General features: G+C 61.0%; 40 protein-coding genes (2 of these 40 only partly in view). 19 read left to right on the top strand and 21 right to left on the bottom strand.

Annotated elements, in window-relative coordinates:
- Positions 1-354, bottom strand: the 5' portion of a protein-coding gene (locus FBY01_RS09755) for a YciI family protein (RefSeq protein WP_145307335.1). The gene continues 72 nt to the left of window position 1, outside the view; 354 of the gene's 426 nt are visible here — the first part of the coding sequence; its start codon is at positions 352-354; its stop codon lies beyond the left edge, outside the window.
- 495 nt (positions 355-849) lie between these two features.
- Here FBY01_RS09755 and tpx point away from each other — a divergent pair, with 495 nt between their 5' ends.
- From tpx to FBY01_RS09720, 7 genes are all read left to right on the top strand, one after another.
- On the top strand, positions 850-1,350 hold the full coding sequence (gene tpx / locus FBY01_RS09750) for a thiol peroxidase (protein ID WP_010459910.1): 501 nt from the start codon (positions 850-852) through the stop codon (positions 1,348-1,350).
- A gap of 444 nt (positions 1,351-1,794) precedes the next feature.
- Positions 1,795-3,111: an MdtA/MuxA family multidrug efflux RND transporter periplasmic adaptor subunit gene (locus tag FBY01_RS09745; RefSeq protein WP_145307333.1), complete on the top strand. Its 1,317-nt coding sequence runs from the start codon at positions 1,795-1,797 to the stop codon at positions 3,109-3,111.
- A complete protein-coding gene (locus FBY01_RS09740; protein WP_145307331.1) occupies positions 3,108-6,212 on the top strand; it encodes an MdtB/MuxB family multidrug efflux RND transporter permease subunit in 3,105 nt (1,034 codons plus the stop codon). Before FBY01_RS09745 ends, FBY01_RS09740 begins: the two co-directional genes overlap by 4 nt.
- Complete coding sequence (locus tag FBY01_RS09735) at positions 6,209-9,316, top strand: efflux RND transporter permease subunit (protein WP_145307329.1); 3,108 nt, start codon at positions 6,209-6,211, stop codon at positions 9,314-9,316. Before FBY01_RS09740 ends, FBY01_RS09735 begins: the two co-directional genes overlap by 4 nt.
- Positions 9,313-10,794 carry an efflux transporter outer membrane subunit gene (locus FBY01_RS09730; RefSeq protein ID WP_010459914.1) on the top strand — a complete coding sequence of 494 codons (1,482 nt, stop codon included), beginning with the start codon at positions 9,313-9,315 and terminating at the stop codon, positions 10,792-10,794. Before FBY01_RS09735 ends, FBY01_RS09730 begins: the two co-directional genes overlap by 4 nt.
- 207 nt (positions 10,795-11,001) lie before the next feature.
- Positions 11,002-13,101, top strand: a complete 2,100-nt coding sequence (locus tag FBY01_RS09725; protein WP_145307327.1) for a bifunctional diguanylate cyclase/phosphodiesterase — start codon at positions 11,002-11,004, stop codon at positions 13,099-13,101.
- Between the two features lie 135 nt (positions 13,102-13,236).
- Positions 13,237-13,983, top strand: coding sequence for an SDR family oxidoreductase (locus FBY01_RS09720; RefSeq protein WP_010459916.1), 747 nt, complete (start codon positions 13,237-13,239; stop codon positions 13,981-13,983).
- A gap of 151 nt (positions 13,984-14,134) precedes the next feature.
- Here the strand turns inward: FBY01_RS09720 and mapR are convergent, their stop codons facing one another.
- The 3 genes from mapR to FBY01_RS09705 form a co-directional block, all read right to left on the bottom strand.
- Positions 14,135-15,544 (bottom strand): GntR family transcriptional regulator MpaR, encoded by a 1,410-nt coding sequence (gene mapR / locus FBY01_RS09715; RefSeq protein ID WP_010459917.1) that lies wholly within the window; start codon positions 15,542-15,544, stop codon positions 14,135-14,137.
- A gap of 130 nt (positions 15,545-15,674) precedes the next feature.
- The gene (ccoG, locus tag FBY01_RS09710; RefSeq protein ID WP_145307325.1) at positions 15,675-17,102 is read right to left on the bottom strand and encodes a cytochrome c oxidase accessory protein CcoG; all 1,428 of its coding nucleotides are present in this window, start codon (positions 17,100-17,102) and stop codon (positions 15,675-15,677) included.
- 196 nt (positions 17,103-17,298) lie between these two features.
- Complete coding sequence (locus tag FBY01_RS09705) at positions 17,299-17,532, bottom strand: DUF3203 family protein (RefSeq protein WP_145307323.1); 234 nt, start codon at positions 17,530-17,532, stop codon at positions 17,299-17,301.
- A gap of 125 nt (positions 17,533-17,657) precedes the next feature.
- Between FBY01_RS09705 and FBY01_RS09700 the strand changes: the two genes are divergently transcribed.
- Positions 17,658-18,170, top strand: a complete 513-nt coding sequence (locus FBY01_RS09700) for an MgtC/SapB family protein (protein ID WP_010459923.1) — start codon at positions 17,658-17,660, stop codon at positions 18,168-18,170.
- A 10-nt stretch (positions 18,171-18,180) separates the two neighbouring features.
- Here FBY01_RS09700 and FBY01_RS31520 read toward each other — a convergent pair whose 3' ends face one another.
- Entirely contained in the window at positions 18,181-18,348 is a 168-nt protein-coding gene (locus FBY01_RS31520) for a hypothetical protein (RefSeq protein ID WP_167362284.1), read from the bottom strand.
- A 208-nt stretch (positions 18,349-18,556) separates the two neighbouring features.
- On the opposite strand from FBY01_RS31520, the gene FBY01_RS09695 reads away from it, so the two are divergent.
- The 3 genes from FBY01_RS09695 (at position 18,557) to glgB (ending at position 26,327) form a co-directional block, all read left to right on the top strand.
- Positions 18,557-20,554 carry an alpha-1,4-glucan--maltose-1-phosphate maltosyltransferase gene (locus FBY01_RS09695; RefSeq protein WP_145307321.1) on the top strand — a complete coding sequence of 666 codons (1,998 nt, stop codon included), beginning with the start codon at positions 18,557-18,559 and terminating at the stop codon, positions 20,552-20,554.
- Positions 20,555-20,751: 197 nt separating this feature from the next.
- Positions 20,752-24,093, top strand: coding sequence for a maltose alpha-D-glucosyltransferase (treS, locus tag FBY01_RS09690; protein WP_145307319.1), 3,342 nt, complete (start codon positions 20,752-20,754; stop codon positions 24,091-24,093).
- Positions 24,094-24,095: 2 nt separating this feature from the next.
- Positions 24,096-26,327 (top strand): 1,4-alpha-glucan branching protein GlgB, encoded by a 2,232-nt coding sequence (gene glgB, locus FBY01_RS09685; protein WP_145307317.1) that lies wholly within the window; start codon positions 24,096-24,098, stop codon positions 26,325-26,327.
- 158 nt (positions 26,328-26,485) lie between these two features.
- Here glgB and FBY01_RS09680 read toward each other — a convergent pair whose 3' ends face one another.
- Complete coding sequence (locus tag FBY01_RS09680; protein ID WP_077749965.1) at positions 26,486-27,559, bottom strand: autotransporter outer membrane beta-barrel domain-containing protein; 1,074 nt, start codon at positions 27,557-27,559, stop codon at positions 26,486-26,488.
- Positions 27,560-28,086: 527 nt separating this feature from the next.
- Between FBY01_RS09680 and FBY01_RS09675 the strand changes: the two genes are divergently transcribed.
- Complete coding sequence (locus FBY01_RS09675; RefSeq protein ID WP_145307315.1) at positions 28,087-28,857, top strand: DUF2092 domain-containing protein; 771 nt, start codon at positions 28,087-28,089, stop codon at positions 28,855-28,857.
- Position 28,858: 1 nt separating this feature from the next.
- Positions 28,859-29,422 carry a hypothetical protein gene (locus tag FBY01_RS09670; protein ID WP_145307313.1) on the top strand — a complete coding sequence of 188 codons (564 nt, stop codon included), beginning with the start codon at positions 28,859-28,861 and terminating at the stop codon, positions 29,420-29,422.
- Between the two features lie 12 nt (positions 29,423-29,434).
- Here the strand turns inward: FBY01_RS09670 and FBY01_RS09665 are convergent, their stop codons facing one another.
- The 14 genes from FBY01_RS09665 to FBY01_RS09600 all read right to left on the bottom strand — a co-directional run bounded on the left by FBY01_RS09665 (position 29,435) and on the right by FBY01_RS09600 (position 47,833).
- Entirely contained in the window at positions 29,435-30,235 is an 801-nt protein-coding gene (locus FBY01_RS09665) for an endonuclease/exonuclease/phosphatase family protein (RefSeq protein WP_145307311.1), read from the bottom strand.
- A gap of 196 nt (positions 30,236-30,431) precedes the next feature.
- Positions 30,432-31,190: a PIG-L deacetylase family protein gene (locus tag FBY01_RS09660; RefSeq protein WP_145307309.1), complete on the bottom strand. Its 759-nt coding sequence runs from the start codon at positions 31,188-31,190 to the stop codon at positions 30,432-30,434.
- A gap of 124 nt (positions 31,191-31,314) precedes the next feature.
- Positions 31,315-31,974 (bottom strand): glycosyltransferase family 2 protein, encoded by a 660-nt coding sequence (locus FBY01_RS09655; RefSeq protein WP_010459942.1) that lies wholly within the window; start codon positions 31,972-31,974, stop codon positions 31,315-31,317.
- The gene (locus FBY01_RS09650; RefSeq protein WP_145307307.1) at positions 31,971-32,570 is read right to left on the bottom strand and encodes an SAM-dependent methyltransferase; all 600 of its coding nucleotides are present in this window, start codon (positions 32,568-32,570) and stop codon (positions 31,971-31,973) included. Before FBY01_RS09650 ends, FBY01_RS09655 begins: the two co-directional genes overlap by 4 nt.
- Complete coding sequence (locus FBY01_RS09645) at positions 32,567-33,325, bottom strand: PIG-L deacetylase family protein (RefSeq protein ID WP_145307305.1); 759 nt, start codon at positions 33,323-33,325, stop codon at positions 32,567-32,569. The genes FBY01_RS09650 and FBY01_RS09645 overlap by 4 nt, the downstream gene beginning before the upstream one ends.
- Entirely contained in the window at positions 33,322-34,311 is a 990-nt protein-coding gene (locus tag FBY01_RS09640; protein WP_102593618.1) for an acyl-CoA dehydrogenase family protein, read from the bottom strand. Before FBY01_RS09640 ends, FBY01_RS09645 begins: the two co-directional genes overlap by 4 nt.
- Position 34,312: 1 nt before the next feature.
- A complete protein-coding gene (glgX, locus tag FBY01_RS09635; protein WP_077749961.1) occupies positions 34,313-36,472 on the bottom strand; it encodes a glycogen debranching protein GlgX in 2,160 nt (719 codons plus the stop codon).
- 194 nt (positions 36,473-36,666) lie between these two features.
- Positions 36,667-36,981: a DUF2934 domain-containing protein gene (locus FBY01_RS09630; protein ID WP_010459953.1), complete on the bottom strand. Its 315-nt coding sequence runs from the start codon at positions 36,979-36,981 to the stop codon at positions 36,667-36,669.
- A gap of 21 nt (positions 36,982-37,002) precedes the next feature.
- Positions 37,003-39,783, bottom strand: coding sequence for a malto-oligosyltrehalose synthase (locus FBY01_RS09625; RefSeq protein WP_145307303.1), 2,781 nt, complete (start codon positions 39,781-39,783; stop codon positions 37,003-37,005).
- A complete protein-coding gene (gene malQ / locus FBY01_RS09620; RefSeq protein WP_010459957.1) occupies positions 39,780-41,858 on the bottom strand; it encodes a 4-alpha-glucanotransferase in 2,079 nt (692 codons plus the stop codon). The genes FBY01_RS09625 and malQ overlap by 4 nt, the downstream gene beginning before the upstream one ends.
- Complete coding sequence (treZ, locus tag FBY01_RS09615) at positions 41,855-43,651, bottom strand: malto-oligosyltrehalose trehalohydrolase (protein ID WP_145307301.1); 1,797 nt, start codon at positions 43,649-43,651, stop codon at positions 41,855-41,857. The genes malQ and treZ overlap by 4 nt, the downstream gene beginning before the upstream one ends.
- 16 nt (positions 43,652-43,667) lie before the next feature.
- Positions 43,668-45,254 carry a glycogen synthase GlgA gene (gene glgA / locus FBY01_RS09610; protein ID WP_010459959.1) on the bottom strand — a complete coding sequence of 529 codons (1,587 nt, stop codon included), beginning with the start codon at positions 45,252-45,254 and terminating at the stop codon, positions 43,668-43,670.
- Positions 45,255-45,851: 597 nt separating this feature from the next.
- Positions 45,852-46,865 (bottom strand): aldo/keto reductase, encoded by a 1,014-nt coding sequence (locus tag FBY01_RS09605; protein ID WP_145307299.1) that lies wholly within the window; start codon positions 46,863-46,865, stop codon positions 45,852-45,854.
- Positions 46,866-46,933: 68 nt separating this feature from the next.
- Positions 46,934-47,833: a LysR family transcriptional regulator gene (locus FBY01_RS09600; protein WP_145307297.1), complete on the bottom strand. Its 900-nt coding sequence runs from the start codon at positions 47,831-47,833 to the stop codon at positions 46,934-46,936.
- A gap of 214 nt (positions 47,834-48,047) precedes the next feature.
- On the opposite strand from FBY01_RS09600, the gene FBY01_RS31810 reads away from it, so the two are divergent.
- The 3 genes from FBY01_RS31810 (at position 48,048) to FBY01_RS09590 (ending at position 52,184) form a co-directional block, all read left to right on the top strand.
- The gene (locus FBY01_RS31810; RefSeq protein ID WP_256664404.1) at positions 48,048-50,063 is read left to right on the top strand and encodes a hypothetical protein; all 2,016 of its coding nucleotides are present in this window, start codon (positions 48,048-48,050) and stop codon (positions 50,061-50,063) included.
- Positions 50,056-51,297 (top strand): hypothetical protein, encoded by a 1,242-nt coding sequence (locus FBY01_RS31805; RefSeq protein WP_256664403.1) that lies wholly within the window; start codon positions 50,056-50,058, stop codon positions 51,295-51,297. The genes FBY01_RS31810 and FBY01_RS31805 overlap by 8 nt, the downstream gene beginning before the upstream one ends.
- A gap of 524 nt (positions 51,298-51,821) precedes the next feature.
- Positions 51,822-52,184, top strand: a complete 363-nt coding sequence (locus tag FBY01_RS09590; RefSeq protein WP_010459965.1) for a DUF6124 family protein — start codon at positions 51,822-51,824, stop codon at positions 52,182-52,184.
- A gap of 322 nt (positions 52,185-52,506) precedes the next feature.
- On the opposite strand, the gene FBY01_RS09580 is transcribed toward FBY01_RS09590, so the two are convergent.
- On the bottom strand, positions 52,507-53,817 hold the full coding sequence (locus FBY01_RS09580; protein WP_010459966.1) for an MFS transporter: 1,311 nt from the start codon (positions 53,815-53,817) through the stop codon (positions 52,507-52,509).
- A 169-nt stretch (positions 53,818-53,986) separates the two neighbouring features.
- Here FBY01_RS09580 and FBY01_RS09575 point away from each other — a divergent pair, with 169 nt between their 5' ends.
- The 3 genes from FBY01_RS09575 to FBY01_RS09560 all read left to right on the top strand — a co-directional run.
- Positions 53,987-55,105 carry a sugar diacid recognition domain-containing protein gene (locus FBY01_RS09575; RefSeq protein ID WP_145307295.1) on the top strand — a complete coding sequence of 373 codons (1,119 nt, stop codon included), beginning with the start codon at positions 53,987-53,989 and terminating at the stop codon, positions 55,103-55,105.
- 225 nt (positions 55,106-55,330) lie between these two features.
- The gene (locus FBY01_RS09570; RefSeq protein ID WP_145307293.1) at positions 55,331-56,473 is read left to right on the top strand and encodes a glycerate kinase; all 1,143 of its coding nucleotides are present in this window, start codon (positions 55,331-55,333) and stop codon (positions 56,471-56,473) included.
- Between the two features lie 346 nt (positions 56,474-56,819).
- A protein-coding gene (locus FBY01_RS09560; protein ID WP_145307288.1) for a methyl-accepting chemotaxis protein crosses the window boundary here: on the top strand, positions 56,820-57,671 show its 5' portion. The gene runs 774 nt beyond the window's last position; the window shows 852 of its 1,626 coding nt (coding positions 1-852); it begins with the start codon at positions 56,820-56,822; the stop codon falls past the right edge of the window.

The following is a 57,671-nucleotide window of genomic DNA, read 5'->3' as shown; positions in this document are numbered from 1 at the left end:
ATCTTCCGCTCCGTATATAGGGCGGATCTCGATCTCCGCTTCGGTGCCCGGCATCGGATTGGGGCAGCGTTTGACCCACTCGATCGCTTCCTCTTTCGACTTGACCTCCCAAATCCAGTAACCGGCGATCAGCTCTTTGGTTTCGGCGAACGGGCCGTCGATGACCGTGCGTTTTTCGCCGGAGAAACGCACCCGGGCGCCTTTGCTGCTTGGTTGCAGGCCGTCGCAGTCGATGAGGATGCCGGCCTTGGTCAGTTCCTCGTTGTAATTGCCCATCGCAGTCATCCGTTCCTCGGTGGGCAGCACACCGGCCTCGGAGTCCGGGCTGGCTTTCACAATGATCATGAATCGCATGTTTTTAACTCCGCTGGAGGGTGGGTGATTCACTGTCTAGTCGAATGGGCGTGAGCCGAATCGACAGGCAATGTGTGAAATGTAGAGGCGGTGGCTGCCTTTCATCTTGAACGCCGGGTGAAGGCGGGAGAGGGCGGTACGCTGTACACCGGCTGCACGAACTGTTCGGCTGTCGCTGGTGCGTTGATATGTGCCGGATTTTCGAGGCGCGGCACCATAATATGCTGCGGTTGCTGAGACAGTGGGCACGCATTCGACCCTGTGGGAGCGAGCTTGCTCGCGAAAGCGGTGTACCAATCGACATCCATTTTGAATGTTCGTCTGCTATCGCGAGCAGGCTCGCTCCTACAGGTTTCTGTGTCGTTTGGAAGAGTTGTATCCAGTTTAGGGGGCGACACTTCACAATTTGTATCCGGGCATAGGTCGTCGGGCCATTTCGTGGTTAACTTCGGCCTCTTCAAAATTCTCCACAACAACGTCAGAAGGACTCCGTTCATGGCTCAAGTCACTCTTAAAGGCTCCCCGGTTCAAGTCAACGGCCAACTGCCACAAGCCGGTTCCAAGGCGCCAGCCTTTTCCCTGGTTGCCGGCAATCTGTCCGACGTGACCCTGGCGAACTTCGCCGGCAAGCGCAAAGTGCTGAACATCTTCCCAAGCGTCGACACCCCGACCTGCGCCACTTCGGTACGCAAGTTCAACGCCCAGGCCAACGACATCGCCAACACCGTGGTGCTGTGCATCTCCGCTGACCTGCCGTTCGCTCAAGCTCGCTTCTGCGGCGCCGAAGGCCTGGAAAACGTACAGAACCTGTCGACCTTGCGCGGTGCCGAGTTCATCGAGAACTACGGCGTGGCCATCGCTGACGGCCCGCTCAAAGGCCTGACCGCCCGTGCCGTCGTGGTACTGGACGAAAACGACAACGTTCTGCACAGCGAACTGGTCAAGGAAATTGCTGAAGAACCGAACTACGAAGCGGCACTCGCCGTTCTGAAATAAGGTTACTTTTACAATTGTTAACGGCCTGAGGGGGCGTTCTCAGTTAATTTCCCCGCCGCGTTGTCGCCTTAAAGCGGGCCAGGCAAGGCGCAGGCCGCTGGGAATGGTTGTTCCCTTTCCAAGGCCTGCAACGCAGGCTGGCCCGCTTTAAGGCACAACCCGAAGGGCCGGGCCTGCTGTTGTGCAGGGCTGCGTTGCTCGAAGCTTATTTGGAATGACCAAACCACGCTTCTCGCGTCTTGCCCTGCACAACAGCAGATCCGGCGCGGCGGGGTAATTAGCTGAGAACGCCCCCTCTGTCCAGGCCGTTTTCATTTGTGCTTCAGTGTCTTAGATAAATCTCCTGTTACGTAAGCCGAAGGTAAATTGCCGGTAAAGGCGCTTTGCTTAATGCCCACCAGTGCTTATCGTTCAGCCTCCCGTAGAAAGAAGCTCACGCGCCCAATGGTTGATCATTCCATGCAATCCTCCGCTTCCCGTAATCCTCGTCGCTGGCTGCTCGGCCTGCTTGTCCTGTTGGTCATCGCGGGCCTGTGCTGGAAATTCTGGCCCGCCGGCACTGCCAATAAGGACGGAGCTGCGCCGAAAGCCGTGGCCGGCCACACCGGCAAGTCGGGGGGGATGCGTCCTGGCTTCGGCGGGGCGACCGGACCGATCCCGGTGCGCGTGGCGCCGGCGGTAAAGGGTGATTTTCCGCTGTACTACAAGGCACTGGGCACCGTTACCGCACTGAACACCATCAATGTGCGCAGTCGGGTTGGCGGCGAACTGATGAAGATTTCCTTCGAAGAAGGGCAGATGGTCAAGGCCGGCGACCTGCTGGCTGAAATCGATCCGCGCCCTTACCAGAACGCCTTGCTCCAGGCCGAAGGCACGCTGCTGCAGAACCAGGCACAACTGAAAAACGCGCAGGTCGACGTCGAGCGTTATCGCGGCCTGTTCAAGGAAGACAGCATCGCCAAGCAAACCCTGGACACCGCCGAAGCACTGGTCGCCCAGTACCAGGGCACGGTCAAGACCAATCAGGCGGCGGTCAACGACGCCAAGCTCAATCTCGAATTCACCAGGATCCGCGCCCCGATAACCGGGCGCGTGGGTCTGCGGCAGCTGGACGTCGGCAACCTGGTGGCGGCCAACGACACCACGGCGCTGGCGATCATCACCCAGACCCAACCGATCAGCGTCGCCTTCACCTTGCCGGAAAACAGCCTCGACATCGTCCTGGCACGCTACCGCACCGGCGCCAAATTGCCGGCCGAAGCCTGGGACCGTGGTGACACCAAGTTGCAGGCCACCGGTGTGTTGCAGAGCCTGGACAACCAGATCGACGTGACCACCGGCACCCTGAAATTCAAGGCGCGCTACGAGAACCGTGATCAGGCGCTGTTCCCCAATCAGTTCGTCAACGTCCACCTGCTCGCCGACACCTTGAAAGACGTGGTGCTCGCGCCATCGGCGGCGATTCAGTTCGGCACTAACGGCACCTTCGTCTACGCCTTGGACGGTGACAAGAAAGTCGCGATCCGCCAGTTGAAAGTCGGTGCCAGTGACGGTGAAAACACGGTGATTACCGAAGGCCTGGCGCCTGGGGACCGTGTGGTCCTCGAAGGCACTGACCGCCTGAAGGAAGGCAGCGAAGTGGAGGTAGTCAACGACACCAAGGACGTGCCGACCACCCCGACCGGGCACCTGCAAGGCAAGTCGGCAGCCAGCTCGGCTGAGCCGGCGACCACCGACAAGGCGAAAAAGGGCGGCGCATGAACATCTCGCGGCTGTTCATCCTTCGCCCGGTCGCCACCACGCTGAGCATGCTGGCCATTATCCTGGCCGGCGTGATTGCTTATCGGCTAATGCCGGTGTCGGCATTGCCTCAGGTGGATTACCCGACCATCCGCGTCATGACGCTGTATCCCGGCGCCAGCCCGGATGTCATGACCAGCGCCGTGACCGCGCCGCTGGAGCGTCAGTTCGGGCAGATGCCCGGCCTGACTCAGATGGCGTCGACCAGTTCCGGTGGCGCGTCGGTGCTGACCCTGCGTTTCAGCCTCGACATCAACATGGACGTCGCCGAACAGCAGGTGCAGGCCGCGATCAACGCTGCGACCAATCTGCTGCCCAAGGACCTGCCGGCACCGCCGGTGTACAACAAGGTCAACCCGGCGGACACCCCGGTGCTGACCCTGGCCATCACCTCCAAAACCATGCTGTTGCCCAAGCTTAACGACTTGGTCGATACCCGCATGGCGCAGAAAATCGCCCAGATCAGCGGCGTCGGCATGGTCAGCATTGCCGGCGGCCAGCGCCAGGCGGTACGGATCAAGGTCAACCCGGAGGCGTTGGCGGCCAATGGCTTGAACCTGTCGGATGTGCGCACCCTGATCGGCGCGTCCAACGTCAACCAGCCCAAGGGCAACTTCGACGGCCCGACCCGGGTCTCGATGCTCGATGCCAACGACCAGCTGACGTCGCCGAAAGACTATGCCAACCTGATTTTGGCCTACGCCAACGGTGCGCCGCTGCGCCTCAAGGACGTGGCCGAGATTGTCGACGGCGCCGAGAACGAACGCCTGGCGGCGTGGGCCAATGAAAACCAGGCGGTGTTGCTGAACATTCAGCGTCAGCCCGGCGCGAACGTTATCGAGGTGGTCGACCGTATCAAGGCCTTGTTGCCGAGCATCACCGACAACCTGCCGGCCGGCCTCGACGTCACGGTCCTCACCGACCGCACCCAGACCATCCGCGCCTCCGTCACCGATGTGCAGCACGAATTGCTGATCGCCATCGCGCTGGTGGTCATGGTCACGTTTCTGTTTCTGCGCCGGTTCAGCGCCACGATCATTCCGTCGGTGGCCGTACCGCTGTCGTTGATCGGCACATTCGGCGTGATGTACCTCGCCGGTTTCTCGGTCAACAACCTGACCTTGATGGCCCTGACCATCGCCACCGGTTTCGTGGTGGACGATGCGATCGTGATGCTGGAAAACATTTCCCGGTTTATCGAAGAAGGGGACAGTCCCCTTAATGCGGCGCTGAAGGGCGCCAAGCAGATCGGCTTTACCCTGATTTCCCTGACCCTGTCGTTGATTGCGGTACTGATCCCGCTGTTGTTCATGGCGGACGTGGTGGGGCGCTTGTTCCGCGAATTCGCCATCACCCTGGCGGTGGCGATCCTGATTTCCCTGGTCGTGTCGCTGACCCTGACGCCGATGATGTGCGCACGGTTGTTGAAACGTGAACCCAAGGAAGAAGAACAGGGCCGTTTCTACCGGGCCAGCGGCGCGACAATTGATTGGATGATCGCGGCTTACGGCCGCAAGTTAAAGTGGGTTCTCAAGCATCAACCGCTGACGCTGATGGTTGCCATCGGCACCCTGGCGCTGACCGTGTTCCTGTATTTGATCGTGCCCAAGGGCTTTTTCCCGGTGCAGGACACGGGCGTTATCCAGGGCATTTCCGAGGCGCCGCAGTCGATTTCCTTTGCCGCGATGAGCGAGCGGCAGCAGGAACTGGCCAAGGTGATCCTGGCCGATCCGGCGGTGGAGAGCCTGTCGTCCTACATCGGTGTCGACGGCGACAACTCGACGCTCAACAGCGGTCGCCTGCTGATCAACCTCAAGTCCCACAGCAACCGCGACCTGAGCGCCACCGAAGTGATCGCCCGTCTGCAACCGGAACTGGACAAGCTGGTCGGCATTCGCCTGTTCATGCAGCCCGTGCAGGACTTGACCATTGAAGACCGTGTCAGCCGCACGCAATACCAGTTCAGCATGTCGTCGCCAGATTCCGAGTTGCTCAGCCTGTGGAGCGGTCGTCTGGTGGACGCACTGACGCAACGCCCGGAGTTGACCGACGTCGCCAGCGACTTGCAGGACAAGGGCTTGCAGGTCTATCTGGTGATTGACCGCGATGCAGCGTCGCGGGTCGGCGTATCGGTGTCGAACATCACCGATGCGCTGTACGACGCCTTCGGCCAGCGGCAGATTTCCACCATTTACACCCAGGCCAGCCAATACCGCGTGGTGCTGCAATCGCAGTCCGGCGAGAAGATCGGCCCGGATGCGCTGAACCAGATTCACGTCAAGACCACCGACGGCGGGCAAGTACGCCTGTCCAGCCTGGCGCGCATCGAGGAGCGTCAGGCGCAACTGGCGATCACTCACATCGGCCAATTCCCGGCCGTGATGATGTCCTTTAACCTCGCACCCGGCGTGGCGCTGGGGCACGCGGTGGAAATCATCGAACAAGTGCAGAAAGACATCGGCATGCCGATTGGCGTGCAGACCCAGTTCCAGGGTGCCGCCGAGGCATTCCAGGCATCGTTGTCGAGCACCTTGCTGCTGATTCTGGCGGCGGTGGTGACCATGTACATCGTGCTTGGCGTGCTCTACGAGAGCTACATCCACCCGATCACCATTCTCTCGACCTTGCCCTCGGCGGCGGTCGGCGCCTTGCTGGCGTTGTTGTTGAGCGGCAATGACCTGGGCATGATCGCGATCATCGGCATCATTTTGCTGATCGGCATCGTGAAAAAGAACGCGATCATGATGATCGACTTCGCCCTCGACGCCGAGCGCAATCAGGGCATGGACCCGGAAACCGCGATTTATCAAGCGGCGCTGCTGCGTTTCAGGCCCATCCTGATGACTACCCTGGCGGCATTGTTTGGTGCGGTGCCGTTGATGCTGGCCACCGGTTCCGGCGCTGAATTGCGCCAGCCGTTGGGCCTGGTGATGGTCGGCGGTTTGCTGCTGAGTCAGGTGCTGACGTTGTTCACCACGCCGGTGATTTACCTGTATTTCGACCGTCTCGGTCGGCGCTGGGGTCGCAAGTCTGAAGCCGCGGAAGCGGTAGAGCAGCCATGAACCTGTCCGGACCTTTCATCAAGCGGCCGGTCGCGACCATGCTGCTGAGCCTGGCGATCATGCTGCTGGGCGGCGTGAGCTTCGGCCTGTTGCCGGTGTCGCCGTTGCCGCAGATGGATTTCCCGGTGATCGTGGTCCAGGCCAGCTTGCCCGGCGCCAGCCCTGAGGTTATGGCCTCGACCGTGGCCACGCCGCTGGAACGCTCCTTCGGCGCCATCGCCGGCGTCAACACCATGAGCAGCCGCTCCAGCCAGGGCTCGACCCGGGTGATTTTGCAGTTCGACCTCGACCGTGACATCAACGGTGCGGCCCGGGAAGTGCAGGCGGCGATCAACGCCTCGCGCAACCTGCTGCCGAGCGGGATGCGCAGCATGCCGACCTACAAGAAGGTCAACCCGTCCCAGGCGCCGATCATGGTGCTGTCGCTGACCTCCGACGTGCTGGAAAAAGGCCAGCTCTATGATTTGGCCTCGACGATCCTGTCCCAGAGCCTGTCCCAGGTGCAGGGCGTCGGTGAGGTGCAGATCGGCGGCAGCTCCCTGCCAGCGGTGCGCATCGAACTCGAACCCCAGGCGCTCAACCAGTACGGCGTGGCCCTGGACGATGTGCGCAACACCATCGCCAATGCCAACGTGCGCCGGCCCAAGGGCTCGGTCGAAGACGGCCAGCGGCTGTGGCAGGTGCAGGCCAACGATCAACTGGAAAAGGCCAAGGATTACGAATCGCTGATCATCCACTACGCCGACGGCGCGGCATTGCGCCTGAAAGACGTGGCCAAGGTCAGCGATGGCGTCGAGGACCGCTACAACAGCGGCTTCTTCAACAATGACGCGGCGGTGCTGCTGGTGATCAACCGCCAGGCCGGTGCGAACATCATCGAGACGGTCAACGAAATCAAGGCTCAGCTGCCGGCGTTGCAGGCGGTGCTGCCGGCCAGCGTCAAGCTGAACCTGGCGATGGACCGCTCGCCGGTGATCAAGGCGACGTTGCACGAAGCGGAAATGACCCTGCTGATCGCCGTGGCGCTGGTGATTCTGGTGGTGTTCCTGTTCCTCGGTAACTTCCGCGCCTCGCTGATTCCGACCTTGGCGGTGCCGGTGTCTCTGGTCGGCACGTTTGCGGTGATGTACCTGTACGGGTTCTCCCTGAACAACCTGTCGCTGATGGCGCTGATCCTGGCCACCGGGCTGGTGGTGGACGACGCCATCGTGGTGCTGGAGAACATTTCCCGGCACATTGATGAAGGCGTGCCGCCGATGAAGGCCGCCTACCTCGGCGCTGAGGAAGTCGGCTTCACGTTGCTGTCGATGAACGTCTCGCTGGTGGCGGTGTTCCTGTCGATCCTGTTCATGGGCGGGATTGTCGAAAGCCTGTTCCGTGAGTTTTCCATCACCTTGGCGGCGTCCATCGTGGTCTCGCTGGTGGTCTCGCTGACGCTGACGCCGATGCTCTGCGCCCGTTGGCTCAAGCCGCACACGCCGGGGCAGGAAAACCGTTTGCAGCGCTGGAGCCAGCGGGCCAACGAGTGGATGGTCGGCAAATACGCCACCAGCCTCGACTGGGTGCTGCGTCACCGCCGGCTGACCTTGCTCAGCCTGATCGTGACAGTCGGCGTTAACATTGCGTTGTATATCGTTGTTCCTAAAACGTTTATGCCGCAACAAGATACCGGCCAGCTCATCGGTTTCGTGCGCGGCGACGACGGTCTGTCGTTCAGCGTCATGCAGCCAAAAATGGAAACGTTCCGCCGTGCCGTGCTCAAGGACGATGCGGTGCAAAGCGTCGCCGGGTTCATCGGCGGCACCAGCGGCACCAACAACGCCTTCATGCTGGTGCGCTTGAAGCCGATCAAGGAACGCAACATTTCCGCGCAGAAAGTCATCGAGCGCCTGCGCAAGGAAATGCCCAAGGTCCCTGGTGCGCAGTTGATGCTGATGGCGGACCAGGACTTGCAGTTCGGCGGGGGGCGTGAACAGACCACGGCGCAGTATTCCTACATCTTGCAAAGCGGTGATCTGGGCGCATTGCGCCAGTGGTACCCGAAAGTCGTCGCCGCTTTGAAAGCGTTGCCAGAGCTGACGGCGATCGATGCCCGTGAAGGTCGGGGCGCCCAGCAAGTAACGCTGATCGTCGACCGCGATCAGGCGAAACGCTTGGGAGTCGACATGGACATGGTCACCTCAGTGTTGAACAACGCCTACAGCCAGCGGCAGATCTCGACGATTTACGACAGCCTCAACCAATACCAAGTGGTGATGGAGGTCAATCCGAAATACGCCCAGGACCCGATCACGCTCAAGCAGGTGCAAGTGATCACCGCTGACGGCGCGAGAATTCCGCTGTCGACCATCGCGCACTATGAAAACAGTCTGGAAGATGACCGGGTCAGCCATGAAGGCCAGTTCGCCTCCGAAAGCATTGCCTTCGACATGGCGGAAGGCGTCACGGTGGAGCAGGGCAGCGCCGCCATCGAGCGCGCAGTTGCCAAGGTGGGCCTGCCGGAAGATGTCATTGCGAAAATGGCCGGCACCGCCGATGCCTTCGCCGCCACCCAGAAGAGCCAGCCGTGGATGATTCTCGGCGCGCTGGTGGCGGTCTATCTGGTGCTGGGCGTGCTGTATGAAAGCTACATTCATCCGCTGACCATTTTGTCGACATTGCCGTCAGCCGGGGTTGGCGCGTTGCTGTCGATCTACGCGCTGGGGGGCGAATTCAGCCTGATTTCGTTGCTCGGGCTGTTCCTGCTGATCGGCGTGGTGAAGAAAAACGCCATCCTGATGATCGACCTCGCGCTGCAACTGGAGCGCCAGCAGGGCCTGGCGCCGCTGGAGTCGATTCGCAGTGCCTGTCTGCAACGTCTGCGGCCGATTCTGATGACCACCCTGGCGGCGATCCTCGGCGCGTTGCCGTTGCTGTTGGGTCGTGCCGAAGGCGCGGAAATGCGTCAGCCGCTGGGCCTGACCATCATCGGCGGGCTGATTTTCAGCCAGGTGCTGACCCTTTACACCACCCCGGTGGTTTACCTCTATCTCGACAAACTGCGCCATCGCTTCAACAAATGGCGTGGCGTGCGTACCGATGCTGCTCTGGAAACTCCGCTATGACTGACCGTTCGCTTATCAATCTGGCCACGCCACTGGCAGCCGCCCGGGGCTCGCGTTTGTTGAGCCTGGCGCTGTGCGTGGCGATGCTCAGCGCTTGCGCTGTCGGCCCGGACTACCAGCGCCCGCCAGCCGCCGCGCCGGTGCAATACAAGGAAGCCGCCGGCTGGCGTCAGGCCAGCCCGAGTGATTCACTGGCCCGTGGTGCCTGGTGGGAGTTGTATGGCGATCAGCAGCTCAACGGCCTGATCGAAAAACTCAACCGCTCCAACCAGACTGTCGCCCAGTCTGAAGCCCAGTACCGTCAGGCCCAAGCCTTGGTGCGCAGTGCCCGGGGCGCGTTTTTTCCGACGGTGGACCTTACAGTCGGGAAAAATCGTTCCAGCCAGGGCACCGGCAGCAGCAGTTCGAGCCTGACCAGTTCCTCCAGCGGGATTCGCGACACCTACACTGCGCAGGCCGGGGTCAGTTGGGAGGCGGATATCTGGGGCAAATTGCGCCGAGGCCTGGAAGCCGACACTGCCAACGCCGAAGCCAGCTTCGCCGACCTGGCAGCGATGCGCCTGAGCCAGCAATCGGAGCTGGTGCAGAACTACCTGCAATTGCGGGTGATCGACGAACAGAAACGCCTGTTGGAAGCGACCGTCGAGGCCTATCAGCGCTCGCTGAAGATGACCGAAAACCAGTACCGCGCCGGTGTCTCCGGCAAGGACGCGGTGGCCCAGGCGCAGACCCAGCTTAAAAGCACCCAGGCGGACATGGTCGATCTGATCTGGCAGCGTGCCCAGTTCGAGAACGCCATCGCCGTGCTGATCGGGCTACCACCCGCCGAGTTCAGCCTGGCCGAAACCAAGACCATCCCGGCATTGCCTGAAGTGCCGCTGGGCCTGCCGTCGCAGCTGCTCGAGCGTCGCCCGGACATCGCTTCCGCCGAGCGTTCGGTGATGGCGGCCAACGCCAACATCGGCGTGGCCAAGGCCGCCTACTACCCGGACCTGACCCTGAGCCTGAACGGCGGTTACAGCAGCAGCACCTATGCCAACTGGATCAGCGTGCCGAACCGCTTCTGGTCGGTAGGGCCGCAACTGGCCATGACCCTGTTTGATGGCGGCCAGCGTTCGGCCGAGGTCGATCGCAGTGAAGCGGCCTACGACGAAACGGTCGCCAAGTACCGCCAGACCGTGCTCGATGGTTTCCGCGAGGTGGAAAACTATCTGGTGCAGCTCAAGGTGCTGGAAGACGAAGCCGGCGTGCGCCAGGAAGCACTGGATGCTGCGCGTGAATCCCTGCGGTTGACGCGAAATCAATACAAGGCCGGATTGATTGCTTACCTGGACGTGGTGGTCATCCAGGCCACGGCGTTGAATAACGAACGTAACGTTTTGAGTCTGTTACAGAGCCGCTTGATCGCCAGTGTGCAGTTGATTGCAGCGCTGGGCGGTGGTTGGGACGGGGCGCTTCAAGTCAGCGAGAACAAATAGCCCTGACCCCCAACCCCTTTGTTGATCGTTCCCACGCAGAGTTCGGGAACGATCAACTTGAGCCTTTGGAGCGATCAAACAAGCGTTTCATCGGGTTGATGGCCATTTGATTACTTTGTCAGTGCGTTCTTTTGCGCAATCAGTACAATCGCCCGATTTGCCCTGCCGAGAACGGAAGCAGTACGGGGGGCGATCGCGAGAAGTCACATGCTGATCGGTAGCTATTCCCCCACACTCGTAATCATTTCGCTCTGTGTAGCGATTCTCGCCTCCTATACCGCGCTCGACCTGACCGAACGCATTGCCACCGCCAAGGGCCGTGCCGTGTTCCTTTGGACCGCGGGCGGCGCCTTTGCCATGGGCGTGGGTGTGTGGTCGATGCACTTTATCGGCATGCTCGCGTTCACCTTGCCCATCGATCTGGGTTACGACTTCAGCCTTACGTCCCTGTCGCTGCTGACCGCGATCCTGTCCTGCGGTTTTGCCCTGTGGCTGGTCAGTCAGCCCCGGTTGCCGTCCTGGCAACTGGCGTTCGGCGCGCTGATCATGGGCGCCGGGATCAGTGCCATGCATTACACCGGCATGGCGGCCATGCGCATGCAGCCGGGCATCGATTACGACCCGACGCTGTTTGGTGCATCGCTGCTTATCGCCGTCGGTGCTTCCGGCGCCGCGTTATGGATCGCCTTCCGCCTGCGCCAGCACACCCCGTATGTAGGCCTGTTTCGCGCCGGTGCGGCGGTGATCATGGGCCTGGCCATCGTCGGCATGCATTACACCGCCATGGCCGCAGCACGCTTCCCGGACGGCAGTTTCTGTGGCGCCGCCCTCAGCGGCTTGAACGGCAAAGGCCTCGACAACCTGGTGCTGATCACCACGCTTGCGGTGTTGAGCATCGCCTTGTTGACCTCGGTTCTCGATGCGCGTCTGGAAGCCCGTACCGCGGATCTTGCGCGCTCGTTGACGCAAGCCAATCGCGAACTGACCCAACTGGCCCTGCACGACACCCTGACCGGGTTGCCCAATCGCATGTTGCTGGCCGACCGTATCGAACAGGCCATGTCCAAGGTTCAGGAGCAGGGCGGTTGCTTTGCGCTGATGTTTATCGACCTCGACGGCTTCAAACCGGTGAACGATGCCTTCGGCCACCACATGGGCGATCAGTTGCTGCGCGAGGTCGGTTTACGTCTGCGCGAAGACATGCGCAGTCAGGACACCTTGGCGCGGATCGGCGGCGATGAATTCGTCCTGCTGGTACGCCTCAGCGAGCCAAATGACGCGCTGAACGTCGCCGCGCGGCAGGTCGGGCTGATCGGCAGTTCGTTCCGGGTCGCCGAGCAAGACCTGCAGATTTCCGCCAGCCTTGGCATCGCGCTGTACCCGGGGAACGGCCAGACCGCCCAGGAATTGCTGATGAACGCCGACGCTGCGATGTACCACGCCAAGGGCGCCGGGAAAAATGGCTACAGCTTCTTCGACGCCTCGATGAACAGCAACGCGCGCAAACAGCTGCAACTGCTCCAGGATTTGCGCAATGCCCTCGATCAGCAGCAGTTCAGCCTCTATTACCAACCCAAGTTCGACGCCGGCAATGGTCGTCCGGTGGGTGCTGAGGCGTTGCTGCGTTGGGAGCATCCGACCCAGGGCATGCTGCTGCCGGACAAGTTTATCGAGCTGGCGGAAAGGACCGGGCTGATCATTCCCATTGGTGAATGGGTGCTGAACGAAGCCTGCCGCCAGATGCGCGAGTGGTACGTGCTCGGCTACACCGACTGGCGCATTGCGGTGAACCTCTCGGCGTTGCAGTTCTGCCATACGGGCCTGGTCAAGAGCGTCTCCAACGCCTTGGCCCGGCATCAGTTGCCGGCCAACAGCCTCACCCTTGAAATCACCGAAACCACCGCCATGAGCGATGCCGATGCGAGCATGACGGTGCTTCAGGAACTTTCGGACATGGGCGTCGATCTGTCCATCGATGACTTCGGCACGGGTTATTCGAGCTTGATGTACCTCAAGCGCCTGCCGGCCAATGAGCTGAAGATCGACCGCGGTTTTGTCCGCGATCTGGAACACGACAGTGACGACGCCGCCATCGTGTCCGCCATCGTCGCGCTCGGCCAGGCGCTGGGTTTGCGCATTGTCGCCGAAGGCGTCGAGACCGGTGTCCAGCAAGACTTCCTGACCAAACTCGGTTGCGATTCGTTGCAGGGCTACCTGCTCGGGCACCCGCTGCCGGCGGATCGCTTCATGGCCGACATCGTCCGTGGTGAACGATGGGTGCCTGTGGCCGCTGTCGAGCCTGCCTGATCGTGAGGGGGACGGCGTCTACAGAGACCCCAATGCACACAGCGTTGGCGAGTTCAGTTGATGTGAGTCCATGCAAAAGCCGGCAATGGAGGTTATTCTTGCCCCCGATTGCTTACGCGTGAAGGGGAAGTCAACATGGACAAAGTCATTGTCATCACCGGCGGCGGCCGTGGTATCGGCGCGGCAACCGCGCTGTTGGCTGCAGGGCTTGGTTATCGGGTCTGTATCAACTATCAGTCCGACGAATCGGCTGCACAAAGCGTCCTGGAGCAAGTTCGGGCTCTGGGCGCTCAAGCCATTCTCGTGCGTGCCGACGTCAGCATCGAAGACGAAGTGATCAGTCTGTTCCACCGCGTGGACACCGAACTGGGTCGCGTCACGGCGCTGGTGAACAACGCCGGCACCGTGGGTCAAAAATCCCGCGTCGACGAAATGTCCGAGTTCCGCATTCTCAAAACGCTCAAGACCAACGTCCTGGCACCGATCCTCTGCGCCAAGCACGCGATCATGCGCATGTCGCCCAAGCATGGCGGGCAGGGCGGCAGCATCGTCAATGTGTCCTCTGTAGCCTCGCGTCTGGGTTCACCCAACGAGTACGTGGATTACGCGGCGTCAAAAGGCGCGCTGGACAGCTTCACCATCGGCCTGTCCAAGGAAGTGGCGGGCGAAGGCATTCGCGTCAACGCGGTGCGGCCAGGCTTTATTTACACCGACTTCCATGCGCTGAGCGGTGATCCGGATCGGGTCAGCAAGCTGGAATCGGCGATCCCGATGGCCCGCGGTGGACGGCCGGACGAAGTGGCCGAGGCGATTATCTGGTTGCTGTCGGACAAGGCTTCTTATGCGACCGGGACTTTTGTCGACCTGGGCGGTGGGCGTTAATCCTTAAGATTTGTATTGTCCGGCCCGGCCCCTTCGCGAGCAGGCTCGCTTCCACAGTGGATTGATGTGAACACAGTATTTGTGAACGACACTAAATTCCTGTGGGGGCGAGCCTGCTCGCGATGACGGTAGCCCAAACGACATCAACGCTTCAGAACGACCGCACTATCCGCCCCAACGTCTCCATCGCCTTCTCCGAATCCTCGGTCCACGGGCTGCCATAATTCAGCCGGATACAATTCCTGAACCGCTGCGTCGGTGAAAAGATCGGCCCCGGCGCGATGCTGATGCCTTGCGCCAGTGCCATCTGAAACAACTTCAACGAATCCATCTGCGGCGGCAGTTCCAGCCACAGGAAGTAGCCGCCGGCCGGTTGGCTGACACGTGTCTGCGCCGGAAAATAGCGGGCGATGGCGGCGAGCATGGCGCTTTGCTGTTCTTCCAGGGCGTAGCGCAGTTTGCGCAGGTGCCGGTCGTAGCCGCCGTGTTGCAGGTAATCGGCGATGGCGGCCTGGGCCGGCATCGAGGCGCACAGCGAAGTCATCAGTTTCAGCCGTTCGATCTTCTGCGCATATCGCCCGGCGGCGACCCAGCCGATGCGGTAGCCCGGGGCGAGGCTCTTGGCGAAGGAACCGCAATGCATCACCAGCCCTTCGGTATCAAACGCCTTGGCCGGTTTCGGCGCCTGCTGGCCGTAATAGAGTTCGGCGTAGACGTCGTCCTCGATCAGCGGCACCTGGTGGCTGCGCAACAGCTCGACCAGCTCCTGCTTCTTCGCCTCGGGCATGGTCGCGCCCATCGGGTTCTGGAAACTGGTCATGCACCAGCAGGCCTTGATCGGGTGGCGCTCCAGGGTTTGCGCGAGCACGCCCAGGTCGATACCGTCGCGCGGGTGCACCGGGATCTCGACGGCTTTGAGTTTCAGCCGTTCCAGGATTTGCAGGCAGGCATAGAACGCTGGCGCTTCAATGGCCACCAGGTCGCCGGGTTCGGTGACCGCTTGCAGGCACAGGTTCAGGGCTTCCAGCGCGCCGTTGGTAATCAGCAGTTCTTCCATCGGCAACATCAGGCCGCCGACCATGTAGCGCAGGGCAATCTGGCGCCGCAGCTGCGGGTTGCCCGGCGACATGTCGGTGACGACCATGCGCGGGTCCATGTCCCGTGCGGCGCTGGCCAGGGAGCGGGACAGGCGCTGCAACGGGAACAGGGTCGGGCTGGGAAAGGCCGAGCCGAAGGGCACGGTGGTCGGGTCCTTGATCGAGTCGAGGACCGAAAACACCAGCTCGCTGACGTCGACTTCGGTGGATTCATTGACCTGGCTGCTGATCACCGGCTCCGAGAACGGACTCGGCGCGTGCGCGTTGACGAAATAGCCGGAACGCGGCCGGGCGCGGATCAGGCCACGGCGTTCGAGCAGGTAGTAGGCCTGGAATACCGTGGACGGGCTGACCCCGTAAGTCTGGCTGGCATAGCGCACCGACGGCACGCGTTGGCCAGGGCCCAGGACGCCGGAGCGAATCAGTTCAGCGATGTCTTCGGCGAATTTTTCGTAGCGTTTCATCGAGTGCCTGGATTGGTGTTTTTCAGTGAAATCGAGGTGACTTCTTCGCGGGCAAGCACCGCTCCAACAGTCAGCACGAAACCGTAGGAGCGAGGCTTGCCCGCGAATGGCAGCACCGCAGTCTAAGGGATCAACGGTTCATCGGCGCAACAAACCGGCTCTTGGCCACGCTATAGATGTCCGGTTCGTCACTGTCGACAATCTTGAAACTGATCGTCTGCGAGCTGCTGCTGGGGCGTTCGGCGGTCATGGCCACTGACACCGGTACATCGACAATCTCACCCGGCGCCAGGCTCAGCTCGGTCTTGCCTTGCAGCACGAAGCCTTCGCCGTCCACCAGGCTCAGCCGATAGTCCTGACGCAGCTGGGTCTTGTTGATGACCTTCAAGCTGTAGATGTTTTCGATCTGCCCCTGGCTGTTCTCTCGGAACAGGCCGCGGTCCTTGCTCACGTCCAGCGACACCATCGGCCGCTCGACCAACGCCAGGGCGAGGGCGCCGATCATCACCAGCAGCACCGCGGTGTAACCGATCAGCCGCGGCCGTAGCAGATGAGTCTTGCCCCCTTGCAACTCATGCTCCGAGGTATAGCTGATCAAGCCACGGGCATAGCCCATTTTGTCCATGATCGAATCGCAGGCGTCGATACACGCCGCGCAGCCGATGCACTCCATTTGCAAGCCGTCGCGTATGTCTATCCCGGTCGGGCAGACCTGCACGCACAGCTGGCAATCGATGCAATCACCCAGCCCCACCTCGGCCGGTTTCACCTCGCGTTTGCGCGGGCCACGGTTTTCACCACGGGCCACGTCGTAGGAAATGGTCAAGGTGTCCTTGTCGAACATCACGCTCTGGAATCGCGCATACGGGCACATGTGCATGCACACCGCTTCACGCAGCCAGCCGGCATTGATGTAAGTCGCGCCGGTGAAAAACAGCACCCAGAACAGACTGACACCGCCCATCTGCAAGGTCAGCAGCTCTTCGGCCAAGGGCCGGATCGGCGTGAAATACCCCACAAAGGTCAGCCCGGTGAGCAGACTGATGGCCAGCCACAGTGTGTGCTTGGCCGAGCGGCGAATAAGTTTGTTCAGGCCCCACGGCGCGGCTTGCAGCTTGATGCGCTGGTTGCGTTCGCCTTCGGTGATCTTCTCGCACCACATGAAGATCCAGGTCCAGGAACTCTGCGGGCAGGTGTAACCGCACCAGACCCTGCCGGCGAACACGGTGATTGCGAACAGGCCGAACGCGGCGATGATCAGCAGCGCCGAAAGCAGGATGAAGTCCTGGGGCCAGAAAGTTGCGCCGAAGATGTGGAATTTGCTTTCGGAAAGGTCCCAGAGCACCGCCTGACGGTCACCCCAGTTGAGCCACACGGTGCCGAAGAACAGCAAAAACAGAACGCCCGCACCGCTCAGGCGCAATGTGCGGAACAGGCCGGTGAAGCTGCGGGTGTGAATCAGGTTGTCGCTGGACTTGGCCTTTATCTTTGGACGCAAAGGCTCGGTTTTTATAAATGAGGCAGGTTCTACGATTCGGACGGGGATTCTTTCGCTCATGGTCTTTCGCTCATCAGCCTCCATCAGGCATGAGCACTATGACCAGCGATCTGTTTGCATAACAGACTCAGGTATTGCAATAAAAAGCGGATCAGATGGGGATTGATCCGCTGCCTGCGACAACTTGATGCACCCCGTCACAGCAGGGCGCAGACGCCTATATCAGGCGCTTGCGGGGCTTGTTGATCGGGGTCAGTCAAATCACCGAATCACTGTCGGTAGCCTTCAAATGCTTACGGCCGTCCACTGCGCCTGCTACGGTCAATGCATCGGCTTCTGCTTCGGTGATGTACACGCGTTGGCCGTTGAGTTCCACCGCCGACATGGCTTTTTCCGAGTCGGTGATGATCGTGACGTCGGGGCACAGACGAATTTCTTCGCCGTTCTCGGTGATGAAGAAGCAGGTCTGGTTTTCGATGCGCACAGTCATGGCGATGTCCTTTTTTTAGCGGGTTCTAAACTGTTAGGGCGCATCCGACGGACATCGTTCTGTGCAACTGATTAATGGTCGGCGCGGTCCATCCTCCCATAACGATCAATCACAAGGATTGCACCATGAACGCCTGGTGGCATGAGGTTTGGGTAACGCTGCAAGCGGAGTTCGCCGACATCGGCGATGCGTCACAACTGACGCGTATAACCGTGAGATTACTGATGGCTGCGATCCTGGGCGGCATTCTGGGTTTCGAGCGTGAGCAAAAGGGCAAGGCCGCCGGTGTGCGTACGCACATGCTCGTAGCGCTGGGAGCTGCGTTGTTTGTGCTGGTGCCACAGATGTCCGGCTCCCAGGCCGATGCCATGAGCCGGGTGGTGCAAGGCGTGATCGCCGGGATTGGCTTCCTCGGCGCCGGCACCATTTTGAAAAACCAGGAGGGCGATGAAGGCCACGTAAAAGGCCTGACCACCGCCGCCGGTTTATGGCTGACCGCCGCCATCGGTGTCTCGGCCGGGCTGGGCCGCGAGGCGACGGCGGTGTTTAGTACGCTGCTGGCGTTGGCGATTTTCAGCGTGATGCCGAGGATCGTGCAAATGCTCGACAGGGACAAAGACGAGCAGGAACGGCCCTAGATCGCCATCGTCACTCAGGCGAGACGATCACCGGCGGCATCGTGCTCGGTGGTTCTTCCCGGGGTGGCGGCGTAGTGCCAGGCGGTTCCTTCTCAGGCACCGGTTGCGGTTCGGTCGGTGGAATGGTCGGGGTGTCGATGTTCGGATCAGGTGTCTCGGCAGGGATTGGAATACTCATCGTTGAAGCCTCCAGTGGCACATGGCGTAAGTCGTGCTTAAGTGAGTTGACCGTCACGCGAGGGATTTGATTCCGCAGCAAATGGGCGTGAACTTTTCCCCGCGCTTGTCGCTCGGAACCTAAGTGAGTTCATTTCGGGCCCGACGGGTTTCGTGTGAAAGACGACCAGACACAAGAGCGTCCATGGGGCGTTAAGGAGAGATGCTCGATGACTGCTGAAAAACCGACAGAGCTGAACTACAACCCTCATATGCCACTGTCACAGGCGCTACTGCTGCCGCGCATCGCGATTGAAAGCGTCATGCCGACCCTGGATGGCGGGCAGTTCGCGGCCAAGGCCGTGGTGGGCCAGGACGTGGTGGTGACCAGCAAAGTGTTCGCCGACGGCCACGACAAACTGGCCGTGCGCATACGCTGGCGTGCCGACGGCGACGAGGCCTGGCAGAGCGAGGTCATGACCGAACTCGGCAATAACGGCTGGGAAGGGCAGTTCCGCGTTGAGGATCAAGGCCGCTACGTCTTTTGTATCGAAGCCTGGATCGATCAGTACGCCAGCTTTCTATACGAGATCGAGAAGAAACACATTGCCGGCGTGCCCATCAGCCTGGAGTTGCAGGAAGGGCGCAATCAGGTGAAACAGGCGGCCGAGCGCTCGGAAGGGCCGCTGAGCGAAGACCTGGCGGCGTTGCACCATGAACTGTCCGGGTTGCTCGAAGCGGAACAAGTCACCTTGTTTCTGCACCAACGCAGTGCGGACCTGATGGCTCAGGCCGATCACCGTGCCTACTTGAGCCTCAGTCCTGAATTTCCGCTGGACGTCGAGCGCGAGCTCGCCCAGTTCGCCAGCTGGTATGAGTTGTTTCCGCGCTCGATCACCGACGACCCAAACCGTCACGGCACGTTCAACGACGTGCATGCTCGGTTGGCGATGATTCAGGACATGGGTTTCGATGTGCTGTATTTCCCGCCCATTCATCCAATCGGTCGCAGCTTCCGCAAGGGCCCGAACAATTCACTGAGCGCCGGCCCCGACGATCCGGGCAGCCCGTATGCCATCGGCAGCGAAGAGGGCGGGCACGAGGCGATTCACTCCGAGCTCGGCACGCGCGAAGACTTTCGTCGACTGGTGGCGGCGGCGGCGGATTACGGACTGGAAATTGCCCTCGATTTCGCGATCCAGTGTTCCCAGGATCACCCGTGGCTCAAACAGCACCCGGGCTGGTTCAACTGGCGCCCGGACGGCACGATCAAATACGCCGAGAATCCGCCGAAAAAGTACCAGGACATCGTCAACGTCGATTTCTATGCCAGCGATGCAATTCCCAGCCTGTGGGTCGAGCTGCGGGACATTGTGGTCGGTTGGGTCGAAGAGGGCGTGAAGATCTTTCGTGTCGACAACCCTCACACCAAGCCGCTGCCGTTCTGGCAATGGCTGATCGCCGATGTGCGGGCGTTGTATCCCGAGGTGATCTTCCTGGCGGAGGCCTTTACCACGCCGGCGATGATGGCGCGGCTGGGCAAGGTCGGTTACTCCCAGAGTTACACCTACTTCACCTGGCGCAATACCAAGCGGGAACTGGCGACCTATTTCACCGAACTCAACGAGTCGCCATGGCGCGAATGCTACCGGCCGAATTTCTTCGTCAACACGCCGGACATCAACCCCGCGTTTCTGCATGAATCCGGACGCGCCGGCTTTCTCATTCGCGCGGCGCTGGCGACCATGGGCTCGGGTCTGTGGGGCATGTATTCGGGCTTCGAACTCTGTGAAGCCGCGCCGGTACCGGGCAAAGAGGAATACCTCAATTCCGAGAAATACGAGATCCGCCCACGGGACTTTACCGCGCCGGGCAACATTATCGCAGAGATCGCCCAGCTCAACCGCATCCGCCGGCAAAACCCGGCACTGCACACGCACCTGGGCCTGAAGGTCTACAACGCGTGGAACGACAACATTCTGTATTTCGGCAAACGCAGCGCAGATGGCAGCAACTTCATTCTGGTGGCCGTCAGCCTCGATCCGCATAACGTCCAGGAAGCGAATTTTGAATTGCCTCTTTGGGAAATGGGCTTGCCCGATGACGCCAGCACTGAGGGTGAAGACTTGATGAGCGGCCATCGCTGGACCTGGTACGGCAAGTATCAGTTCATGCGAATCGACCCGGCGCATCAACCGTTCGGTATCTGGCGAATCACAACTTCTTGAAGACCCCCAGATTTGCGATGGGATGAACTTTTGTGGCGAGGGAGCTTGCTCCCGCTGGGGCGCGCAGCGGCCCTATTTTTTCAGGGTCAACTGATTTACAGGTTTTGCGACTGCTTCGCAGCCGAGCGGGAGCAAGCTCCCTCGCCACAGGTAGGCGTTCGGCTCAGGGGCTGCACTGAATTCAACAGGAGTTTCAAATGGCGAAGAAACCCAAGGCAGCCACCTTTATCAAGGATCCGCTCTGGTACAAGGATGCGGTGATCTACCAGGTTCACGTTAAGTCTTTTTTCGACTCCAACAACGACGGGATCGGCGACTTTCCCGGCCTTATCGCCAAACTCGATTACATTGCCGACCTCGGCGTCAACACCATCTGGCTCTTGCCGTTCTATCCGTCGCCACGGCGCGATGATGGCTACGACATTGCCGAATACCGTGGCGTCCACCCCGATTACGGCACCATGGCCGACGCCAAACGTTTCATCTCCGAGGCCCACAAACGCGGCCTGCGGGTGATTACCGAGCTGGTCATCAACCACACCTCCGACCAGCACGCGTGGTTCCAGCGCGCACGAAAAGCCAAACCCGGTTCGGCGGCGCGGGACTTCTACGTCTGGTCCGACGACGATCACAAATACGACGGCACCCGCATCATCTTTCTCGACACCGAAAAGTCCAACTGGACTTGGGACCCGGTCGCCGGCCAGTACTTCTGGCACCGGTTCTATTCGCACCAGCCAGACCTCAACTTCGACAACCCGCAAGTCATGAAAGCGGTGCTGTCGGTGATGCGCTACTGGCTCGACATGGGCATCGACGGCCTGCGCCTGGATGCGATTCCCTACCTGATCGAGCGCGACGGCACCAACAACGAAAACCTGCCCGAGACCCACGACGTCCTCAAGCAGATCCGTGCCGAGATCGACGCCAACTATCCAGACCGCATGCTTCTGGCCGAGGCCAATCAATGGCCGGAAGACACGCAGCTGTACTTCGGTGACACCGATAAAAAAGGCCTCAACGGTGATGAATGCCACATGGCCTTTCACTTCCCGTTGATGCCGCGCATGTACATGGCGCTGGCCCAGGAAGATCGTTTCCCGATCACCGACATCCTGCGCCAGACCCCGGAGATACCGGCCAACTGTCAGTGGGCGATTTTCCTGCGCAACCACGATGAGTTGACCCTGGAAATGGTCACCGACAAGGAGCGCGATTACCTGTGGAACTACTACGCGGCCGACCGTCGGGCGCGAATCAACCTCGGTATTCGCCGCCGCCTCGCACCGTTGATGGAGCGGGATCGCCGTCGGGTGGAACTGCTCAACAGTCTGCTGCTGTCGATGCCGGGCACACCGACGATGTATTACGGCGATGAAATCGGCATGGGCGACAACATCTACCTCGGCGACCGTGATGGTGTGCGTACGCCGATGCAGTGGTCGATCGACCGCAACGGCGGGTTTTCCCGCGCCGACCCGGCAAGCCTGGTGCTGCCACCGATCATGGACCCGCAATACGGGTACCTGTCGGTCAATGTCGAGACCCAGGCCGGCGACCCGCATTCGCTGCTGAACTGGACCCGGCGCATGCTCGCCGTGCGCAAACAGTCCAAGGCCTTCGGGCGTGGCACGCTGAAAATGCTCTCGCCGAGCAACCGGCGAATTCTGGCCTACACCCGTGAATACGACGGGCCGGACGGCAAATACGAAATCATCCTGTGCGTGGCCAACGTATCGCGCAGTGCGCAAGCGGCGGAGCTGGACCTGTCGGCTTACGCCGGTATGGTGCCGGTGGAGATGCTCGGGGGTAACGCCTTCCCGCCGATCGGCCAGTTGAATTTCCTCCTGACGCTGGCGCCTTACGGCTTTTATTGGTTTGGACTTGCTGCGGAGAATCAAATGCCCAGCTGGCACGTAGAACCGGCGCAAAGCCTGCCGGACTTCACCACCCTGGTGTTGAAAAAACGCATGGAAGAACTGCTCGAAGCGCCGTCGCGCGGCACGCTGGAGCAGGGCATCTTGCCGAACTGGCTGCAAAACCGTCGCTGGTTCGCCGGCAAGGACGCGGCCATCGAGAAGGTCAACCTGGTCTATGGCGTGCGCTTCGGCGATGCGCAGCATCCGGTGCTTTTGAGTGAAATCGAAGTCACCAGCGGCGGCCAGACCAGCCGTTACCAGTTGCCTTTCGGCTTCATTGCTGATGATCAGGTCGGGCCGGCGCTGCCGCAGCAATTGGCGCTGTCTCGAGTGCGACGTGGCCCTCAGGTGGGGTTGATCACCGATGCGTTCAGCCTGGAAAACTTCATCCGCGCGGTGCTGCGAGGCATGCAGGAAAACACCGTGTTGCCTTCCGATGGCGGCGAGATCCGTTTCGAACAGACCGAGGAGCTGGCCAAACTGGGCCTGACGGCCGAATCCGAAGTGCGCTACCTGTCGGCCGAGCAGTCCAACAGTTCGGTGGTGATCGGCAGCAGCCTGGTGCTGAAGCTGATCCGCAAGGTCGCCTCGGGCGTGCACCCGGAACTGGAAATGAGCGCCTATCTGACCAACGCCGGTTTTAGCAATATCTCGCCGCTGCTGGGGTCGGTGGTTCGCCGCGACGCCAAGGGCGAGGACAATCTGCTGATGATTGCCCAAGGCTATTTGAGCAATCAGGGCGATGCCTGGGAATGGACCCAGAACAACCTCGAACGGGCACTGCGCGACGAACTGGCCGACGCCATGTCCGAGCAGGAGCAGCACTACAACGCACTGGGTGAGCTCAAAGACTTCGCCGGCATGCTCGGCCAACGGCTGGGTGAGATGCACCAGGTGCTGGCGGCCCCGACCGATGACCCGGACTTCGCCCCGCAGGTCACCACGCAAAAAGAGGCCCTGGCCTCGGCCAAGGACGTCGCGGCGCAACTGGAGCACTCGCTGAAGTTGCTCAAACAGCATCAAAGCGAACTGAACCCGGCGGACAAAGCGCTGGTCACTCGTTTACTGGACAACAAAAAAGCCATCCTCAGTCATGTCCAGGACCTGGGCGAAAAAGCCGTCGGTGGTTTGCGCATTCGCGTCCACGGCGACTTGCACCTGGGTCAGGTGCTGGTGATCAAGGGCGACGCCTTCTTGATCGACTTCGAAGGCGAGCCGGCACGGCCGCTGAGCGAGCGACGCGGCAAGCACAGCCCGTACAAAGATGTCAGTGGCGTGTTGCGCTCCTTCGATTACGCCGCGGCGATGGCGATCAACGTGCATAACGTCGACAACACCGCCGAAGCCCGAGCGGCACGGCAACGAGTAGCCGACCGTTATTTGAATGAAGCAAAACAGGCATTTGTCGACGCTTATCGGCTGGCGGCAGCTAGTCTTGCTCATGCGTGGCAAGATCCGGAAGGCGAGGACGCCGCGTTGGCGTTGTTCGGGCTGGAGAAGGCGGCGTATGAGGTGGCCTATGAGGCTGAAAATCGCCCCACGTGGCTGCCGGTGCCATTGCACGGTTTGTATGGATTATTGAGTGGGCTTAAACCCTTTTCCGAGCTTGGTGGAGAGTAGTCATGAGTTTCTCGAACAAGGAACAGGGTCACGCTAAAGAAGCGTTGCTGCCCAGATCGCGGGATATCGACGCGCTGGTACGCGCCGAACATCACGACCCTTTTGCAATTCTCGGCCCCCACGGCGATGACGCCGGCGGGCAATTCATTCGAGCGTATCTGCCAGACGCGCTGAGCGTGCAGGTACTGGCCAGGGACTCCGGGGAAGAACTCGGCAACCTTGAAGCCACCCAGACGCCGGGCCTGTTTGTCGGGCACTTCGATCGGGCGCAGCCGTATCTTTTGCGCACCCGTTGGGCCGGTGGCGAACAGGTTTCCGAGGACCCTTACAGCTTTGGCCCATTACTCGGCGAAATGGACTTGTACCTGTTCGCCGAAGGCAATCATCGCGACCTCAGCGCCTGCCTCGGCGCGCAGTTGAAGACGGTGGACGGCGTCGACGGCGTGCGTTTCGCCGTGTGGGCGCCGAATGCCAAACGGGTGTCGGTGGTCGGTGACTTCAACAACTGGGACGGTCGTCGGCACCCGATGCGTTTGCGCCATCCCACCGGGGTCTGGGAAGTGTTCATCCCGCGTTTGCAGGCAGGGGAAACCTACAAATACGAAATCCTCGGCGCCCACGGGATTCTGCCGCTCAAGGCTGACCCGATGGCATTGGCCACCTCGTTGCCGCCGGATACCGCGTCCAAAGTCGCCTCACCGTTGAACATCGACTGGCAGGATCAGGCGTGGATGGAGTCTCGTGGCGAGCGTCATCTGCCGAGTGCGCCGTTGTCGATCTATGAATTGCACGCCGGCTCGTGGCAATGCGAGCTGGACGATCTGGGTGAAGTGGCGCGCCAGTACACCTGGCACGAACTGGGCGAGCGGCTGATTCCTTATGTGAAGGAACTGGGCTTCACCCACATCGAGCTGATGCCGATCATGGAACACCCGTTCGGCGGTTCCTGGGGTTACCAACTGCTCTCGCAATTCGCCCCGAGCGCCCGTTATGGTTCGCCGGATGACTTCGCCGCCTTCGTCAACGCCTGTCACCAGGCTGACATCGGCGTGATCCTCGATTGGGTGCCGGCGCATTTCCCCACCGATACCCACGGCCTGGCGCAATTCGATGGCACCGCGTTGTACGAATACGGCAATCCGCAGGAAGGTTTCCATCAGGACTGGGACACGCTGATCTATAACCTGGGCCGCACCGAAGTGCACGGCTACATGCTGGCCTCGGCGCTGCACTGGCTCAAGCATTTCCACGTCGATGGCCTGCGGGTCGATGCCGTGGCGTCGATGCTCTATCGCGATTACTCGCGCAAGGCCGGGGAATGGGTGCCAAACCGTCACGGCGGTCGCGAGAACCTCGAAGCCATCGACTTCCTGCGCCACCTCAACGACGTGGTCAACATCGAAGCGCCCGGTGCGCTGGTGATTGCCGAGGAGTCCACCGCGTGGCCGGGTGTCAGCCAGAGCACGCAACAGGGCGGGCTGGGCTTTGACTACAAATGGAACATGGGCTGGATGCACGATTCGCTGCATTACATCCAACAGGATCCGGTGTACCGCGCCCATCACCACAACGAGCTGAGTTTCGGCCTGGTGTATGCCTGGTCCGAGCGTTTCATTCTGCCGATCTCCCACGATGAAGTGGTGCACGGCAAGCACTCGCTGATCGACAAGATGCCTGGCGACCGCTGGCAGAAGTTTGCCAACTTGCGGGCCTATTTAAGCTTCATGTGGGCGCACCCGGGCAAGAAACTGCTGTTCATGGGTTGCGAGTTCGGCCAGTGGCGCGAGTGGAATCACGATCAGCAACTGGACTGGTACCTGCTGCAATACTCCGAACACAAGGGTGTGCAGAAACTCGTCGGCGACCTCAATCGGCTGTACCGCGAAGAGCCGGCGATGCATGACCAGGACGACGCGCCGCAAGGCTTCCAGTGGTTGATCGGCGATGATGCGATCAACAGCGTTTACGCGTTTCTGCGTTGGAGCAAGGAAGGGCGGCCGGTGTTGGTGGTGGCGAACTTCACGCCGGTGCCGCGTCAGGCCTATCGCATCGGCGTACCGTTCGCCGGGCGCTGGGGCGAGGTGATCAACAGCGACGCGGCGATGTATGCCGGGTCCAACTATGGCAACAACGGCGGGGCGTTTACCGAGGAAGAGCCGAGCCATGGCCAGAACATTTCACTGGTGTTGAATCTGCCACCGTTGGCGGTGTTGATCCTGAGTCCTGAGGGTTGATCCAGTACGGGGTCTCTCCCATCGCGAGCAGGCTCGCTGCGACATGATCGTTCCCCACGCTCCGCGTGGGAATGCAGCCCCGGGACGCAGAGCGTCCCTACGATGTGACGCAGAGCGCCACTGGAGGCATTCCCACGCGGAGCGTGGGAACGATCACTTCACCACCGCATCCGCACACCCAGACTCCCGATCAACCCATTCAAATCATTTTCATCCACATCACTGCTGTAATCGGCGCTGACGTAGAAACTCACCGCGGGCGTGACTCTGGCCACCAGCCCCAACCCCACTTCGACCGTCGATGAGTTGCGACTGCTGCTGATCTTGTCGACCTGATCGAGGGTCACGGTGTTGCCGGTGTACACGGTGTGCCACAAGTTGGTCCGCACATAGGGTTCGACCCCCAGGCCGTTGATGTCGTAACTACCTTTCAACCTTGCGCCGACCCGGCCGCTCCAGGACGTCAGGTCGCTGGACGATGCATTACTTGAACCGGCATAAGGCGTATCCAGCGTGATGCGCTGATTAATCAACTGCGCTTGCGGTTCGACTACCCAGTTTTCGCTGACCCCAATCGGAAAACCGCCTTCCACCGACAACGTCACCGCACTGCCTTCGGTTGCTATCCGCGCGCCCTGGTCGTTACGGCTGAAACCGGCGACCCGTCCACCACTGGCCGACAGATCCACGTGCCAGCCTTGTGGCCCGGTCAGGCTCCAGTAGGCGCCGAGGCTCTGGCCTTGAAGGTTTAGGGTGTCGGTCTCGGGGGCGGCGAGGGCGCGACTGGTCAACAGGCCGTTGCTGTTGCCTTGTAACTGCGTCATCCCGCCGATCAGGCCGACCCGTTGGGTATGGCCGCTACCGCTTTGCAGGGTCAGGATCGCCGGGCCTTTGAATTCGGTGCTGCCAGGGCTGGAAAACCCCTGGGTCATTACATCGGTCTGTGCTTGTCGCGATGCCTGCCCGTACAACTGGTCCCAGGTCGAAGGCGCGGCATCTTCGATGGTCAGGCGAGAACTTCGTGTATCGGAGGCGGCGCTGAAATGGCCGGGGTAGGGGGCGGTGATGTGTATCGTGGGCAAGGTCATTGCCGGAACATCCTGGCGATACCAGGGGGCGGTTTCATCCTCTGCGTGCCCGGCTTGCACCTCCATGGACGAACACAGCAGCAGAGAACTCGAGACAGTGCAAAAAGTGATTTTGATCTCTTGTTGGGTGAATGAAGTTTTCATGGGGGTCTACCTTGCAATCGCATGCCGTATCTCGCTTTGGCGTCTCTCCTACCCCGAATGAGGGGCGACCGAATGGATTGAGGCAAGCCGCTGGCCGCCCGATTTCGCGGGTGTCTGGAGGTTTGCCCCTGGTGGATTTCCGGGGGTAGTAACGTGAAGCTAAGAAGACCCTTGACAATGCGTCAAGAAAATGGCCGATAGGCGGTAATGGAATTTTAGTGCTCGCAAGTGACTGATTTTTGCCGCGCATCTAAGTACTTGTTTGTTCGAAAAATCGTCAAAAAACCCTCGGGCCAGAGCCTTTGGATAGTGGGCTACCGGTCTGTCCGGGCGGGGTTCAGGGCCTGCTTGCCCGACGATGTCCATGTCTCGATTCTGTCAGTAATGCTGCGCTGAAATGAACGCAAGGGAATCGCTGTCCTCACACCGGTTTGTCTATCTGGCGAACAGGTCTGGCCGCAACTAGGCTGAACATTCAGCCACAAGGTTTCGGGCGGCAGCCCGGCGCAGGGACAGGAGCAAAATCGATGAAAACCCAACCCAGTGTTTTCTGCCTGATGTTTACCCTGCTCCTTGCCCCAGGGGCTCGCGCCGAAGAGGCACCGGCGGCGGACGCCACCCCGATCATCAATCCGCAGGTGGTCGATAAGCTGATTGATATGGGCAACTACCTGCGCAGCCTGTCGAAGTTTCAGGTAGATGCCGAAGTGTCCCTGGATACCGTCCTGGAGACCGGGCAGAAGATCAAGTCCGAGGCTTCCACTACTCTGAAAGTGCTGGGGCATGGCCGTATGTATGCCCGGACAGAAGGCGATGTCCGAACGCGAGAGTTCTTCTATAACGGCAAGAAACTGACCCAGTACTCACCGTACCTCAAGTACTACACCACGGTGGATGCTCCGCCCACGGTGTCCGAAACCCTGCACATGATCGAAAACCATTACGGGATCCAGATCCCCATGGAAGACCTGTTTCTGTTTGGCAGCGATCAGGCCCAGATCGATGCACTCAAGGAAGCCCTGTACGTGGGACCGTCGACGATCAAGGGCCAACTCTGTGATCACTTGGCCTTTCGGCAGGAGGGCGTCGACTGGCAATTGTGGATCACACGGTCCGAGAAGCCACTGCCGTGCAAACTGGTGATTACCACCACCGATGAGCAAAGCTTTCCGGAATACAGCGCGGTGTATCACTGGAACCTGAAGCCTGGCCTCCAGGAGTCGATGTTCACCTTCAAACCGGCCAAGGGTGATGTGGCGATTGCGCTGAAGAAAGCCGCTGATCAGGGAGGGGAATGACATGAACCGGTCGATGTCGTGGAACCTGTTTGTATCGCTAGCCACTGCCGCAGTGCTGACTGTCGGCCTGATCGCCGAAGCGGATGCCCGGCCACGGGGTCAGGGGCAGGCAAGGGCGTCAGTCAACCGTGCGCCAGCCCCCAATGCCCAGCGGGCGCAGCGGATCAATACCCCGCCGCGCGCGAGCAACGTCAATGCGGGCAATCGGGTGAACTCAGGCAACCGGGTCAATGCCGGGAACACTGTCGGCAACCGTACCAACATCAACAACAGCACTCGTAACGTCAACATCAACAACAATCGCGACGTCGACATTGATGTCGACGGGCATGGCCGCTATGGCTACGACGATCACTATCATCCGATCGCCACGGCGGCGGCCGTGACCGCGACGGTCGCGGTGACAGCAGCGGTGGTTGGCTCGATCCTGACGCCGGCACAAATGCCCACCAGTTGCGTGCAGGTCATGCAATACAACACGGTGTACATGCAGTGCGGTTCGACCTGGTACCAGCCGCAGTATCAGGGCAGCAATGTGACCTATGTTGTGGTCAACGCACCTTGATGCTTTGATCGCTCAGAGGTGCACTTCCACCGTCAACGGCAAGTGGTCCGACAGGTGCGTCCAGGGTTTATTGCCGAGAATTCGCGGGTTGTGGCTGCTGGCATTGCGCAGGTAGACCCGGTCCAGGCGCAGCAGCGGAAAGCGCGCCGGGTAGGTTTTCGCCGGGCGGCCATTGTGGCGTTCGAAGGCTTCGTGCAGGTAATTGCGGCGGGAGAGGGCGGCGTTGCCTTGCAGCTGCCAGTCGTTGAAGTCGCCGGCGATGATGACCGGCGCATCGTCGGGCAGGGATTCGAGCAGTAGGCAGAGCAGTTGCAGCTGCAACTGGCGATGACTTTCCAGCAAGCTCAAGTGCACGCAGATCGCATGGACTTCCGCGTGCCCCGGCACGTCCAGTACGCAGTGCAGCAAGCCGCGGCGTTCGGGGCCGGTGATCGAGACATCGAGATTGCGGTGTTCGCGAATCGGGTATTTCGATAGCAGCGCGTTGCCATGATGGCCGTTGGGGTAAACGGCGTTGCGACCGTAGGCGAAATCGCTCCACATGCTGTCGGCCAGGAACTCGTATTGCGAGGTCTGCGGCCAGTCGTTGTAACGGGAGGAATGCCGATCGTGCTCGCCGACCACTTCCTGCAGGAATACAAGATCAGCCGACGTACTGCGCACCGCTTCTCGCAGCTCCGGAAGGATGAAACGCCGGTTGAGGGCGGTAAACCCTTTGTGGGTGTTGACCGTCAGCACCCTCAATCGATGAATCGCCGGGGGCGAGTCCAAGGGCACTGATTCAACGGCTCGCTGCTCGGAATCGCTGGTCACGTTCACTCCTCTGAATCTGGGCTGCTTATGCATGCGACTGATGCAGCGGCGGGCAGTTCAGTTTGAGCGACACCCATTCCAAGTGGGAGCGAGCCTGCTCGCGATAGCGGAGTGACATCCAGCATTGATGTCGACTGCCCCAACGATATCGCGAGCAGGCTCTCTCCCGCAGGGATGGGTTGGATGGGGAATTGGGTCAGACAAAGACAACTTCATAGGGCAAACGCATGCGCTCCAGTATCACCCGGGGCAGCAGCGGCGCGATGCCGATGGCCGGTTCGCCGTCGAGCTGGCTTGCGTAGGCGTGGGTGGCGTGGCTTTTGCGCGCGACGGTCCAGGTGTCGAGGCGTACTTTGCGCGCACGATGCCAGGGAAAGAGTCCTTGATCTCGGGTCGGCCAGTGCCAGGCCCAGACCGGCAGTTCGTTGACCGTCGCACCGACCATGCTCGCCGCATTGGCGCTGGCGCGGCCGACGGCGTCATGATCGCAGGTGCCGTCCTCGCGCCAGGTAGTGAACACCACATCGCCGGGGCGCAAATAACGGGCGATGAATTGGGTCAATTGGGTTTCATGCTTGGCCAGGGCGTTGTCGGTAAAGCCGCCGCGAATCCACTTCAGGCTGTGCATCGGTAAACCGAGCCGGCGCAAGGCTTCGACGCTTTCCTGGCCGCGAAACACACTCAGGCGTTTCTCTGACCACTGTTGCGAGCCCGGATGGCTGGCGCTGCCATCGGTGATCGAGATCAGTTGCAGGGGATGACCCAACGAGGAAAGGAGCTGAAGCAAGCCTCCACACATGACCACTTCATCGCCAGGATGCGGCGCAATGACCACGGCACGCGCGCCAGTGGGGACCAGGGTCTCGGTGTTGATGACGGGGATGTTGTCCAGTTGCCGGGCGCTGTTCCAGACCTGTCCCGGCAAGCTGCTTTCGATGAGGGAAACGGGTTTCATCGGGCTACGTCCTTGTTCTGTTTGAGAGCAATGTGCAGCGCTCCATACCCTGGATTGCCGCGAGGAGAGTATTGCTCAAGTCTCGCTATTCGTCGCGTGGTGCTGTCATCTGAGACGGTATTTTTTAACCAGGCTGTACCAGGTCTCGCAAATAATCGCCGAAACCACCGCGTGCGCGACTGTCCAGTCGAGCACTGGTCAGCACTTGCGGGCGATGGCTCCAGGCTATGTTTGCGCCACAGCGTTCGAGTTGTCGCACCAGTTGCACATCTTCGTCACAGGCCAGCGGTTCGAAACCGCCGGCGCGCTGATAGGCATCAGCACTGATGCCCAGATTGGCTCCATGAATGTGCCGATGACCTTCGCGGGCCTGATAGTGCTGGTGATAGCGAATCTGAGCCGACTCATCGAACGCCTCGTGCCACGCCTCCACCGTGACCGTGCCGCACACCGCATCGACGTCGAGGGCCAGTTGCGCCACCAGCCAATCGTGCGCCACACGGCTGTCGGCATCGGAACAGGAAATCCAGCGAGCCCCGCGCTCCAGCAGAAACCGTGCGCCGGCGGCGCGAGCCTGACCGACGTTGCGTGCCTCGATCGCCAGACTGTGCACCGGATAGGCGCTGACGATCTCCGAGGACCGGTCGGTGCAACTGTCGAGCACCACCAGCACCTCGACGGTTTCACCGCCCAGCCGCTCGTGTTGCGCGGCGAGCAGGGCCGCCTCAAGGCAGTCTTCGAGCAAGTCTTCTTCGTTATGCGCGGGGATCAGAATGCCGATCATCGCAAGCCCTCCAGAGCCGCCACGGAGCGTGGTTCACGACTCCAGAGTTCCAGTAGAAAATCCGCTTCCTGATGCAGGGCCAGTCGCGGCAAATGCAAATGTTCGTGGAGCAAGTCATGGACTTGCCGGGCGTTCAACGGACAGCCGTCGATGGGCGGGCGCCAGTGGCAGGCCAGCAGTTGGCCGTCGGCGGTCAGCGATTGTGCGGCCTGTTCGATCAGGCGTTTCAGATCATCGGCGTCGAGGTAGTAGCCGACCTCGCTGAGCACGATCAGGTCGAATTTCTCGTCCGGCCAATCGGCAGGCAAGCGGCTGTGGCGGACTTCGGCGTGGTCGAACGGGCCGAGTCGGGTGCGAGCCAGCGTCACGGCTGCGGCGGCGGTGTCGCAACACAGCAGACGATCGCAGCGGCTGGCCAGCTCAAAGCTCAACTCGCCGTTGGCGCAGCCGGGCTCAAAGATCGCCCGGTAGTGAGGGCGGGGCAGTGCGGCGAGGGTGATTGCGCGTTTGCGCTGTTCATACCAGCGCTGACGGAACGACCAGGGATCATCGTTGCCGGCAAACAGACCGTCGAAATAGCGGTCGTCGACGCTCATACAAACACCACTTCGAACGGTTGCAGCAGCCGTTCCAGCACATAGGGCGCCAGCACGGGCGGCAAGCCGATGTGCGGGTCACCCTCCAACTGGCTGGCAAAGGCGTGGATCGCGTGGCGTTTGCGCGCGACCAGGTGCGGGGCCAGGAGGATTTTTCGCGCCCGGTGCCACGGCACGAAACTGTCTTCAGGTGTCGCCCAGTGCCAAGTCCATACGGGCAATTCATAGACGGTCGCACCCGCTCGTCTTGCCGCTGTGGCGCTGGCCCGGCCCACGGCTTCGTGGTCGCAATGGCCGTCCTCGCACCACGTGGTGAATACCACGTCGTTGGGGTGCAAGTGACGTTCGATGAACTCGCTCAGCTCGCTTTCTCGATCAGCGACCTGGCTGTCTTTGAATCCACCGCGCAGCCATTTCAGGCTGTGCAGGGGCACACCGAGACGTCGCAAGGCTTCGACCGATTCCTGTGGCCGCACCGCGCTCAGGCGCTCCACCGGCCAGCGCTCGGAGCCGGGATGGCTGGCGCTGCCATCGGTGACCGAGATCAGTTGCAAGGGCCGACCGGCGGCGGCGAGCAATTGCAGGAAACCGCCGCAGCCCAGCACTTCGTCATCCGGGTGCGGGGCGATGATCACTGCGCGGGCACCTTCCGGCACCAGGCTCAGGATATCGATCACCGGTAACTGCGCCAGGTGGCTGGAGGTCTGCCACCGATGAAGCGGCGTGCCCTGGCCGACGATAGGATTGGTTTTCATAACGTCCATGTTCCGGTAATGACGGTTTGGCCGAGGGCGGCGAGGTCGCGTTCGGCGTGGCTTTGGCGCAGGAACACCGGCAGGTCGGCGATCAATCGGGCGAACTGCCGATCCCTACAGTAGGGACCCGCGCCGAGGGCGTGGCCGACATGCAACATGACCTGTTCGGCGGTGTGTTCCACCACCGCACGGGCGCGCCGGGCCAGCAATTCGGCGTCGTCCAGCGGGGCGGCGTCGATCATCAGTGCACTGACCCGCAAGACCTCGGCGGCGGCATGCAGCGCACTGTCGACGGCGCCGAGGTGAGCGAGGGCGTGGGGTTCTTCATGGTGCGCGCAATGGCTGCGCAGGCGTTCGGCAATGCTTTGCGCCGCGCCGTACCAGCAGGCGGCAATGCCGATGCCGCCCTGCCAAAAACCGGGCCGATTCAGGTAATCGCCGGGTGAACCGATGGCTTGGCCCTCGGCGCCTTCGAACAGCACTTCGACGCTGCCGGAGGCGCCCATGCCGACCGCTTGCCAGCCTTGATCGGTCACGGTCACGCCGGGTTGATCCAGCGCCACCGCAACCAATTGCTGGCAGTCCTGATGATCCCAGGCCGTGAGCAGCGCATGACTCAACACCGCCGCGCCCGAGCACCAGGCCTTGCGCCCGTTCAACTCGACCATGTGTCCCTGCGGACGGACGCGCACCCGGGCGTTTGGCGGTTCAGCGGCCCACATCCCCCACGTGCTGCCCGGTGTCGGCGAGCCACCCAACTGCTGGATGATCGCCAGCGCATCGGTATGGCCTTCGTACAACTTGCACAACCCCAGGTCATGCCCGCCGACCTCGGCCAACCGCTGGAATCGCTCCAGTGTCTGGCCACTGCCGGGCAGCGGAAGCTGATCAAGCCCAGCCTCCACCAACGCCCGCAGGCACCGGCCTAGCGCCTGAGTATCGGCGTAGTCCGGTGGCTGGCGAGTGAGAAACGCTTGAAGGTCCATTTCACTCTTCTTCCTCATGCTGCAATTCGAACAGCAGCAGCGAACGCCCGGTGACGGAATATTCGTGACCGAACTCGAAGCGTTCCTGTCCGCGAATCGACGGTTGATTGGTGTCGACCATGCACGTCCAGTGATAGCCGTCCGGCACTTCCGGCAAGGTGAAGTTGACGATGTCGTGGTGCGCGTTGACCACCAGCAACAGGGTTGCGTTACCGCCTTTGCGGCGGATACCGGTTTCCTGGGCGCGGCCGTCCATCAACATGCCGAGGCAGCGGCCGTGCGGTTCTTCCCACTGTTCGGTGGACATTTCACTGCCATCCGGGGCGAGCCAGGTCACGTCCTTGACGCCGATGTCCTCGTTGTAATTACCCACCAGGAAGCGTCCGCGACGCAGGATCGGATAGGCCAGGCGCAACTTGATCAGGCGCTTGACGAACTTGAGCAGGGCCTTGCCGTCTTCGCTCAGGTCCCAATTGACCCAGCCGATGTCGCTGTCCTGGCAATAGGCGTTGTTGTTGCCTTCCTGGGTCCGGGCGAACTCGTCGCCGGCCACCAGCATCGGGGTGCCTTGGGACAGCAGCAGCGTGGCGAAGAAATTGCGCATTTGCCGCTGACGCAGTTCATTGATTTCCGGATCGTCAGTCGGGCCTTCGACGCCGTGGTTCCAGGACAGGTTGTTATTGCTGCCGTCCTGATTGTTCTCGTCGTTGGCTTCGTTGTGCTTGTCGTTGTACGACACCAGGTCATTGAGGGTGAAACCGTCATGGGCGGTGATGAAGTTCAACGAGGCATAGGGCCGCCGGCCACGCTGATTGAACATCTCGCCGGACGCAGTCATGCGGCTGGCGAAGTCGGCCAGTTGGCCGTCATCGCCTTTCCAGAACGCGCGCACGGTGTCGCGGAACTTGTCGTTCCACTCGACCCAGCCCGGCGGAAAACCGCCGACCTGATAACCGCCGGGGCCGCAATCCCATGGCTCGGCGATCATCTTCACCTGGCGCAGCACCGGGTCCTGGCGGCAGGCCACGAGGAAGCTGTGACGTTCGTCGAAGCCTTCGTGGTAGCGGCCGAGGATGGTCGCCAGGTCGAAGCGGAAACCGTCCACGTGCATTTCCGTGGCCCAATAGCGCAGGGAGTCGGTGACCATTTGCAGCACGCAAGGGTGACTCAAATCGAGGGTGTTGCCGGTGCCGGAATCGTTGATGTAGTAACGCTTGTCATCGGGCATCAAGCGGTAGTACGAGGCGTTGTCGATGCCGCGCATGGACAGGGTCGGGCCTTGTTCGTTGCCCTCGGCGGTGTGGTTGTAGACCACATCGAGGATCACTTCCAGATTGGCTTCGTGCAGGTGCGCGACCATCTCCTTGAACTCGGCGATCTTGCCGCTGGCCAGGTAACGCGGGTCCGGGGCAAAGAAGGCGATGCTGTTGTAGCCCCAGTAATTGGTCATGCCTTTGTGCAGCAGGTGCTGGTCGTTCACGAAAGCGTGGATCGGCAGCAACTCCACCGACGACACCCCGAGCTTGCGAATGTGTTCCAGCACGTCATCGACCATCAACCCGGCGAAGGTGCCACGCACGTTCTCGGGGACCGAAGGGTGGCGCATGCTGATGCCGCGCACATGGGTTTCATAAATGATCGTCTTGTCCCACGGCACGCTGACGCGATGGTCGTTGCCCCAGGTGTGAGCAGGGTCGATCACCTTGCACTTGGGGACAAACGGTGCGCTGTCGCGTTCATCGAAACTCAAATCGGCGTCAGGATGCCCGATGGTGTAGCCGAACAACGCTTCGGACCATTTCAGCTGGCCGACCAGTTGTTTTGCATAGGGGTCGATCAGCAGTTTGTTGTGGTTGAAACGATGACCGTTGGCCGGGTCGTATGGGCCATAGACACGGTAGCCGTAAATCAGCCCTGGGTGGGCGTCGGGCAAATAGCCGTGGTAGATCTCGTCGGTGTATTCCGGCAGTTCGATACGTTCGAGTTCAACCTCGCCGGCATCGTCGAAGATGCACAGTTCGACTTTGGTGGCGTTGGCGGAAAACAAGGCAAAGTTGACCCCCAGACCATCCCAGGTCGCACCCAGCGGGAAGGGCAAGCCTTCACGGATTCGCGAGGCCTCGGCGTGAGGTTCTGGCGCGGCTTTCTTTGGATTGGACATAGATGCTCCTGCAAAAAGGGGATTCTTTGTAGGAGCGAGGCTTGCCCGCGAAGGCGGTGTTTCAGTCACAGTTGAATCGACTGACATGCCGCCTTCGCGGGCAAGCCTCGCTCCTACAGGTTTTTCGTGGGCGAGCAAGCCCACGGTGGCCAGGGGGCTGGCCACGAGGTCAATCAGGACGCGATAGTGAAGCGTCAGACAGCAGGCGGTTTGCGCGCTGCTTTAGGCTTCTTCTCGGCAGCTTTTTCGCCGGGCGGAATCACCTTTGAAGCCGCTGCAGGCTTGGCCTTGGCTTTCGGCTCGGGCACCTTGCCATTGGCTTTGGCCACAGCAGGCTTGGCAACCGTTTTACTGCCGGCAGCCTTGGGCAATTTTTTGGGGGCCAGGGCTTCGGCTTCAGCAAGCTTGCACGCCATCTCCCAATGCCGGGCGTCCTGGCCCTCAGGCTTACCTTCCGATTCCCAGATTTGATAGGCAAATTCGCGAACGCGTTTATCGTCGGTACTCATCGCAATACTCCTGAACTGAACTCAAGCTTGGGTAAACGTTTGAATAAAGAGATTGACCGGGAAATCCCCCAGCGCGGCGCTGATGTTCAGCTCCCTGTGGTGTGTGACTGCTGTGCTCGAGAAAAGTCCCTTCAGATTTTCCTCAGAGGCGGTGAACGGTAATTTCACCCGTGTATCGCCCCAGCGCAGCGCGTCAACCCGGGGTTCGGCACTGTTTTCCAGCAGCGGGGCACATCGAATCGGTACGATCACGATGGCCCGTTTTCCCTGATGTTCGCGAGCAAAGGCCAGCACTCGGTGAGCCTGGCTGCCCACGACCTCAAGGGCTTGATACGTCCCTCGCCGAAACAGCTCCGCATGCTCGGCCCGCAGGTTCAACACCTGCTTGATCAGGGTTTGCTTGATGTGCCCGTCACGCCAGTTGGTCAACAGGTCAGGCAGATTCAACGGCACCTGCATCGCCTGTTGGCGGCTCACGTAATCCACCGGCCGACGGTTGTCCGGGTCCACCAGCGAGAAGTCCCAGTACTCGTTGCCCTGGTAGAGGTCCGGGATCCCCGGCACGGTCATGCGCAGCAAGGTTTGCGCCAACCCGTTGAGGGCACCGGGGACGGCGATGCTCTTGGCGGCTTTGCTGAGTGCGGTGCACAAGAGCTCGCCTTCAGGGCTGAGCAGCAAGCGTTGCAGGAATTGCTGAACGGCGTTTTCGTAAGCCTCGTTCGGCGCGCTCCAGCTGCTTTGCAATTTGGCTTCACGCAAGGCTTTTTGTTGCCACTGCCACACCCGTTGAGTGTAGTTCTCCAGCGCCGGTTGATCGTAACCGTGCAAATCGAGTGGCCAGCTGCCGAGGAGCGCTTGATACAGGATCAATTCATCGCCCGCCGAGGGCATCTGGTCGTCTTCACGCAAGGGCCGGGCAAGAGTCCGCCACAGCGGGACCTGCTCGGCGTACCAGGCGCTGCGTTCACTCAACACCGCCAACCGCGCGCGGGTGTCTTCGCCGCGTTTGTGGTCGTGGGTGGCGGTGGCCAGCAGGTTGTCCGGAAACTGCTCCAGGCGATTGATGCAGACGGCATGGAAATCGGCGACCGGCGCACTGAATTGCTCGGTGCTGAAGCCCACATCATTGCGCGACAGCAGCACCGCTGAGCGATAGAACGCGGTGTCTTCCACAGCCTTGGCTGCGGCGGGTGAAGTCAGTTGCTGGAACCGCACACAGGCATGCTTGAGGATCTTGCGCTGACGACCCACCGGGCGTTTGCGCCACGGCTCACCGCCGAGCCAACCGGCCAGGCAATCGAGCACCGGCCAATCGGCCTCGCCGAGGGTCTGCCGGGCACCGTCCATGGCCTGCTGGAAAAACACATCGTCTTCGGCAGAACGGCCACGCGGGCTGATGTAGGTGCGGTACACCGGGAAATGCACGATCAGTTCCTGCAACGCCCGACGGATCGCGCCCAAGGTCAGGTCGCGGGTCATCAGATCGTCCCGAGCCACTTGCAGCAACGCCTGGGCCACACTCTCGAAATCGCCGGCCAAGGAGCCGTTGAGAATCTGCTGGCGCGCCAATTGCGCTTCCTGACGGAAGTCGGCGGGCCGTTCGCTGAAGCGATTCCACAGTTCACCCAGAACCTTTTCACCCTCGGGATCGTGCTGCAGCAACGACAACTGGTTCATGAATTCGTAACCGGTGGTGCCGTCCACCGACCAGTCGCGGTGCAGGGTTTCACCTTCACCGAGAATCTTCTCGACGTAGATTGGCAGGTGCCGGTCGGGCGACAGCGTATCGACCCGACGCCGTAGTTTGCGGCAGTAGCCGCGCGGGTCGGCGAGGCCGTCGATGTGGTCGATGCGCAGACCGTCGACCAGGCCTTCAGCCACCAACTCGAAGATTTTCGCGTGGGTCGCTTCGAACACGGCGGGGCGTTCGACCCGCAGGCCGCCCAATTCGTTGACATCGAAAAAACGCCGCCAATTGATGTCATCCGCCGCCGTGCGCCAACTGGCCAGCCGATAGCTTTGGCGTTCGAGCAGGTTGTGCAGCCGCTTAAAACCATCGGGCGTCAGCGAATCGTAGGCACTGAGATTCTGCTGAATGCACTGCAGGATCGCAGGGTCACTGGCCAGTTCGCGCAGCTCTGCCTTCAGCGGTTGCGCCAGGCTGTGCGAGTCGGTCTGGTAGCTCAAAGCACTGAAACGGTCGGCGAGAAACTTGAGTTGCTCGTCGTCGGTTCGCAGCAGTTCACCGTAGCTCGACGGGCAGATCGGGAAGTGATGCTCGTAGTGCTCGACATAAAACGCACCGCGTTGTGCATCAAAGCGCAAGGGCAGGGTGCCGTCCTGCAAGGCGATGCCGTAATCGCTGCCGAGGAAAGGCAGCAGCAACTGGCCCTCCATCAGCGGGTCGGGCGAGTGCCATTGAATGTCGAAAAACTCGCCGTAAGGGCTCAGGCGTCCCCATTCCAGCAAGTCCAGCCACCAAGGGTTATCACTACCACCGACGGCCATGTGGTTGGAGACGATGTCGAGGATCAGCCCCATCTTGTGTTCGCGCAGGGCCGCAACCAGGCGACGCAGGGCCGCTTCGCCGCCCAGCTCAGGGTTGACCGTGGTCGGGTCCACCACGTCGTACCCGTGCATTGAACCGGCGCGGGCAGCAAGCAGTGGCGAGGCATAGACGTGGCTGATGCCCAGGCTGGCAAAGTACGGCACCAACGGCACGGCTTGATCCAGCGTGAAGCCTTTATGGAATTGCAGGCGCAACGACGCGCGAAGCGGCAGCGGTTGTATTGACTGATTCATTGGTCACGCTCGCCAGCCTGAAGTCGCGCGCAGGCGAGCAATTCCAGGCGCCGCGAGGCGTCCGGGTCATCGAGCAGCGCTTCACTGCTGCCCGGCAAGCGCCGCGACCAGTTGGGGTGCGTGTCGATGGTGCCGGGCAGGTTGGCCTGTTGTTCGATGCCCAGGGCATCTTCCAGTGGCAGCAACACCAGCGGTGCCCGGGTATGCCCGAGAAAGCGTACCGCCGCGTCCAGTATCTGGTCCGTCTCATGGGATTCTTCGCGGAAGTTCTGCGGGTCCTCGCTCAGCACGCGACGCAGGCCTTCACGCTCGCGCTCACGGTGATGGCGCCATTCGATTTCACCCGTGGCATCGACCAGGCCCAATCGGGCGTTCCAGTCGATGTCACGGCCATGCCACCAGCCATTGAGCGTCGGCAGGTCATGGGTGCTGGTGGTCGCGAGGGCGTTGTCCGGCCAGTCGAGAATCGATTTGAAGTGCGCGTTGTCCTGTTCAAACAGCAGCACGCGCATGCCGAGGATCGAGCGGGCGATGAGTTTTTCCCGCAGACCATCGGCCACCGTCCCGAGGTCTTCGCCCAGTACGATCGCCTGATGGCGATGGGATTCAAGGCTGAGCAGGCGCAGCAGGTCGTCCACCGGGTAATACAGGTAGGCGCCGTCGGCGGGCGGCGAGCCATTGGGGATCACCCACAGCCGTTGCAGGCCCATGACGTGATCAATGCGCAAGCCGCCGGCGTGGGCGAAATTGGCCCGGAGCATTTCGATGAAAGCGCGAAAGCCGTTGCGCACCAGGCCTTCAGGAGAGAATGCGGAAATGCCCCAGCCCTGGCCGGTGCGGTTGAGAATGTCCGGTGGCGCTCCCACCGTCAGTGAGGCGAGCAGTTCGTCCTGGCGACTCCACGCCTGACTGCCACCGCCGTCGGCACCCACCGCCAGATCAGCGATCAGCCCAATGCTCATCCCCGCGCTGCGGGCGGCGGTTTGTGCGCGCTCCAGACAACGGGTGATCAGCCATTGGCTGAACGCGAAGAAGCCAATGCGACCGGCGTTCTCTTCGGCAAATTCGGCGAGGGCGGCGCTGCGCGGGTCGCGCCATTGTTCCGGCCACTCGCGCCAGTCGAGGGTTTCACCCTTGGCGGCGCGCGCTTCTTGTATGGCTTCGAAGCGGCAGTGGTTTTCCAGAGCTTCACCGGCCGCGTGGCGGAAACTGCTGAAATCGGCATGCAACGGGTGTTCGCCCTGGACGAAGCCTTCATACAAGGCTTGCAGCAAACGATGCTTGGCTTCGGCGGCCACGGGCCAGTCAATCAGCGGCTGTTCTTCCAGGTGTTGCAGTTCGGCAGCGAGGCCGGTGGCGTCTATCGCGGCACGCCACGCGCGCTCGCCGAGAATAGCGCCCGGCGCAGCGTAGAGGCTGTTGAGAAACAACCGGCTGGACGGTGAATACGGGCTGTAGCGTTGGGTGTCGCTGCCAAACATCGCGTGCAGCGGACTGATCGCCAGCGCCTCGGCACCGCGTTCGCCGGCCACTCGAGCGAGGTCTTCCAGCGCCTGGGTATCGCCGAACCCGCCATCGCCGGCGCGACGCAGCGAGTACAACTGCACGCTGAGGCCCCAGGTGCGCGGGATCGGACTGTCGACGGCATCGCCGACGCTGTAGCAACGCGCTGGTGCCACGGCCAGGGTAAATGATTGTCCGTCGATGCTGACGTGCTGATACCCGACCGGAACCAGGCCGGGCAGTTGGGCCTCGGCGTCCAGTTTCAGGTTGAGTCGCGAGCCATCTTCAAGGTGGATCTCGCACGGCGATTCCGGTTCAAAGAAATGCGCCAGGTCGAGGCTGACGCCGAAATCGGCGGTAATGAGCGGCGGCAGATGCCGGGTCTGTTGCACCTCCTGCAATTGCAGGAGGCTGGCGTCGATTTCCTGTGCGGTGCTGGCCGGGTGGCCGAGTCCGATCAGGACATTGCGCAATACCGAGGGGGCGACTTTCTGCGGGCGGCCGTTGGCGTCGATCCAGTCGACTGCCAAACCGGCACGGCCGGCCAGTATTTCCAATTGCGCATCACTCATTGGCGCTCTCCATCCGGGGGTAGCAAGGGGGCTGCGGCCGTGAGGCTGACTAGCGCGCAATACGGGGCAAGGGTGCCCTGTTCCAACAGGCCGGCTGACTGAGGCGGCGTTTCGAACAACAACCTGGCGTCGGCCTGTGGGGAGTGGACCACTGGCTTGTCGCTGAGGTTCAGGTCAATGCGCAGCTGTCGGCCATTGCCCAGTCGCCAGCGCGCTGTCACTGCACCTTCGCCCAACACCTCGGCACCCAGGGCTTGAGCGCCCGGCAGGTGGGGGATGATGTGGTCGTGGCGAATCCGCAGCAGTTGGTGATACAGCCCCTGCATGGCCGATTGCCGGGTGGCGGTCAGTTTTGGCCGCGACGCTTCAAAGGTCTGTGGCGCGTTCGGATCGGGGATCTGTTCGCGTCTATGAGGATCGGCAAAGGCGCTGAAGGCCGCGAATTCATTCCGTCGCCCTTCACGGACCAGCTCCGCCAGCTCACCGTGGTGACTGGTGAAAAACAGGAAGGGCTCTTCGGCCGCGAATTCGTCGCCCATGAACATCAGCGGGATCATCGGCGACAGCAGCAACAGCGCGGTCGCCGCTTTCAGGGCTTCGAGGGGAGCCAGTTGATGCAAGCGTTCGCCGAAGGCACGGTTGCCGATCTGGTCATGGTTCTGCAAAAACAGCACGAACGCGCTGGGCGGCAGGTGACCGCTGGGCTCGCCCCGGGTTGTCCCGTGGCGGGTCACGTGGCCTTGAAACACGAAGCCCTGGCTCAGGCAGCGCGCCAGTTTTTCCGTGGGGTTGTCGGCATAGTCAGCGTAGTAGGCGTCGGTTTCACCGGTCAGCAAAACGTGCAAGGCGTTGTGGCCGTCATCGTTCCACTGCGCGTCGAATCCTTCCTCCAGCAGGCTGGCCTGGTTGTGTTCGTTCTCGACCGTCAGCCAGACGTGCCGCGCCGGGTTGGTTTGCTCGCGAACCGTCTGCGCCAGTTCCTGAAGAAAGTCCGGGCTCTCAATGGCGTGCACGGCATCCAGGCGCAGACCATCGAAGCGGTATTCCAGCAACCACATCAGCGCATTGTCGATAAAAAAGTCCCGCACTTCTCGGCGCCGGAAATCGATGGCCGCGCCCCAAGGCGTGTGCTTGTCTTCGCGAAAAAAGCCCTTGGCATAGTGATGCAGGTAATTGCCGTCCGGGCCGAAGTGGTTGTAGACCACGTCGAGAATCACCGCCAGGCCATGGCCGTGGGCGGTGTCGATCAGGTGTTTAAGTTGTTCGGGAGTGCCATAGGACGATTGGGGCGCGTAGGGCAGAACCCCGTCGTAACCCCAGTTGCGATCGCCGGGGAACTGCGCCAGCGGCATCAGCTCGATCGCGGTGATGCCCAGATCAACGAGGCGCGCCAGGTGCTTCTCGACTTCACTGAAGCCGCCGAGCGCACCGACATGCAATTCGTAGATGACCGCCTCGTTCCAGGGGCGGCCGGTCCAGGCGCTGTTCTGCCATTGATAGGCGAGTGGATCGACCACCACGCTGTGGTCGCCGATATCGCCGGCCTGCGCGCGGGAGGCCGGGTCCGGCACTTCCAGCTCGCCATCGATGTTGTAGCGGTAGCGCGTACCCGCCGTGCAACGGGTCTTGATCACGAACCAGCCATCAGCCTGAGGCAGTAGCGGCAAGGATTGTCCATCTTCCAGTTCGACACTGACGTAAAACGCATCTGGCGCCCACAAGGCAAAACGCGTGTGTTCTGCGTTCAGCATGATTGCGCCGTGGGGCCAGGTCTCAAGGGTCCGTAACGGCATCGTTGAAAACCTCTTTTTACTGTTTGCCCGATTTACCCAGGGCTTTGGCGACCAGTCGTTCGTAGAGTTCGGCGTAGGGTTCAACCGCCTTGCACCAGTTGAACGGCGCGGCCATGGCGCGGCACCGCATGGCGCTGAGCAGGCCGGGGAAGGCGAAGACCTTGAACGCGCGGCTCAGGGCTTCTTGATAGCTCTCCACCGTGGATTCGTCGAACAGGAAACCGGTCACGCCGTTTTCGATGGTGTCGGCCAGACCGCCGGTATTGCGGGCCACCGGCAGCGAGCCGAAGCGCTGGGCGTACATCTGGCTCAAGCCGCATGGCTCGTAACGCGACGGCATCAACAGGAAATCACTGCCGGCGAACATGCGACGGGCGTCGGTTTCATTGAAGCCGATGCGCACGCCGATTTGCCCGGGGAAGCGCAGGGCGAGTTCCCGCATGGCTTGTTCTTCTTCGGGCTCGCCACGACCGATGATCGCGATCTGGCCCCCGTTGTTGACGATGTATTCGGAGACCGCTTCGGTCAGGTCCAGGCCTTTCTGATAGACCAGGCGCGAGACCACGGCGAACAGCGGGCCTTCGGAGTCTTCCAGGCCGAACAGGTCGCGGACATGGGCGGCGTTGACTGCTTTGCCGTCCCAGTCGCCGATGCCGAACGGGCAGAACAGGTGCGGGTCGGTGGCGGCGTCCCAGCTTTCATCGATGCCATTGGGAATACCGCTGAGCAGGCCTTGCTGGGTCTTGGCGGCGAGAAAGCCGTCGAGACCGCAGCCGAAGGCCGGCGTGGTGATTTCCTGGGCGTAAGTGGCGCTGACGGTGGTGATGTGGCTCGAATAGGCCATGCCGGCCTTGAGGAACGACATCTTGCCGTAGAACTCCATGCCTTCCTGTTGCAAGGCATGGTTGGGAATACCGAGTTCAGGGCACGAGCCCAGGCTGGTGACGCCTTGATAGGCCAGGTTGTGAATGGTGAAGAGCGTCGGGGTGCGCTGTCCACGCCAGTGCATGTACGCTGGCGCCAGGCCGGCTGGCCAGTCATGGGCATGCACCAGATCCGGGCACCAGTGGATTTGTGCCAGATTGGCGGCGATATCGGCGGCGGCCAGGCCCAGGCGGGCGAAACGAATGTGGTTGTCCGGCCAATCGCGGCCGTTGTTGGCGCCGTAAGGCGAACCTTCGCGCTCGTAGAGTTCGGGGCAGATCAACACGTAAATGACCAGACCGTCCGGCATGTCCATGCGTCCGATCTTGCAGGGTGGCAGTGCGGCGTGCCCACCCAGTTCACCGATGATATGGATCGGGTTTTCACTGTGCAGCACTTGCGGGTAACCGGGGATCAGCACCCGCACATCGTGCAGATGAGACATGGCCCGGGGCAGCGCTGCGGAAACGTCACCCAGGCCGCCGGTCTTGACCAGATCGGCGATCTCGGAGGTGACGAACAATACCTTCTTTCTGTTCGGATTCTGACTGGCAGCCGGTGACAGCGTTTTGGTGCCTGGTACGCTGATCGATTTGGCGCTCGGAGCATTCACGGCGCTTGATTCGCCGACCTGCTGATGAGCACGCTCTCCCTGAATATCTAAAGCCGCACTAATCATATGAATCTCCCGTGTTGTTGATCTAATTCTAGGTCTGGCACCAACGGTGTTCGTGGCCAAATCCTGTGGCCGGGCGCAAACGCGCTTCGCATCGGTGAGCAAATGCTGCCCCATGCGCTAATGCAGAAAGGGTGAAGGGGCCGTTGCAAGGAATGCACCAGTCGCTGAGGCCCTACCTTTAACCTGACCCTTGGGCAGGACCGAAAGTTTCGAGTTTTTTACCACCAGATGACTGACCGGTTTTACCTCGCGAAAATGAGTCTAGGCCAGATCCTAGAGCGGGGCAGGTCAAGTGGCGAAATTGTTCGACAATCGGTGGGGAGAGGGTAAAGGCACAACGCTTGTAGGGGGAAACGCACCGACGAAGGGCAGGTTTATTTTTCGGTATGGGTCAAAACGGGACTGGCAAGTCACGGTAACGGGCGTGGTTTACGGGGTTTTGCACCATTGCAGTGCGAGGTGTGTCGGGTGTGAGGGCCTCATCGCGAGCAGGCTCGCTCCCACAGGATCGCGGTCATCTGTGGACTATTTTCACTGCAAGCCGCTCCCACCTTGAAATGCGGTCCACTGTGGGAGCGAGCCTGCTCGCGAAAAATCTCAAGCCGTGCGCGGTTTGCGCCCTGAAACAAAATGACTCACATCATTGAACCCTGGCGTCGATGAATGCCCCGGCGTGACCAGCGAATCAATAAACGCCTCGTCTTCAGCCGTGATCTTCACCGCCAGCGCCTTGGTGTACGCATCCCATTGCTCCTCGGTGCGCGGTCCGACAATCGCCGATGTCACGGCGCTGTTGTTCAACACCCAGGCAATGGCGAACTCGACAATGCCCACGCCACGTTCCTGCGTGTACCGTTGAATCTGCTGGGCAATACGCAACGACTCCACTCGCCATTCGGTTTCCAGAATGCGTTTGTCAGCGCGACCGGCGCGGCTGTTGGCGTCCGGTTTCACGTCCGGCGCATATTTGCCGCTGAGCACTCCGCGCGCAAGCGGACTGTAAGGCACCACGCCCAAACCATAGTTTTGCGCGGCCGTAATCTGCTCGGTCTCTGCCTGACGGTTGACGATGTTGTACAGCGGCTGACTGATCACCGGCCGATCAACACCCAACTGATCCGCCACCCGGATCACCTCGGCAATCCGCCAGCCACGGTAGTTCGACAGACCCCAATACCGGATCTTGCCCTGGCGAATCAGATCGCCAATCGCCGACACGGTTACTTCCAGCGGCGTGTTGTGGTCTTCGCGGTGCAGGTAATAGATGTCGAGGTAGTCAGTGCCCAAACGCGTCAGGCTGGCATCAAGGCCATTGAAAATATGCTTGCGGCTCAACCCGCTGCGGTTCGGCACACCGTCCACCGGGCCAAAACCGACCTTGGTCGCCAGCACCCATTCGTGACGGTTGCCGGCAATCGCTTCGCCGACGATCTCTTCGGAACGGCCGCCGGTGTAGACGTCCGCAGTGTCGATGAAATTGATGCCCTGGTCCCAAGCCTTGTCGATGATCCGCAGGGAATCTTCGGTACTGGTCTGTTCGCCGAACATCATGGTGCCCAGGGTCAGGGTCGACACCTGTAAACCCGAATGACCCAGCGTGCGATAACTCATGAGGAAATCCTTTTACCGTGGGAAAGCTTCAATCAAATACCAGAACGCCTGCGCGTCGAAAAGTGAATTTATACGCAAAGTGCATGACAACGTTCTTGCAGAAACGCTTGCAACACCTTGACCCGCTCCGAGACCTGCACCCGATGCGGGCACAGCAAATTGAACGGCACGCTTTCGCCTTGCCAGTCATCAAACAGCGTCACCAGCCGCCCGGCCTGCACATCGGCGGCGACATCCAGCCAGGCTTTATAAGCAATGCCATGCCCGGCCAACGCCCAGCGACGGGCGACTTCGCCGTCGTCGGTGAGGTAGTCGCCGCGCACCTCAACCTCCAACACTTCATGCTGCCGACTGAAACGCCAACAGTTATAAGGCCGGCCGTTACGCAGGTAGAGCAGGGCGCTGTGCTCGCCGAGGTCCGCCGGCGTTTTCGGCGTGCCGTGGCGGGCGAGGTAATCGGGACTGGCGCAGGCCACACGACGATGCCCCGGCAGAATCGGCAACGCCACCAGCGTCGAATCGCCGGGCACGCCGAAACGCAACGCGACGTCGACGGTTTCGCGAAAGAGGTCTGAGTGGCGGTCATTGAGCAGCAGTTGCAGCTGGATATTCGGGTGCTGGCGCTTGAAGTCATCCAGCCACGGCAACAACACATTGCGCCCGAAGTCTGACGGCGCGGCCAGTTGCAACACGCCGCTCAAGCCTTGGGTTTGAGGCTTGAGGGCCTGTTCACCTTCCGCCAGCGCGGCCAGGGCCAGACGCACGCTTTCCAGATAACGCCGGCCTTCTTCGGTCAGGCGCATGCTGCGCGTGGAGCGCGCGAACAGGCGGATGCCGAGTCGGGTTTCGAGGCGTTTGAGGGCGATGCTGGCAGCGGCGGGGGTGAGCGCCAAGGTGCGGGCGGCGGCGGAAATGCTGCCGGAGTCGGCGGTGCGAACGAAGATCTCCAGGTCGAGGATCGAGCTCATGGGTAAAAATCCTTTAAAGATCCGGCGCTTTTACCGTCATATTTCGTTGATTCGCAAGCACATGCTTGAGATCGAAGCGACGCGTCGCTCCCATACGGGATGTACCACTTGTCGGGAAAGCGCCTCCACCTGTCATTTCTGACAGTAGCCAATCGCAGTGACTCACACCTTAAATAACTCCGTCGCCCAGCCCCCCTCGACAGGAGTCTCCCCCATGCTCGTGCAACCCGTCCGTCACCCCGTTTCCATGCTGCTGCGTGAACCAGAAATCCCCGGCGCCCGTCTACTGGACTCTTCCACTGACGTCTGGGCAATCAACCGTGCCGCCGCCCTGGACAACTTCCCCATCAACGGGCTCAAGGTCTACGTCCCGGCTTGGTCAAGCATGGGCAAAGGCGACAAGATCGAGCTGCAGTTCAACGGCCAGGTGGTCAATCAGCACATCATCACCGACGACGCCGAAGTCGGTCAGCGAGTGACCTTGTGGGTCGAGCCCAGGCATTGGCTGACCGGGGCGCACACGCTGGCGTACCGGGTGACCCGTTTCAATCAGGGCGCCGAGACGTTTACGCCGGCACTCAAGCTCTACGCCAAGCTGGAGATTCCTGCGGGCCAGGACACGGACGACACCCCAGGCAGCCACTCGAACCTGTACCTGTTCATCGATCCGGCCATCGTCGAGAACATCGTCGACAAGGAGATCGCCGCGGCCGGGGTGGACATCATCATTCGGGCCGAGTCCGGGACCGGCGTGCCTTATCCGGATGCGGCGGTGGGCGATGTCATGGTGCTGAGCTGGGGCGGTGTGCTCGTGGAATCCGCGCCGCTGACTGCCGAGCAGATCAGCGACCCGGCCACTCACCCGATCATGATCCACGTCGACGAAGCCACCATCCTGGACGCGGGCGACACCGACATCTCCGGGCTGGCGGTCACCTTCCGCGTGCGCGATGTGGTGCACAATTATTCGCAAGACTGGTGCAAGGCCACGCGGCTGGTGGTCATGACCGGCGTCGATTTTCTGGACGCACCGGTCGTCCAGGAGGCCGTGAACAACGTTCTCGACCTCGATGCGCTGGGCGAAGATGACATCACGGGCGAGGTCTGGGCCAAAGCGCCGGCGTTCGAGCAGGACGACCGCATCATCCTGAAGATGCGCGGCACCACCGTGGACAACGAGGCCGTGGAAGTCATCGCGCCGGCCCAGACGGTCGACAACCTGCCGCATACTTACAAAGTCATCCTGTCCAACGCCGACGTGCGCCAACTGGCCAAAACCCAGGTGACCTTTTCCTATCGCGTAGAGCGCCCGGGCGTGACCGACCCCCTGCCGTCCAAGGGGCAATTTGTCACCTTCATCGGCGAACCGAAACACCTGGCCGCGCCCAAGGCCGAAGATGAACAAAACGGCGCGATTGATCCGGACCTGCCTCACCCTCGCGTGCGGATTCCGTTCGATCCGATCATGCAGCAGGGCATGGCCATCGACCTCATCTGGGCCGGCACCCGCCCGGATACCGGCAGCTACACCCCTGAGCTGGATTGGTATTTTCCAACCTGGGAAGAGATCGAAGCCCAGCAAGATTTCTTCATCGCGGTGGACGGCAGGCACCTGAAAACCCTGGAAGGCGGCACGCTGGAGCTGTCGTACTACCTGCTCCGCGAAGGCCCGAACGGTGAAGTCATCCGCCGCGAATCGCTGCATGCGGCGCCGCTACAGGTGGGCGAGCCGCAACTCGAACTGGTCAAACCCATCGTCCTCGGTGAACAGGACGGAGCGCTGGAGCCCGGGGACCTGCCCGGCGGCATCGGCAAACTGACCGCGCCAAGGCCGACCGTCAAACCGACCCAATCCGGTGACATCGTGACCTACACCTGGACGGGTGAAGTCACGGGTACCACGGAAGACTCCGTCACCCTCAACGGGCTGTCCAAAGACAAGGATGTGAATTTCACCCTCAACGCCACGTTTGTCGCCGAACACATCGAGCCGAATCGCGGCAAGAAGGTGACGGTGAGTTACCGGATCTGGCGGGCGGCGACGAACGAGACGAGTTATTCGAATATGCTGGAGTTTGGGGTTGGCCAGGCGATTGGCTCAGGCAACCTGAAAGTCATGGGGGCGCGCTTCAATTGCCATACGTATGGGCATAGCTGCGCTTCTCGTGTATTGAGTGCGTTCGATGCCACGACCGAGCAACCCATAGAGGCGCAGTGGAAATATGCCTGAGTGGACAACTGCCACCACCTGGACTGATACAACGCCACAGGAACCTTTACAGGTTCGTTCCTCCGACAAACAGATCACCCTCAATCCGGCAAATATTATCGGCAACTCATCCTCCTTCGTCGCGCATCGTGACGGGGGTGACGTGATCGCTTGGGGCAACGCTGATTGGGGTGGGAAGATTCCTCCGGCCATTATGCCCCTGAAAGACATCGTTGAAGTCAGTAGCACTTCCTCCGCTTACGCTGCCCGCCAAACCCATGGAGCGGTGGTGGTGTGGGGGGGCGCGAATAGTGGTGGGGACATGGGCAGTGTTGTGCCTTCGGACTTTGTTCGGGTTGTTGGTAACTCAACGGCGTTTGCCGGTCTAAAGAATGCGAGTCAGGTGGTTGCCTGGGGTAATGAATACGGGGGCGGCACTGTGCCTACTGCAATCGCGGCACTCAGGGACATTGTGCGGATCGTTGTCAGTGGCGGCGCATTTGCCGCGCAACGGGCCACCGGGCAGATGGTGGCTTGGGGAAATCCCGGTCAGGGTGGAAACCTGCCGACGGACATTGCCCTGCTCACCGATATCAACATGGTCCTCGGTGCCCGGCAGGCCTTTGCGGCCCTTCGCGCCAACGGCCGTCTCGTCGCTTGGGGCAGGGGCGAGTTTGGTGGAAATCTGCCAGCACCGATTGCTTCATTGAACGATATCATCGAGCTGCGTTGTAATACGGACGCGTTTATAGCGAAGCGCGCTACAGGCCAATGGGTGGCTTGGGGCCAACCATCAAGTGGTGGCACTATCAGCCCAGAGTTCGCGGGATTGACGGATATTGTCGACGTGAGCTCGACATGGAGAGCATTCGCTGCTCGTCGCGCCAACGGTCATGTAGTGGCGTGGGGAAGCCCGCACAGCGGCGGCCAGGTGCCTGCCGACATCGCGCTGCTGAACGACATTGTGCAGGTGGCCGGCACGGGGGAAGCGTTCGCAGCCTTGCGTAAGAATGGTACCGTCGTAGCTTGGGGCAACCAGCGTATGGGTGGGGATACGTCAGCGGTTGAGGACCAACTGATCAATGTACAAGCCTTATACTCCAGCTACGAGGCGTTCGCCGCCCTGACCTCCGATGGTCGCGTTGTAACCTGGGGTAACCGGGGAAAAGGAGGCGACAGCAGTGCAGTGCAAGACCAGTTGGTCGGTCAGGTTTCCTATCAGGTAAGTGCAGTTTCGCGCGGAGTGAGTGTTTAAGGGACGGATCGATTGACTACGCATCGCAACACTGGACTGGGGATTGAGCCAGTGGTGATGCTGGGCGAGCTGGCGGTGGAAATAAAAAGGTGACAGATCTATTTAATAAATAGATCTGTCACCTTTTTTGCTGCGCAAGCACTTGTGAGAAAAGGGGACGTATTTATTTACCAGGTAAACAGCGATGTTTAACAGACATCTCCAGACACTCTCTCGGACTACACAACCTTGCGCCGTTGCCTACGACTGCGCCAGAATCCGCCGGCTTGTGCGTCTAGGGCCTGGGTTTTATCGTTTGTCCCGTCGCTGAATATCAGTGATCGGGTTTGGTAGCCCGGGTTTTTAGACGCAAAGCACCTTCCTTTGCTGAGATTTTTCGTCTCGGTTTTATGGTGGTCATGCGCAGGGCGCCTTCGGGCGCGCCGCTTCCTAAAGCCCGGTCTACCAACCTGCGTATGGCCACCACCCGTTCGTTTGGTAGCGAGGGGTGATGGCTCCTTTTAAGCGCTTTAGGAGTTTCATCCATGTTCAAACCAACACCAAACCCACCCGAAGCGGACGACGTTTCCCCCTACGAATCCACCGATTCCAAAAAACTCAACGACGCCGCCGAACGAGCGCTCGACTTTCACTTCCCATCCAATGCCGACATCAAGGCCACCCCGCGAACCCGCAGCACCCTGTTTTCCGTAGACCCCGAAGCCACGACTGAAACCCTTGCGGTGTATCTGGTCGAGACGCTGGCGTCGGTCGATGTGATGGTTCATCAGTTGGTGGATCATCTGGCGGGTGAATCGCGTTATGCGCTGTTGGGTATTTCCAACAGCATTATGACGGCGGAGATCACGGCGAATCGGCTGCTGGATAACGTTGGCCCGCAGGGCTAAAGCCAATTTCGAAGAGGGCACATACTCGTGGCGAGGGAGCTTGCTCCCGCTCGGCTGCGCAGCAGTCGTACATCCGGTATCTGCGGTGTACCTGAAAGGTCGCGGTTGCAGCTTTTGGGGCTGCTTCGCAGCCGAGCGGGAGCAAGCTCCCTCGCCACAAAAGCTTGAGTGTTCACAAAAGTGTGTCTGGCCACATAAGAGCTGTGTGCACACGCGAAATAAGAAACGGCCCGAAAGGGCCTTTTTTTGTTGATCGGAAGGGACGCGGAGCGTCCCGGGCTGCATTCCCACGCGGAGCGTGGGAACGATCATCTGTAACGCCTTACACCCGCAACGTGCGCGTCATGCGCAGCGCCAACAAGCTCCCGCACACAATCACGCCCGCCAGCAGATAAAGCGCGGCATCGGTCGAGCCGGTGCTGTCCTTGACCCAACCCACCAGGTACGGGCTCAGGAAACCCGCCATCTGTCCCATGGAGTTGATCAGCGCCAAACCGCCCGCCGCCGCGCCCGCGCTCAACATCGCTGTCGGCACTGGCCAGAACATTGGCAAACCGGTGAGGGCGCCCATGGTGGCGATGGTCAAACCGAGAATCGCGATGGCCGGTGTTGTGGCGAAGTTCACTGCAATCAGCAAGCCCACCGCGCCCATCAGCATCGGCACCACCAAATGCCAGCGTCGTTCTTTGCGCAGGTCTGCCGAACGCCCAACCATCAACATGAACAGCGCCGCCAGCAGGTACGGAATCGCGCTCAACCAACCAATCACCAGGTTATCGCTGAAGCCCAGGTTCTTGATGATCGACGGCAGCCAGAAGTTGATCGCGTAGACGCCGCTCTGGATGCAGAAGTAAATCAAACCGAAGGCCCAGATCGCCGGGTTCTTGAACACGGCCAGCAGCGAGTCAGTAGCGGTTTTCGGTTTGTTGGCCAGATCGATGGCGTGGTCGGCTTCCAGCACCGAACGCTCGAACGGCGTGAGCCACTTGGCATTGGCGTAACTGTCGCTCAGCAGGAAATAGGCGAGGGCGCCGAGGATCACGGTCGGGATGCCTTGCAACAGGAACATCCACTGCCAGCCCGCCAAACCGCCTTGGCCCGCCGCGAAATGGTTAAGAATCCAACCTGAGAACGGGCTGCCGAGCAGGCCGGACACCGGGATCGCCGACATGAACAGCGCCATGATGCGGCCACGGCGGAAGGTCGGGAACCACTGCGAAAGATACAGAACCACGCCCGGGAAGAACCCGGCTTCGGCTGCGCCGGTGAACAGGCGCAAGGTGTAGAACTCGGTCGGGGTGGTGACGAACAGCAGGCAGGTCGACAGCGTGCCCCAGACGATCATCATCAGCGCGATCCAGCGCCGTGGGCCGAATTTGGTCAGGGCCAGGTTGCTCGGTACGCCGCACAGCACGTAGCCGATGAAGAAGATCCCGGCCCCGAGGCCGTACACGGTTTCGCTGAATTTCAGCGCGTCGAGCATCTGCAGTTTGGCGAATCCAACGTTGACCCGGTCGAGGTAGTTGAACAGGTAGCAGATGAAGATGAAGGGGATCAAACGCAGGGTAATGCGTTTGTAGACGGCGTTTTTGTCGTCAACGATGGCCTGGGTAGCGGCGGCGCTCTGTGACATGGCGGGCTCTCTCTTTATTATGATTTTTTGCGATGCGCAGGGTAACGTTGATCGCCCAGAGAGTCTCGGCCACCCTCGGGGTGGCTGTCTTTGTGCCTGAGCACAGGGTTTGCGACCCAGCCCTGTGCGGGTGAACAACCTGCCCCATCACCCGTTAAAGGATCCCGATATGTTCGAACTCGATCACGACCTGGCCCAGGACATCGTCGACCGGGCGATGGCCATCCTGCCGTACAACGTCAACGTGATGGACAGCCAGGGATTGATTCTCGGCAGCGGCGAGCCGGAGCGCATCAATACCCGCCATGAAGGCGCGCAGTTGGTGTTGGCCAACGGGCGCGTGGTGGAGATCGATGCGCAGACGGCGATTCACCTCAAAGGCGTACAGCCGGGGATCAACTTGCCGTTGCTGCTCGATCAGCGCCTGATCGGTGTGCTGGGCATTACCGGCGAGCCGGAGCAACTGCGCACCTATGCCGAGCTGGTGCGGATGACCGCCGAAATGTTGGTAGGCCAGCGCAATCAGCAGGCCGAGCAGCAATGGCGGCGTCAACGTTGTGACGATCTGCTGGCATTGCTGCTGAGCGAGGCCGGGGATTCGCCGCGCTTGCTGGATGAAGCACAGCAATTGGGCCTGAAACCGCAAATGACGCGGGTGCCTTATCTGTTCGAGTTGGGCATGGAGCACGGTCCCGGGCAGACGGTGGAGGCGCTCAGTGCCTGGCTGACTTCGCGTTACCCGGACAGCTGGTGCGTGAGTTCGGCCAAGTCTTCGTTGCTGTGGTGTCGGCCGGCGAGTCAGGCGATCGAGAATGAACGGCTGCTGGAAAAACTCGATGGCCTGGGCTGGAACATTGTGCGCATTGCCGTGGGTGGGCAGGCGGATGGGTTGTCCGGGCTGCGTCGTTGTTATCGACGGGTTGGCGACTTGCTGGCGTATGGGCGCGATGTGTTGCCGCGTTCGCGTTTGCTGACGCTCAACCGATATCGATTGCCGGTGATGCTGTGGCGGCATCGCAACGATGACGCGCTGGATGAATTGCTCAAGCCACTGCGCAAAGTCATCGCCAAGGACGGCAACGGCCAACTGCTGACGACCTTGCGCAGTTGGTGCGAGCACGACGGGCAGAGTCAGGCCTGCGCGGATGCGCTGGGGATTCATCGCAACAGCTTGCGCTATCGGATGGAGCGGATTGCCGAGTTGAGCGGGGTTGATCCGCTGAAACTGGACGGCATGCTCGCGCTCTACCTCGGCGTGCAGCTTTTGCCACAAACGGATGTCCCGTAGCGATCTCAAGGACGCCATCGCGAGCAGGGGTTTTGTGAACACCGCAAGACCAATGTGGGAGCGAGCCTGCTCGCGATGGCGGACCAGCAGCCGCACAAATGCTGGATCTGAAAACAGACGTTTTGTAGAAATGAACAACAAACGCCACCCCCGCTTGTGCAGCGGACCGGCGTTATTGTGCGGGGCTGCTGGCAGCATGGAACGCATTGGAACTGGAGAATTCGCATGAAAATCGTGATCGCCCCCGATTCGTTCAAGGACAGCCTGAGTGCCCAAGGTGTGGCCGATGCCATTGCCCTCGGTCTGGCGCAGGTCTGGCCGGATGCGCAACTGGTCAAATGCCCGATGGCCGACGGCGGTGAAGGCACGGTCGAGTCGATTCTGGCCGCGTGCGAAGGCGAATTGCGCAGGACCCAAGTTCGCGGTCCGCTCGGCATCACCGTCGATGCCGCGTGGGGCTGGTTGCCGCAAACCCACACCGCAATCATCGAAATGGCCGAAGCCAGCGGTCTGCAACTGGTGCCGCCGGGGCAGCGCGATGCGTGCGTCAGCAGCACCTTCGGCACCGGAGAACTGATTCGTGCGGCGTTGGATGCCGGGGCGCAACGGGTGATCCTGGCCATTGGCGGCAGCGCCACCAACGATGGCGGCGCCGGAGCGATGCAGGCGCTGGGCGTGAAGTTGCTGGACATGCAAGGGCAAGCGCTGGCCCCGGGTGGATTGGCCCTGGCGCAACTGGCTTGCATCGACCTGAGTGCAATTGATCCGCGCCTGACCGACGTGCGTTTCGACATCGCCGCCGACGTCAACAACCCCCTGTGCGGTCCGCACGGCGCTTCCGCGATTTTTGGTCCGCAGAAAGGTGCGTCGCCCGAGCAAGTCCTGCAATTGGACGCTGCCCTGGGGCACTTCGCCGAGCTGTGCGCCCAGGCGTTGGGCAAGGACGTCCAGCACGAGCCGGGCAGCGGCGCGGCGGGAGGGTTGGGATTTGCGGCCAAGGCGTTTCTGGAGGCGCAATTCAAGGCCGGGGTTGAAGTGGTGGCCGAACTGGTCGGGCTGGCCGAGGCGGTGAAGGGCGCTGATCTGGTCATCACCGGCGAAGGCCGTTTTGACGCCCAAACCTTGCGCGGCAAAACCCCATTCGGCGTCGCACGCATTGCCCGGGAGCAGGGCGTGCCGGTGATTGTGATCGCCGGGACGTTGGGCGAGGGTTATCAGGACTTGTATGAACATGGCATCGATGCCGCGTTTGCCTTGGCCAGTGGGCCGATGACGCTGGAACAGGCCTGTGCCGAGGCACCACGGTTGTTGCGTGATCGCGCCAGTGATATCGCACGGGTTTGGCGGATCGCCAACCGCAAGCCCTGACCAAAATTGTCTGCACACAGGAATCTTGTGGCGAGGGAGCTTGCTCCCGCTGGGCTGCGAAGCGGCCCCAAAATCTACGGCCGCTACGCAGCCCAGCGGGAGCAAGCTCCCTCGCCACAAATGTTCATCAGGGCCGCCACTGTGTTTCAGCGTTGAAACAGATGTCGCCCAGCAAAAATATTTTTCTTCAATCCCCGCAAAAAACCTCATCCCCAGCCGATACAGCCAATAAGCGCACACAAACCTATTACAACAGTGGCGCCCCGCTGACCCTGTGCGCCTCACGCCCGCCACTCAGCCATCACCGCAAGGACGCTCGCCGCCTCAATCACCCGAGTATCGTCCTATGTCCCTGCGTAATCTGAATATCGCACCTCGAGCCTTCCTGGGGTTTGCTTTCATTGCCTTGCTCGTCATCGTGCTCGGTGTGTTTGCGGTGAATCGCATGTCGATCATCCGCCAGGCCTCAATCGACATGGGCAGTACCCAACTGCCCAGCATCGGCTTCCTGGGCAATGTCACCGAAAACATCCTGCGCATGCGCATCCTGTCGTTCCGGATTCTGGTCAACCGCGAGCCGGCCAGTTTGCAGGAAGCTGAAGCGCGGATCGCGGTGCTTATCGACAAGGCGCGCAAGGCCCAGGCCAGTTATGCCGAGTTGCCGATGGAGCCGGACGAAGAGGCGCTGTACAAGGTATTCAGCGCGACGCTGGAAAAATACATGCAAGCGCAACGCGAGATGCTGGACCTGTCGCGCCAGAACAAGGTGGATGAGATGCGGGCCTTGATCAACACGCGGATCAAGGAAGGCACCGACCAGATGGGCGAGCAGCTCAATAAACTGGTGGCTTACAACCAACAGGGCGCAAAAGCGGCCGGGATGATTGCGCAAGAAAACTACAACACCGCCGTGAACGGCATCATCGTGGTATCGGTGGTCGCGTCGCTCCTGACCGTGCTGCTGGCCTGGCTACTGACCCGCAGCATCGTCACGCCGCTCAATCGCGCGGTGCAGGCCGCAGAAACCATTGCCGGCGGCAACCTGAGCAAAGCCATCGAAATCGACGGCAAGGACGAACCGGCACGCTTGCTCGGAGCCTTGTCCGTCATGCAGGCCAACCTGCGCAAAACCATCGAACAGATCGCCGGTTCCGCGACGCAACTGGGTGCTGCCGCAGAAGAACTCAGCACCGTGACC

The sequence above is a fragment of the Pseudomonas sp. SJZ077 genome (assembly GCF_007993905.1).
Taxonomy (GTDB): domain Bacteria; phylum Pseudomonadota; class Gammaproteobacteria; order Pseudomonadales; family Pseudomonadaceae; genus Aquipseudomonas; species Aquipseudomonas mandelii.
The sequence above is the reverse complement of the archived record's forward strand: the minus strand, read 5'-3'. Positions and strand labels throughout refer to the sequence as shown.

Coding starts and splice junctions, on each gene's coding strand:
- tpx (WP_010459910.1), top strand. CDS start 850: ATGGCTCAAGTCACTCTTAAAGGCTCCCCGGTTCAAGTCAACGGCCAA.
- FBY01_RS09745 (WP_145307333.1), top strand. CDS start 1,795: ATGGTTGATCATTCCATGCAATCCTCCGCTTCCCGTAATCCTCGTCGC.
- FBY01_RS09740 (WP_145307331.1), top strand. CDS start 3,108: ATGAACATCTCGCGGCTGTTCATCCTTCGCCCGGTCGCCACCACGCTG.
- FBY01_RS09735 (WP_145307329.1), top strand. CDS start 6,209: ATGAACCTGTCCGGACCTTTCATCAAGCGGCCGGTCGCGACCATGCTG.
- FBY01_RS09730 (WP_010459914.1), top strand. CDS start 9,313: ATGACTGACCGTTCGCTTATCAATCTGGCCACGCCACTGGCAGCCGCC.
- FBY01_RS09725 (WP_145307327.1), top strand. CDS start 11,002: ATGCTGATCGGTAGCTATTCCCCCACACTCGTAATCATTTCGCTCTGT.
- FBY01_RS09720 (WP_010459916.1), top strand. CDS start 13,237: ATGGACAAAGTCATTGTCATCACCGGCGGCGGCCGTGGTATCGGCGCG.
- mapR (WP_010459917.1), bottom strand. CDS start 15,544: ATGAAACGCTACGAAAAATTCGCCGAAGACATCGCTGAACTGATTCGC.
- ccoG (WP_145307325.1), bottom strand. CDS start 17,102: ATGAGCGAAAGAATCCCCGTCCGAATCGTAGAACCTGCCTCATTTATA.
- FBY01_RS09705 (WP_145307323.1), bottom strand. CDS start 17,532: ATGACTGTGCGCATCGAAAACCAGACCTGCTTCTTCATCACCGAGAAC.
- FBY01_RS09700 (WP_010459923.1), top strand. CDS start 17,658: ATGAACGCCTGGTGGCATGAGGTTTGGGTAACGCTGCAAGCGGAGTTC.
- FBY01_RS31520 (WP_167362284.1), bottom strand. CDS start 18,348: ATGAGTATTCCAATCCCTGCCGAGACACCTGATCCGAACATCGACACC.
- FBY01_RS09695 (WP_145307321.1), top strand. CDS start 18,557: ATGACTGCTGAAAAACCGACAGAGCTGAACTACAACCCTCATATGCCA.
- treS (WP_145307319.1), top strand. CDS start 20,752: ATGGCGAAGAAACCCAAGGCAGCCACCTTTATCAAGGATCCGCTCTGG.
- glgB (WP_145307317.1), top strand. CDS start 24,096: ATGAGTTTCTCGAACAAGGAACAGGGTCACGCTAAAGAAGCGTTGCTG.
- FBY01_RS09680 (WP_077749965.1), bottom strand. CDS start 27,559: ATGAAAACTTCATTCACCCAACAAGAGATCAAAATCACTTTTTGCACT.
- FBY01_RS09675 (WP_145307315.1), top strand. CDS start 28,087: ATGAAAACCCAACCCAGTGTTTTCTGCCTGATGTTTACCCTGCTCCTT.
- FBY01_RS09670 (WP_145307313.1), top strand. CDS start 28,859: ATGAACCGGTCGATGTCGTGGAACCTGTTTGTATCGCTAGCCACTGCC.
- FBY01_RS09660 (WP_145307309.1), bottom strand. CDS start 31,190: ATGAAACCCGTTTCCCTCATCGAAAGCAGCTTGCCGGGACAGGTCTGG.
- FBY01_RS09655 (WP_010459942.1), bottom strand. CDS start 31,974: ATGATCGGCATTCTGATCCCCGCGCATAACGAAGAAGACTTGCTCGAA.
- FBY01_RS09650 (WP_145307307.1), bottom strand. CDS start 32,570: ATGAGCGTCGACGACCGCTATTTCGACGGTCTGTTTGCCGGCAACGAT.
- FBY01_RS09645 (WP_145307305.1), bottom strand. CDS start 33,325: ATGAAAACCAATCCTATCGTCGGCCAGGGCACGCCGCTTCATCGGTGG.
- FBY01_RS09640 (WP_102593618.1), bottom strand. CDS start 34,311: ATGGACCTTCAAGCGTTTCTCACTCGCCAGCCACCGGACTACGCCGAT.
- glgX (WP_077749961.1), bottom strand. CDS start 36,472: ATGTCCAATCCAAAGAAAGCCGCGCCAGAACCTCACGCCGAGGCCTCG.
- FBY01_RS09630 (WP_010459953.1), bottom strand. CDS start 36,981: ATGAGTACCGACGATAAACGCGTTCGCGAATTTGCCTATCAAATCTGG.
- FBY01_RS09625 (WP_145307303.1), bottom strand. CDS start 39,783: ATGAATCAGTCAATACAACCGCTGCCGCTTCGCGCGTCGTTGCGCCTG.
- malQ (WP_010459957.1), bottom strand. CDS start 41,858: ATGAGTGATGCGCAATTGGAAATACTGGCCGGCCGTGCCGGTTTGGCA.
- treZ (WP_145307301.1), bottom strand. CDS start 43,651: ATGCCGTTACGGACCCTTGAGACCTGGCCCCACGGCGCAATCATGCTG.
- glgA (WP_010459959.1), bottom strand. CDS start 45,254: ATGATTAGTGCGGCTTTAGATATTCAGGGAGAGCGTGCTCATCAGCAG.
- FBY01_RS09605 (WP_145307299.1), bottom strand. CDS start 46,865: ATGAGTTATCGCACGCTGGGTCATTCGGGTTTACAGGTGTCGACCCTG.
- FBY01_RS09600 (WP_145307297.1), bottom strand. CDS start 47,833: ATGAGCTCGATCCTCGACCTGGAGATCTTCGTTCGCACCGCCGACTCC.
- FBY01_RS31810 (WP_256664404.1), top strand. CDS start 48,048: ATGCTCGTGCAACCCGTCCGTCACCCCGTTTCCATGCTGCTGCGTGAA.
- FBY01_RS31805 (WP_256664403.1), top strand. CDS start 50,056: ATGCCTGAGTGGACAACTGCCACCACCTGGACTGATACAACGCCACAG.
- FBY01_RS09590 (WP_010459965.1), top strand. CDS start 51,822: ATGTTCAAACCAACACCAAACCCACCCGAAGCGGACGACGTTTCCCCC.
- FBY01_RS09580 (WP_010459966.1), bottom strand. CDS start 53,817: ATGTCACAGAGCGCCGCCGCTACCCAGGCCATCGTTGACGACAAAAAC.
- FBY01_RS09575 (WP_145307295.1), top strand. CDS start 53,987: ATGTTCGAACTCGATCACGACCTGGCCCAGGACATCGTCGACCGGGCG.
- FBY01_RS09570 (WP_145307293.1), top strand. CDS start 55,331: ATGAAAATCGTGATCGCCCCCGATTCGTTCAAGGACAGCCTGAGTGCC.